Origin of the sequence: Streptomyces uncialis, from assembly GCF_001905345.1 — a bacterium.
In the GTDB taxonomy this organism is placed as follows: Bacteria; Actinomycetota; Actinomycetes; order Streptomycetales; family Streptomycetaceae; genus Streptomyces; species Streptomyces uncialis.
In genome coordinates, this window is sequence record NZ_LFBV01000014.1 from 1 (window position 1) to 56,509 (window position 56,509).

54 protein-coding genes, 1 tRNA gene and 3 pseudogenes are annotated in these 56,509 nt (G+C 70.7%); 18 read left to right on the plus strand and 40 right to left on the minus strand.

All coding sequences use genetic code 11. The features are described from left to right. From AB852_RS36970 to AB852_RS36985, 4 genes and pseudogenes are all read right to left on the minus strand, one after another. A pseudogene (locus tag AB852_RS36970) lies at positions 1-611 on the minus strand (cell division protein FtsK); the annotation flags it as partial. Positions 612-1,140: 529 nt separating this feature from the next. Further along, positions 1,141-2,109: a DUF2637 domain-containing protein gene (locus tag AB852_RS36975; protein ID WP_073795972.1), complete on the minus strand. Its 969-nt coding sequence runs from the start codon at positions 2,107-2,109 to the stop codon at positions 1,141-1,143. Then, positions 2,088-2,402, minus strand: coding sequence for a hypothetical protein (locus tag AB852_RS36980; protein ID WP_073795975.1), 315 nt, complete (start codon positions 2,400-2,402; stop codon positions 2,088-2,090). Before AB852_RS36980 ends, AB852_RS36975 begins: the two co-directional genes overlap by 22 nt. A gap of 99 nt (positions 2,403-2,501) precedes the next feature. Further along, positions 2,502-2,876, minus strand: coding sequence for a hypothetical protein (locus AB852_RS36985; protein WP_073795977.1), 375 nt, complete (start codon positions 2,874-2,876; stop codon positions 2,502-2,504). A 320-nt stretch (positions 2,877-3,196) separates the two neighbouring features. Between AB852_RS36985 and AB852_RS36990 the strand changes: the two genes are divergently transcribed. Together AB852_RS36990 and AB852_RS36995 are read left to right on the plus strand one after the other, a co-directional pair. Continuing rightward, entirely contained in the window at positions 3,197-3,985 is a 789-nt protein-coding gene (locus AB852_RS36990) for a GntR family transcriptional regulator (protein WP_073796131.1), read from the plus strand. Positions 3,986-3,990: 5 nt separating this feature from the next. After that, positions 3,991-4,746: a glycosyltransferase family 2 protein gene (locus tag AB852_RS36995; RefSeq protein ID WP_073796133.1), complete on the plus strand. Its 756-nt coding sequence runs from the start codon at positions 3,991-3,993 to the stop codon at positions 4,744-4,746. Here the strand turns inward: AB852_RS36995 and AB852_RS37000 are convergent. Further along, a complete protein-coding gene (locus AB852_RS37000) occupies positions 4,739-5,491 on the minus strand; it encodes a GntR family transcriptional regulator (RefSeq protein ID WP_073795979.1) in 753 nt (250 codons plus the stop codon). The two genes, AB852_RS36995 and AB852_RS37000, sit on opposite strands and share 8 nt — an antisense overlap. A 79-nt stretch (positions 5,492-5,570) precedes the next feature. On the opposite strand from AB852_RS37000, the gene AB852_RS37005 reads away from it, so the two are divergent. The 4 genes from AB852_RS37005 to AB852_RS37030 all read left to right on the plus strand — a co-directional run bounded on the left by AB852_RS37005 (position 5,571) and on the right by AB852_RS37030 (position 7,669). Next, on the plus strand, positions 5,571-5,849 hold the full coding sequence (locus AB852_RS37005; protein WP_073795981.1) for a hypothetical protein: 279 nt from the start codon (positions 5,571-5,573) through the stop codon (positions 5,847-5,849). A gap of 505 nt (positions 5,850-6,354) precedes the next feature. Then, complete coding sequence (locus AB852_RS37020; RefSeq protein ID WP_073795987.1) at positions 6,355-6,579, plus strand: hypothetical protein; 225 nt, start codon at positions 6,355-6,357, stop codon at positions 6,577-6,579. 8 nt (positions 6,580-6,587) lie between these two features. Next, positions 6,588-7,325, plus strand: a complete 738-nt coding sequence (locus tag AB852_RS37025; protein ID WP_073795989.1) for a GntR family transcriptional regulator — start codon at positions 6,588-6,590, stop codon at positions 7,323-7,325. Beyond that, positions 7,322-7,669: a hypothetical protein gene (locus AB852_RS37030; RefSeq protein ID WP_073795992.1), complete on the plus strand. Its 348-nt coding sequence runs from the start codon at positions 7,322-7,324 to the stop codon at positions 7,667-7,669. Before AB852_RS37025 ends, AB852_RS37030 begins: the two co-directional genes overlap by 4 nt. A 61-nt stretch (positions 7,670-7,730) precedes the next feature. Here AB852_RS37030 and AB852_RS37035 read toward each other — a convergent pair whose 3' ends face one another. Continuing rightward, positions 7,731-8,654 carry an FkbM family methyltransferase gene (locus AB852_RS37035; protein WP_107499466.1) on the minus strand — a complete coding sequence of 308 codons (924 nt, stop codon included), beginning with the start codon at positions 8,652-8,654 and terminating at the stop codon, positions 7,731-7,733. A 361-nt stretch (positions 8,655-9,015) separates the two neighbouring features. On the opposite strand from AB852_RS37035, the gene AB852_RS37040 reads away from it, so the two are divergent. Further along, a complete protein-coding gene (locus AB852_RS37040) occupies positions 9,016-9,609 on the plus strand; it encodes a hypothetical protein (protein ID WP_245877071.1) in 594 nt (197 codons plus the stop codon). Between the two features lie 106 nt (positions 9,610-9,715). Further along, a tRNA-Pro gene (locus AB852_RS40155) sits at positions 9,716-9,787 on the plus strand. Positions 9,788-10,376: 589 nt separating this feature from the next. Here AB852_RS40155 and AB852_RS37050 read toward each other — a convergent pair. Further along, the gene (locus AB852_RS37050; RefSeq protein WP_073795996.1) at positions 10,377-11,276 is read right to left on the minus strand and encodes an IS982 family transposase; all 900 of its coding nucleotides are present in this window, start codon (positions 11,274-11,276) and stop codon (positions 10,377-10,379) included. A gap of 210 nt (positions 11,277-11,486) precedes the next feature. Here AB852_RS37050 and AB852_RS37055 point away from each other — a divergent pair, with 210 nt between their 5' ends. Together AB852_RS37055 and AB852_RS37060 are read left to right on the plus strand one after the other, a co-directional pair. After that, positions 11,487-11,825: a hypothetical protein gene (locus AB852_RS37055; RefSeq protein WP_073795998.1), complete on the plus strand. Its 339-nt coding sequence runs from the start codon at positions 11,487-11,489 to the stop codon at positions 11,823-11,825. A 977-nt stretch (positions 11,826-12,802) separates the two neighbouring features. Next, positions 12,803-15,145: a hypothetical protein gene (locus tag AB852_RS37060; RefSeq protein WP_073796000.1), complete on the plus strand. Its 2,343-nt coding sequence runs from the start codon at positions 12,803-12,805 to the stop codon at positions 15,143-15,145. Between the two features lie 186 nt (positions 15,146-15,331). Here AB852_RS37060 and AB852_RS37065 read toward each other — a convergent pair. From AB852_RS37065 to AB852_RS37095, 7 genes and pseudogenes are all read right to left on the minus strand, one after another. Further along, a pseudogene (locus tag AB852_RS37065) lies at positions 15,332-16,420 on the minus strand (LacI family DNA-binding transcriptional regulator); the annotation flags it as partial. A gap of 678 nt (positions 16,421-17,098) precedes the next feature. After that, positions 17,099-18,184, minus strand: coding sequence for an HNH endonuclease (locus tag AB852_RS37070; RefSeq protein WP_079185211.1), 1,086 nt, complete (start codon positions 18,182-18,184; stop codon positions 17,099-17,101). A 120-nt stretch (positions 18,185-18,304) separates the two neighbouring features. Then, positions 18,305-18,808, minus strand: coding sequence for a Pycsar system effector family protein (locus AB852_RS37075; RefSeq protein ID WP_073796002.1), 504 nt, complete (start codon positions 18,806-18,808; stop codon positions 18,305-18,307). Beyond that, positions 18,805-19,746: a hypothetical protein gene (locus tag AB852_RS37080; protein WP_073796005.1), complete on the minus strand. Its 942-nt coding sequence runs from the start codon at positions 19,744-19,746 to the stop codon at positions 18,805-18,807. Before AB852_RS37080 ends, AB852_RS37075 begins: the two co-directional genes overlap by 4 nt. Continuing rightward, complete coding sequence (locus AB852_RS37085) at positions 19,743-21,890, minus strand: hypothetical protein (RefSeq protein WP_073796007.1); 2,148 nt, start codon at positions 21,888-21,890, stop codon at positions 19,743-19,745. Before AB852_RS37085 ends, AB852_RS37080 begins: the two co-directional genes overlap by 4 nt. After that, entirely contained in the window at positions 21,887-22,792 is a 906-nt protein-coding gene (locus AB852_RS37090; protein WP_073796009.1) for a hypothetical protein, read from the minus strand. The genes AB852_RS37085 and AB852_RS37090 overlap by 4 nt, the downstream gene beginning before the upstream one ends. A gap of 135 nt (positions 22,793-22,927) precedes the next feature. Then, complete coding sequence (locus AB852_RS37095) at positions 22,928-23,569, minus strand: Crp/Fnr family transcriptional regulator (protein ID WP_073796011.1); 642 nt, start codon at positions 23,567-23,569, stop codon at positions 22,928-22,930. A 348-nt stretch (positions 23,570-23,917) separates the two neighbouring features. On the opposite strand from AB852_RS37095, the gene AB852_RS37100 reads away from it, so the two are divergent. Next, the gene (locus AB852_RS37100; RefSeq protein ID WP_079185212.1) at positions 23,918-25,978 is read left to right on the plus strand and encodes an alkyl/aryl-sulfatase; all 2,061 of its coding nucleotides are present in this window, start codon (positions 23,918-23,920) and stop codon (positions 25,976-25,978) included. Positions 25,979-26,027: 49 nt separating this feature from the next. On the opposite strand, the gene AB852_RS37105 is transcribed toward AB852_RS37100, so the two are convergent. From AB852_RS37105 to AB852_RS37130, 6 genes are all read right to left on the minus strand, one after another. After that, the gene (locus AB852_RS37105; protein ID WP_073796013.1) at positions 26,028-27,437 is read right to left on the minus strand and encodes a DUF6177 family protein; all 1,410 of its coding nucleotides are present in this window, start codon (positions 27,435-27,437) and stop codon (positions 26,028-26,030) included. A gap of 120 nt (positions 27,438-27,557) precedes the next feature. Beyond that, on the minus strand, positions 27,558-28,583 hold the full coding sequence (locus tag AB852_RS37110) for a hypothetical protein (RefSeq protein ID WP_073796016.1): 1,026 nt from the start codon (positions 28,581-28,583) through the stop codon (positions 27,558-27,560). After that, positions 28,580-30,793 (minus strand): hypothetical protein, encoded by a 2,214-nt coding sequence (locus tag AB852_RS40160; protein ID WP_073796018.1) that lies wholly within the window; start codon positions 30,791-30,793, stop codon positions 28,580-28,582. Before AB852_RS40160 ends, AB852_RS37110 begins: the two co-directional genes overlap by 4 nt. 5 nt (positions 30,794-30,798) lie before the next feature. Then, the gene (locus tag AB852_RS37120; protein ID WP_073796020.1) at positions 30,799-31,197 is read right to left on the minus strand and encodes a DUF6507 family protein; all 399 of its coding nucleotides are present in this window, start codon (positions 31,195-31,197) and stop codon (positions 30,799-30,801) included. A gap of 278 nt (positions 31,198-31,475) precedes the next feature. Next, entirely contained in the window at positions 31,476-32,312 is an 837-nt protein-coding gene (locus tag AB852_RS37125) for a CbtA family protein (RefSeq protein WP_073796022.1), read from the minus strand. A gap of 19 nt (positions 32,313-32,331) precedes the next feature. Continuing rightward, the gene (locus AB852_RS37130; RefSeq protein ID WP_073796024.1) at positions 32,332-32,562 is read right to left on the minus strand and encodes a CbtB domain-containing protein; all 231 of its coding nucleotides are present in this window, start codon (positions 32,560-32,562) and stop codon (positions 32,332-32,334) included. A gap of 403 nt (positions 32,563-32,965) precedes the next feature. Between AB852_RS37130 and AB852_RS37135 the strand changes: the two genes are divergently transcribed. Continuing rightward, positions 32,966-33,619, plus strand: a complete 654-nt coding sequence (locus tag AB852_RS37135; protein WP_073796026.1) for a histidine phosphatase family protein — start codon at positions 32,966-32,968, stop codon at positions 33,617-33,619. Between the two features lie 159 nt (positions 33,620-33,778). On the opposite strand, the gene lysA is transcribed toward AB852_RS37135, so the two are convergent. The 9 genes from lysA to AB852_RS37180 all read right to left on the minus strand — a co-directional run bounded on the left by lysA (position 33,779) and on the right by AB852_RS37180 (position 41,700). Next, the gene (lysA, locus tag AB852_RS37140; protein WP_073796028.1) at positions 33,779-35,125 is read right to left on the minus strand and encodes a diaminopimelate decarboxylase; all 1,347 of its coding nucleotides are present in this window, start codon (positions 35,123-35,125) and stop codon (positions 33,779-33,781) included. Between the two features lie 4 nt (positions 35,126-35,129). Next, the gene (locus tag AB852_RS37145; RefSeq protein ID WP_073796030.1) at positions 35,130-35,480 is read right to left on the minus strand and encodes an SAV_915 family protein; all 351 of its coding nucleotides are present in this window, start codon (positions 35,478-35,480) and stop codon (positions 35,130-35,132) included. Positions 35,481-35,736: 256 nt separating this feature from the next. Continuing rightward, on the minus strand, positions 35,737-36,375 hold the full coding sequence (locus tag AB852_RS37150; RefSeq protein ID WP_073796033.1) for a class I SAM-dependent methyltransferase: 639 nt from the start codon (positions 36,373-36,375) through the stop codon (positions 35,737-35,739). Positions 36,376-36,531: 156 nt separating this feature from the next. Next, positions 36,532-36,933, minus strand: a complete 402-nt coding sequence (locus AB852_RS37155) for a hypothetical protein (RefSeq protein ID WP_073796036.1) — start codon at positions 36,931-36,933, stop codon at positions 36,532-36,534. Between the two features lie 222 nt (positions 36,934-37,155). After that, positions 37,156-37,746, minus strand: a complete 591-nt coding sequence (locus AB852_RS37160) for a hypothetical protein (RefSeq protein ID WP_073796038.1) — start codon at positions 37,744-37,746, stop codon at positions 37,156-37,158. Next, positions 37,743-39,134 (minus strand): hypothetical protein, encoded by a 1,392-nt coding sequence (locus tag AB852_RS37165; protein ID WP_073796040.1) that lies wholly within the window; start codon positions 39,132-39,134, stop codon positions 37,743-37,745. Before AB852_RS37165 ends, AB852_RS37160 begins: the two co-directional genes overlap by 4 nt. Next, positions 39,131-39,937: an ABC transporter ATP-binding protein gene (locus tag AB852_RS37170; RefSeq protein ID WP_073796042.1), complete on the minus strand. Its 807-nt coding sequence runs from the start codon at positions 39,935-39,937 to the stop codon at positions 39,131-39,133. Before AB852_RS37170 ends, AB852_RS37165 begins: the two co-directional genes overlap by 4 nt. 369 nt (positions 39,938-40,306) lie before the next feature. Continuing rightward, positions 40,307-41,149, minus strand: a complete 843-nt coding sequence (locus AB852_RS37175) for a zf-HC2 domain-containing protein (protein WP_073796044.1) — start codon at positions 41,147-41,149, stop codon at positions 40,307-40,309. Next, positions 41,146-41,700: an RNA polymerase sigma factor gene (locus AB852_RS37180; RefSeq protein WP_073796046.1), complete on the minus strand. Its 555-nt coding sequence runs from the start codon at positions 41,698-41,700 to the stop codon at positions 41,146-41,148. The genes AB852_RS37175 and AB852_RS37180 overlap by 4 nt, the downstream gene beginning before the upstream one ends. A gap of 230 nt (positions 41,701-41,930) precedes the next feature. Here AB852_RS37180 and AB852_RS37185 point away from each other — a divergent pair, with 230 nt between their 5' ends. Next, positions 41,931-42,479 carry a GNAT family N-acetyltransferase gene (locus AB852_RS37185; RefSeq protein WP_073796141.1) on the plus strand — a complete coding sequence of 183 codons (549 nt, stop codon included), beginning with the start codon at positions 41,931-41,933 and terminating at the stop codon, positions 42,477-42,479. A gap of 6 nt (positions 42,480-42,485) precedes the next feature. Here AB852_RS37185 and AB852_RS37190 read toward each other — a convergent pair whose 3' ends face one another. The 4 genes from AB852_RS37190 to AB852_RS39100 all read right to left on the minus strand — a co-directional run bounded on the left by AB852_RS37190 (position 42,486) and on the right by AB852_RS39100 (position 45,098). Then, positions 42,486-44,015, minus strand: coding sequence for an asparagine synthase-related protein (locus AB852_RS37190; protein ID WP_073796048.1), 1,530 nt, complete (start codon positions 44,013-44,015; stop codon positions 42,486-42,488). Between the two features lie 55 nt (positions 44,016-44,070). Next, positions 44,071-44,235, minus strand: a complete 165-nt coding sequence (locus AB852_RS40165) for a hypothetical protein (protein WP_178391213.1) — start codon at positions 44,233-44,235, stop codon at positions 44,071-44,073. 357 nt (positions 44,236-44,592) lie between these two features. Then, positions 44,593-44,913, minus strand: coding sequence for a DUF7848 domain-containing protein (locus AB852_RS39095; RefSeq protein WP_245877072.1), 321 nt, complete (start codon positions 44,911-44,913; stop codon positions 44,593-44,595). Next, positions 44,910-45,098 (minus strand): hypothetical protein, encoded by a 189-nt coding sequence (locus tag AB852_RS39100; protein WP_245877073.1) that lies wholly within the window; start codon positions 45,096-45,098, stop codon positions 44,910-44,912. Before AB852_RS39100 ends, AB852_RS39095 begins: the two co-directional genes overlap by 4 nt. 188 nt (positions 45,099-45,286) lie before the next feature. On the opposite strand from AB852_RS39100, the gene AB852_RS37205 reads away from it, so the two are divergent. The 3 genes from AB852_RS37205 to AB852_RS37215 are packed head-to-tail and all read left to right on the plus strand — an operon-like array spanning position 45,287 to position 46,533. Continuing rightward, a complete protein-coding gene (locus AB852_RS37205) occupies positions 45,287-46,234 on the plus strand; it encodes a helix-turn-helix domain-containing protein (protein ID WP_073796050.1) in 948 nt (315 codons plus the stop codon). After that, complete coding sequence (locus AB852_RS41240; RefSeq protein ID WP_245877078.1) at positions 46,191-46,328, plus strand: DUF397 domain-containing protein; 138 nt, start codon at positions 46,191-46,193, stop codon at positions 46,326-46,328. The genes AB852_RS37205 and AB852_RS41240 overlap by 44 nt, the downstream gene beginning before the upstream one ends. Further along, on the plus strand, positions 46,309-46,533 hold the full coding sequence (locus AB852_RS37215; protein ID WP_073796055.1) for a DUF397 domain-containing protein: 225 nt from the start codon (positions 46,309-46,311) through the stop codon (positions 46,531-46,533). Before AB852_RS41240 ends, AB852_RS37215 begins: the two co-directional genes overlap by 20 nt. 72 nt (positions 46,534-46,605) lie before the next feature. Here AB852_RS37215 and AB852_RS37220 read toward each other — a convergent pair. Together AB852_RS37220 and AB852_RS37225 are read right to left on the minus strand one after the other, a co-directional pair. Then, a pseudogene (locus tag AB852_RS37220) lies at positions 46,606-47,127 on the minus strand (methyltransferase domain-containing protein); the annotation flags it as partial. Between the two features lie 208 nt (positions 47,128-47,335). Then, entirely contained in the window at positions 47,336-47,752 is a 417-nt protein-coding gene (locus AB852_RS37225; protein WP_107499468.1) for a winged helix-turn-helix transcriptional regulator, read from the minus strand. Positions 47,753-47,811: 59 nt separating this feature from the next. Here AB852_RS37225 and AB852_RS37230 point away from each other — a divergent pair, with 59 nt between their 5' ends. Then, positions 47,812-48,435, plus strand: a complete 624-nt coding sequence (locus tag AB852_RS37230) for an NAD(P)-dependent oxidoreductase (protein ID WP_073796059.1) — start codon at positions 47,812-47,814, stop codon at positions 48,433-48,435. A 13-nt stretch (positions 48,436-48,448) separates the two neighbouring features. On the opposite strand, the gene AB852_RS37235 is transcribed toward AB852_RS37230, so the two are convergent. The 3 genes from AB852_RS37235 to AB852_RS37245 all read right to left on the minus strand — a co-directional run bounded on the left by AB852_RS37235 (position 48,449) and on the right by AB852_RS37245 (position 51,507). Next, positions 48,449-48,916, minus strand: coding sequence for a MarR family winged helix-turn-helix transcriptional regulator (locus AB852_RS37235; RefSeq protein WP_073796061.1), 468 nt, complete (start codon positions 48,914-48,916; stop codon positions 48,449-48,451). Positions 48,917-49,149: 233 nt separating this feature from the next. Continuing rightward, on the minus strand, positions 49,150-49,452 hold the full coding sequence (locus AB852_RS37240) for a DUF6087 family protein (protein ID WP_073796063.1): 303 nt from the start codon (positions 49,450-49,452) through the stop codon (positions 49,150-49,152). Positions 49,453-49,668: 216 nt separating this feature from the next. Beyond that, positions 49,669-51,507, minus strand: coding sequence for a bifunctional metallophosphatase/5'-nucleotidase (locus AB852_RS37245; protein ID WP_073796066.1), 1,839 nt, complete (start codon positions 51,505-51,507; stop codon positions 49,669-49,671). 201 nt (positions 51,508-51,708) lie between these two features. Between AB852_RS37245 and mshD the strand changes: the two genes are divergently transcribed. Continuing rightward, on the plus strand, positions 51,709-52,632 hold the full coding sequence (mshD, locus tag AB852_RS37250) for a mycothiol synthase (RefSeq protein WP_073796068.1): 924 nt from the start codon (positions 51,709-51,711) through the stop codon (positions 52,630-52,632). 907 nt (positions 52,633-53,539) lie between these two features. On the opposite strand, the gene AB852_RS37255 is transcribed toward mshD, so the two are convergent. Further along, on the minus strand, positions 53,540-54,562 hold the full coding sequence (locus AB852_RS37255; protein WP_073796072.1) for a LacI family DNA-binding transcriptional regulator: 1,023 nt from the start codon (positions 54,560-54,562) through the stop codon (positions 53,540-53,542). Between the two features lie 213 nt (positions 54,563-54,775). Then, positions 54,776-55,531, minus strand: a complete 756-nt coding sequence (locus AB852_RS37260; protein WP_073796075.1) for a response regulator transcription factor — start codon at positions 55,529-55,531, stop codon at positions 54,776-54,778. Positions 55,532-56,509 lie beyond the last annotated feature (978 nt).

A 56,509-nucleotide genomic window follows, 5' to 3' on the forward strand; every position in this document is an offset into this window, starting at 1 on the left:
AGAGGCCAGGGCGCGGGGCGGGACTTCGCCAGGTCCTCGTCACCGACCCAGAGGCGGAGATGCCCCGTGTGTTCATCTGCCACCGCCTCGGGCCAGACGCAGCCGAGGGGGCGACGGAGGCCCGAGGCCAGCCGTTCGCGCCGGTCGGCGACGTCGGTCACCGTGACCCCGTACGGGAGATTCCCCTCGGCGAGCCAGCCCGGTCCGTCGCGGGTGATGGGCGCGGTGAAGGTGAATCCCGGGCCGCCTTTGGACTGGTCCTGGTTGATGGCATGGATGCCGAGGGAACCGAGCGCCCGAAGGACGATGTCGCTCGTGAGCCTGGTCGCCTTCGGGATCTCCACGGCTCGGTTGATGACGGGAGCGTCGGCCGACTGTCCGAGCCGACCCAGCATCATGACCGCGGCTGCGGTCGCCAGGGCCAGGAGCCAGGTGGGGGCCAGGACGTAGAGCGCCAGGGCGACGGCAGGTCCGACCGTACCGATCACGATCGAGACCAGCGTGCGCCAACGGACCCTGCGGTCCCGCTGCCGGGAGAGCTTGAGGTAGTCGCCGACATCCTCACGACCTGCGGCGTCCTGGCGCAGCGGCTCGCCCTCCGCGTCGGACATCCAGCGCATCGACTCACCAAGGAATCGAGCGAACCCGCGGGGTGCGTGTGCAGTAAGACGAAGCGCGTACCAAGGGGTTCGTACTGCGTGGTACGAGGCAACATGCCAGGCGTAGGCCGCTACGCCCCTCCCGGCAGTCTTGAACTCGTCCCATGACCGCGCCCAGGCGGGGATGACGGTACGCCGCTTCGAGCTGCGGACCCGATCCACAAGGCGAGGGCCCGACGGGCCGCCGGGACGGTCCACCATGATCGCTTCAGTCGGGTCGGCCGACTCATCCGGTCCAACGGGTGCCGACCCGGCGGGGTGGAGGGCGCCCGACTCTTCGTCCTCCGGGGTGCGTGTCGAATGTGCGGAGTGCGGACCGATCTCCTTGTCCAGCCGCGCGAACGACTCGCGCTCGTGAGCGTCGCCGCTCTCGTGAGTCACTGATGGTCCTTCCGGTTGGTCGGGAGGGTGAAGCCGGGCTCGACCCTGCTCTGAAAGGGAGGGCCGAGCCCGGCAGGGAAAGGGGTACGGTCGGCCGACCTCAGGCGCCGTCGGGATCAGGCGACACTTGTGCCTCTCTGTCGGCTTTGAGGACGTCCCGCAGTCGGCGGGAGCGGTCCTGACCGCAGGCCACCGCCTTGCGGATTCGTTCCGCGTCCAGGTGCTCGTACGACCAGTCGGCCGTCACGTCGCGCGCTCTGGTGAGCGCTTCGTCCCAGCTCAGTCGGGGAACGTTCCTGTCCCGCCCGGTCCGGCGCCGAGCCCTCGGCCTCGGGCACTCGGTGCCGTCCTCTTCGTCGTCCTGCTCGCCGTCGCTCGGGGGCTCGGCCTCGGGGAGGAGTTCACCCATCCTGAGCACGACGAGCTCGCGTCGGGGGGCCTTCCAGCGCCACAGCCGTCCGAACCGCTCGCGCAGCTCCGCGCGAGCGAGCAGACGCCTCTTCTCCTCCTGCAACGCCTGGCGGTAGTCGGTCAACTCCCAGAGCACCATCCGGCGCCAGAGGGCAAGCGTCGCGCGGGGCGCGAAGAGCCATCGGGTACGGCGGATTCTTTGCATCCGCCGCCGCCCGGTGATCGCACCGATCCTCGCGGCGTATCCATGCGCCACGATCTCGCTGAGGACCACCCATAGCAGCGGCATGGTCCCGTGAGCGATTCGCGCCGAAGTGGAGTCTCCCGCAGCGATGTTCAACCAGCAGGTGACGAGGGTCAGCGCCCAAGGGACGATCCGCACCCAAGCCATCGGCATACCGAGTCTGATCAACAGGAGGTTGGCCGCGGTGAAGACGGGGATGGCGAAGTCGATACCGACAGGCAGCATCCAGGGCTCAGCGAATCCCCACCGTTCCGCGGCAGAAGAGATGGAGTTGAAGGACGATGCCAGCCCGAGTCCACCGACTCCGACACCGGCCGCAGCGACCGTGCCGAGTAGGACCCTCTCGCTCCCGGTGAGCGGGGGCGGTGTCGCGGTGCGCGTGTCCGACGTGGTCACGCTGCCTTCCCCGACCATGGCGCGTGGGCCCTCACGGCTCGGTTCCTCATCGGCACCACGTTCATCAGTCGCTCTGCGTAGAGCGCGTTGAGCATCGCGACCTCGTCGGCCCCGCTCAGTTCGCGCAGTTCCTCCAGCACGTCTCCGGCGGCCGCGCGTCGTACCGCACGTTGCTCCTCGGTCTCCCCCAGCACTCCGAGGAAGAGCTGACAGAAGTCCTCAAGCATCGGCATCTCGGGCTCGGCCCCATCGGCCGGCTCGGTGAATTCGGCGTCGTTCACAGCCTCCTGGCCGCCAACGTACGTGCGCATTGGTCTCTCCTGGGTCCTGGATGGGATGGGAGAGCCGAACGGCGGTGGGCATCGTCGGCCCGTCGACCACCGCCGTCGGCCGGGATGTATGTGAGGCGGTCAGACGCGGAAGCGCCGCGGACCGGTGAGGCGCAGCCACGACCGAACCGTGAGCTTGACCGCCGTGCAGGAGCCGAGGCCCGTCAGCACGGCCAGCGGCCATGCGAGGCCCGATGCCTGAGCGGACTGCCAGCCGATGACGGCGGCGGAAGCGGCCACGAGAAGGGTGATCACGAACCTGAGCGTCCGGCCTGCGGACGGCGGCTGGCTGTAGCGGGCAACGAGGTCCAGGTCGTAGGGCGCGGTGAGTCGCACCCCTCCGCCCGAGAGCTGGAGAGCGACGAGGTTGCCCTCCGCGTTGGTGGCCAATCCGGCCACGGTGGCCAGGGTCCTGTCGCCTCGGTCCCGGACGACATCTCCTATGGCGAGTTGCATGGTCCCCCCTTCGGGAACGGAGAAAGCCCGGAGGCGGATACCCCGCCCCCGGGGTGGAGTCGGCACCGTCGGAACGACGGGCGCCGAAGATCAAATGCACTGTTCTTCCAGGCACGCTGTGGAGTTCTCAAGGAGCGAATGCGTCCTTCGTACTCACCCCTGCGGGCTTTCCTCCGGGCATCTCAACTCCTAAAGAGGTCAGGTCCTCAAGACCTCTTTAGGAGTTGAGGAGGACTATGGCGCAGCCCACCTCCACTCGTCAAGACCTCTTGAGGAGTCGTATGCTGGCGCCGTCCTTCGATTGGAATGGTGAGCTCCACATGGCCAAGGCGTACGAGCAGATCGCCGACAAGCTGCGAGAAGCCATCCGCGCAGGTCAGCTAGCCCCAGGCGACCGGCTTCCCGCCGAGACCGACCTGGTCCAGCAGCACCGGCGCAGCTTGCCGACGGTTCGGGAAGCCCTCCGGCTCCTCCAGGACGAAGGCCTGATCGAGAAGCAGCACGGCCGGGGCAACTTCGTTCGCCGGCCCCGCACGCCCGTGCTGCGCACGAACCTGCGACACCAGTGGGAGAAGGACCGTGCGTGCGAGCCGGAGCAGCTGCGTCAGCAGACGGGCGCCACGGAGCACGACACCGGCCTCCAGGTGAACGAGCTCGTCTTCCAGGCCCACTACGGCGACGCCAAGGCGGACAAGTCCCTGGCCGACGACTTCGGCGTCCCCGAGGGCTCAGCCTTGGTCGAGCGGACCTACCGGACGCGGTACGCGGTGGAAACCGCACCCTTCGCCCTCGTGAGCTCCTACCTGGTCCGCGACATGGTCGCCGAGAACCCCGACCTCTTGGACGAGACCAAGGAGCCGTGGCCCGGCGGCACTCAGAACCAGCTCAGGACGATCGGCATCGAGCTGGACCGCATCGAGGAACGCGTCAACGCCCGCCCGCCCACCCCGGAAGAGGCCGAAGAGCTGGAGCTGCCGCCGGGGACCTCGGTCATCCTCCTCCGCAAGATCTCGTACGACACCCAAGACCGCGCCGTGGAGATCTCCGACGTCACGCTGCCGGGCGACCGCACGGAAATGCTCTTCACCACTCCCCTGGAAAGGTGGTGAGTGCCGTGCGTCGGCGCATCATCATCGTCACCGCTGTCCACGCCCCGTCGGCCCACTTCCTCCCGGACGCCTACAAGTCGATCTGCGAGCAGGAACTCCCCGACGGCTGGGAGTGGCACTGGCTGATCCAGGAGGATGGCAAGACCGACCAGGTCGCGCCGCACGTTCCCGAGGACGCGCGGGTGAGTTTCCGGCAAGGACGGCCGGGCGGACCTGGGGTTGCCCGCATGATGGCGATGGCCCACGCGGATGGCGAGTACGTGAAGGTTCTGGACGCCGATGACCAACTGGCGCCTGGCGCCTTGGCTCGGGACCTGGCTGCCCTCGAAGGAGACTCCGCTCTCGGGTGGGCGACATCCCGCGTGCTCGACTTCCTGCCGGACGGCTCGACCGCCGGGTTCCCGGGCGACCCCGAGGCCGGCCCGATCGAGCGCGGCGAGGTCCTGAAGTACTGGAAGGCGAACGGTTTCCGCGCGCAGGTGCATCCCGCGACGCTGTTCATACGGCGGGATCTGCTCCTCGCCCTGGGCGGTTGGATGGCCCTCCCGGCCTCCGAGGACACCGGACTGTTGATGGCGCTGAACGCCACGAGCCGCGGCTGGTTCTCGCCGGAGGTCGGCCTCCTCTACCGCAAGTGGCCGGGACAGGCGACGAACCAGCAGTCCCACACCGAAGCCGCCGAACGGGACGCCCGCATGGCAGTCGTCCAGGCGCGGGCGGAGACTCTCGCGAACCTCGGCTGGCGCTACCCGGCTAACTGACCGGGACCTCGTAGACGATCTCGCAAAGGGCGGTGGGCACGATGATGTCCGCCGTCTCCACGGGTCGGCCCTGGTCGCTGTAGTAGGTCCGTCGGATGTGCGTGACCAGGGCGGCCTTCTGAATGCCGAGGAGCGAAGCCTCCTCGGCATTCGCCTGCCGCGGCTCCGGCCGCTCCACCGCGTGGCTGACCGTGATGCCGATCTCGGCCATGCGGTCCACGACTCCCGCACCGGCGTGCGGGCCTCCCTCGGGGAGGACGACGAGTGTGCCGGCGGTGAGCGCGTAAGGCTCCCAGCTGGTCGACAGTTGCACCGGCCTGCCATCGGCCAGGAACTCGTACACGGTGCGGACGCATAGCTCACCCGCGCCGATGCCGAGCCGCTCGGCGATCTCCGCCGGCGCCGGGACCTTGGCGTCCGTCCGGCTCTCCCAGTCACCCTGTTTGCCGACGGCCCGCATGTCCGCGCGGAACGGGGAACCGCCCCGCTGCTCGCGCGCCGACGAACGGACGATTCGCACACGTTGACGAGGCTCGGCGACATACGTGCCGGAGCCCGCGCGCCCTTCGAGAACTCCTTGCGAGATCAGCAGCTCCTGCGCCCGGCGGACCACGTTCTCGCCGACGCCGCACTCCTGGGCGATCTGGGCCCGGGAGGGAAGCCGATCCCCCGGACTCCACTCACGCTCCGCGACCCGCTGCCGGAGTACATCGGCGATGCGGAGATAAGGCGGCTGCTCAGACATATGGAAAATCTAGTCCACTAGCTCTAATCTAGTGAACTAGCTTTACGCAACGTGATTGCTCGGCGACGGAGGCCCCGCTGTGCCCACTTCGGAAGGTCGCGCCGAGGACATGGCCGTCCGGTTGTCCGCCTTCGGGTTCACCCCACGCGTAGAGCAGCACGCCAGCCATACGTCGATCGAAGCGGAGGTACCGGAATCGCTCCCCGCCGAGTCATGGCGGGAGGTCCTGGCAGTGATGGCGGAGGCCGATCGATTCGGACTTCTCGCCAGCAGCCTGAACGGCCGCACCTTATGGGCCGCCCTGCACAAAGCGGTCCCCGCGACGGGCGATGTCCGGGGACCTGACCGTCAGCGATAGGAGCTGATCAGCGTGTTCAACCGTATCCGCCGTGCCGTATCGCGCACCAGAGGGCGCGGTCTCCCGGCCAAGGGCCGCCATCGCCGACGTGCAACGCCCGCCCACCCCACGGTCGTGCACTCGGGCCGTTCCGACTGGTCGACGTTCCTCTCGGGGCAGCGGCGAGATCGCATGGAGATTCTCCGGGGCGAAGAGATCGCCCTCGTCCGCCCGTACGTGCTGGCCAGCGAGGAGCGCGCGAGGCGACGCTCAGCGGCCGTGCCTCACTCCGCCCACCCCTGGTTCGCACCGGCGGGGGTTCTCTGATGTCTCACCGCCAGCAGCCTCGCGTGACACATGCGAGAGCGGTCCCCTACCGGTCGACCTCGTGCTGCATCGGTACGCACCGAGAGTGCGCACAGTCCGACCCCGCTGAGGCCCCGGTAGGCATCCCGGTGATCTACGAAGCCTGCGACTGCTCCTGCCATACGGCAGTCGATCACGGCGCGCCGAGGGGGATGCCCCGGTGAGTGGATGGGCACCCGGCGGTGTCCTGACCGCCAACGTCGAGATCACCTCGGCCAGCGTCCGGCGCGGGGACGTCATCCAGATCGGCGGTCAGCCGTGCCGCGTCGCCGATCTCTTCCAATTGCCCAGTGGGGCCAAACGCCTTCATTTCGAAACGGGCGAGCTGCTGACCATGCACGCACGAACCCGGCTCGTCGCCCTGCGCATGCTGAGAAAGTGGTGAGTCGAACTGTGGCCTCTCGCCATCAGGTCATCGCCGATGACCTTCGGAGTCAGATCTCGACCGGCCGGATCAAGGCCGGCGAACGCCTCCCGTCCGAAGCTCAGCTCGCCTCGCAGTACACGGTCAGCAAGCCGACGCTGCGAAGTGCGCTCGCGGTCCTCCAAGGCGAAGGACTGGTCGAGAAGGTCCACGGCAGGGGGAACTTCGTCCGCCATCCCCTCCACCGGATCGCCTATCTGGGGGGTGGCCGTGCCCACGACGTGGAGGCCGCTGCGCACGCGAATCTCCGCGTCAGCGTCCGGAGGACCGAACTTCGGGCGCGGGGGCATCTGACAGCCCTGCTGAACGTGTCAGCGGGCAGTCCGCTGACCGAGTACAGCTGCCTCAGTCACGAGGGGAGGTCGACGCACAGCCTGGCCCGCGTCTATGTCCCCCGCGAACTGGCACCGCCCGATCTGCCGGAAGTCAGCGAATCGTTCTGGGGCGAAGGGGTGGCGGCACGGCTGGCAGAGCTTCGTCCGCCAGGGACTGAGGTCCGGGAGAAGATCAGCGCTCGCCTTCCCACGCAGGAGGAGGCAGTGACCCTCCGGATCAGCTCGGCCCTGGCCGTTCTGGGGATCGAGCGCGTGACTTCCGACGACACCGGACGCGTGGTCGAGGCGGCGCTCCTTGTCTTTCCCGGCGACCGCGTCGATGCCGTGTTCACCACCCGCACCGTGGCGGAAGAGAAGGAGGCACAAGGATGACGGCCCACAACGAACTGCGGCTCCTGCCGTGGTCAGGCCCCGAAGGCAAGCCCTGCTTCTTGAGCACGGACGACGGCGCCGGCTTCCTGTCTCGTCTGGCCGACACCACCGAGGCGTCGCAGCTCAGTACGGGGGCCGAAGTCTTGAAGCGTGCCGTGAACGTGCTCGCCGACGGCGAGGTGGCACCGGAGGAGCTGAGGCCCGTCATGGCCGAGCTGATCGGGTCGCTGCGGGACGTGCTCCGGGTGGCAGAAAGCCGCGGTCACCGGCTACCGGCGCAGGACAGCGCCGAGGACAGCGACGACGAGGAGGGTCCTCACCTCCCGGCGGCGGCATTCGGTTGACCTCACCGTAGGACAGACAGCCCGGGGCACCGCAGGATCGCGGGCCCCGGGCCTTGTCACGTCACGGGAGGGTGTCGGCGTCGACCCTGGAGAAAATCAGGTCGCTCTCACCCGCAAGGGGCCCGATGAGTCGTTCCGGAACGCGGACGGCACCATTCAGCGCCGCTACGTAGCTTTCCGGCGTGTAGTCGTTGACGAGGCTGTACGGGTGGAACCCGTGAGCCTGCATGGTCTCCATCAGCTCATCGGCGGAGTCGCCGAGCCGTGCCATCCGTTCCGGGGTCACCTCCACCGTGATCTCCGTGTCGGGGCGGAGCAGCGGAAGCATGTGCGCCATCCCCCGAACGACGCTGCCCTCCGCGCCTTCCACGTCGATCTTGATGACGCGAGCTCGTGAGACCTCTTCGGCTGTGAGGAGATCCGGCAGCGGCCTTGCCTCGATCTCAAAGGTCGACTCGGTCGGCCCCTCGTACGGGACGATGCTGTTCGCGCCCATATTGGCGGAGCTGGCCAGCACGAACGTCAAAGTTTCCTCGGTATCTGAGACCGCGCCGTTGATCGCGCGAACATTGCGATGCCCGTTGAGTACGACGTTCCGCAGGAGACGTTGATGGAACACGGGCGACGCCTCGATGGAGACGACCTGGCCCTCGTCCCCGACCAACTGTGCGGCGAGAAGGCTGTAGTAGCCGATGTTGGCGCCAACATCGACGTAGGTGTCTCCGGGCCGCAGCCGCCGACGGAGCCACCCGGTCATGTGCGGCTCCCAGACCCCGAACAGGTAGAGGTAGCGCTGGATGAGATCCTGCGTGTCGACGGCGACCCGGACACCCGATCCGGTCTCGATGACGCGCAGGCGAGGGTGATCACGCAGCCGGGGGTTGAGGTACCGGCTCGCGAGCAGGGCCTTACCGATCGGGCCAGGAGCATCGCGCACGTAGCGACGGCCGAGGGTGACCAGGACTTCTGACACTTGAGTGCTCATCCGCTCGCCTCTCCGTCGGGTTCTTCCGAACGGTAACGCTCGTGGCGATCTCTATGACGGGCGCGTCGCGAACCACTGGTCCGCATCGTCCGGCTCGTCGGTCGCGAAGGGCACGCCACCTTGCCGCACCGGAGCGATGGCCACCGCGCCACTCACGACTCCGAGGTCTCCACCACGACCTGCGACACCAGCGGGGCACTGAGCTGAAACATGGGGGCTGTCACACCAGTCACGGCGTCACAGGACCCGGCTACCTGGGCGAACGTGACCACGGTCGATGTGACACCCCCGTGTTTCAGCCATGCCCGGACGTCGCACCGTGCGCGGTTGCCCACACTCTTAAGATCCTCTAGACATCTACATGACTGCTGGGTCTGGGGGACGCATGGGGAGCACCGGGCAATGGATCACGATCGCCGCGGTCTTGCTGGGCGCACTCACCACACACCTGACGACGTTCTTGATGGAGCGGCAGCGCAAGAAGCACGAGCTGGTGACCCGCTGGGACAGCAAGAAGCTTGACGCGTACGAGGGTTACGTCGACAACGTCCGGACTTGCATCTTCCTTGCCGTTCACCTCTACGAGTGCAAGGAAGGCCTCCGAGAGCGCGACAAGTCCGACCAGGAGATCCTCGCCGACATGTCGGAGGCAGGCCGGATGCGCGGACGGGCTTTCGAACGGATCATGCTTCTTGGCGGCGACGACGTGGTCGAGGCGGCACACGAACTCAACGCCGTCGCCCTCCAGGTCGACTGGCAGGCCAGCGGCAAGATCGAGGGGACGTTGGAGGACTGGCGTGAGCGGAATCGCGCAGCCTTCAGGGCCGTCAACAACTTCCACGAGTCGGCACGCGTGGACCTGGGAGTGGACGGCAGGGTCTCGGGCGAGAGGCACCCCGAGCGGGACCTCCTGCTCCCCCCTGCTCGCCGAGGCGGCGGCAGCGGCAACGCCTGACGAGTCCGGACCGCGGGGAGTGAGCGGGGAGTGGATCATGGAACCCTCCCCCCTCGAAGCCTGCGGAGACCAACGCAGACCGATGCTCTGACCTGCGCCTCAACCGAAGAGTGCAGGTTGGCGGCCTACCCGTACTTCGTTCGGGACGAAGAGGTCGTGGGTTCAAATCCCGCCACCCCGACAGCTGAAACACCAGGTCAGGGGCCTGATCCGCGAGAGCGGGTCGGGCCCCTGAGTGGTTGTGGGGGCCGGTTTGAGAGTCATTTGGGAGCCGAGTTCGGATCTGACTCCCGGGTACCGCGCCGCAGGATCAGGCTCTGATGGGCACGCGCTGCCCGGCAGAACGGCTTATCGCCTTCGTCGGGCTCAGCGAGCTGTGGACGGCGCAGAGGCGACCGCCACCAGCCCAGCGCCATGACCCGCCACAGTTCCGTAAGGACGAGAGGAGCCACTCCGCGGCCCACGGCAGGATCGTGTGCGAAAGGGCAGCGATGAGGATGGACGGGGGCCGACTGTCACACTCCTCCGCGAGCATGATCACGCAGTGCCACATGAAGACCTACACAACGCGCTGAAGCGGACTGCGGACCGGCCTGATGGGGATATCCGCAACGTTGGTGTGCCGCCTCTCCAGGATCTGGCGGGACAGTTCCGAGCCGCCGCCGGAACCAGTCCGCGTAGCCGATCGGGATACTGCGCTGCCATTTCCGGGGCGTACGACCGACGACGCACGGATGGCGGGTCGTGGGCGGCGTGAGCGGCGTCCCTTAGGCGAGTGATTCCGATGTGATCAGTGATCGTGTGACCGGCTGGCGGGTTTTGTGGTTGTGCCAGATCGCGGCGGCCATGGCGAGGATGCGTTGGGCGACGCGGACGGCGACGCCTTCGAAGGTCCGGCCGCCGTGCTGTTCCAGGTCGAGCTGGCCCTTGAGGGTGTCGTTGACGGACTCGATCAGTTGCCGCACCGACTTCAGGAGGCTCTCGCCCTTGCGCTCCTTCTCGCGTTTGAACGACGGACGCAGCAACCCGGCACCCCTCAGAGCCAGGGCGGCCTCGAACTCCTTCGAGGCGAAACCCTTGTCCGAGATCACCAGCAGGCCCGGCCGGTCCGTGGCCAGGCGTGGTTCCCGGTCCAGCATCGCCGTCATCACCTCCCGCTCGTCCAGCTTCGGACTCGCCAGGGCCCACAGGATCGGCATCCCGGCCGGAGTGCAGACCAGGAAGAGGCGGAGGCCCCAGAAGAACCGGCTGTGACTGGCGCAGTACCCGTATCCGGCCCAGCCGGCCATGTCCGACCGCTTCACGGTCGGACGCGAGCGACCGCATTCCACCGGGGTGGAGTCGACGATCCAGTGCGGATCGAACCAGAAGTCCGTGTCGACCGCCAGCAGCCGTATCACCCTCTTGACCAGCGGCAACGCGGCCCGCAGCCGCTTGTTCCAGCCCGGCTGCTTGGGCACGTACGGGAACATCGAGCCCAAGCGGGAGTCCACGAACCGCAACCACCGCGACTCCGAGGTGAAGCCCAGCAGCGCCTGCGCGACAGCGAGGGTGACCAGCTCGGAATCCGTCAGTCCCGGCGGTCGGCCCAGCCACCGAGTGCCCCCGGTCTCGTCGTCGATCTTCACGTACAGTGCGGTCAGCAGGGCGTCCAGGTTGTTCGTCACACAGCGATCATGGACGCCCTGTCCGCGTTCCCGAACACACCACCAGCATTCGGAACGACTCATCTAGTGGCGGCCGGAGTAGCCCTGTCCAAATTGGCCACGCCCGCACCGCTGCCAGCCACGAGCGGTTGGCCAGATCAGCCCCTCCAGTGAGCCAGATCCTGGCTTCCCCTTCTCAACTTCCTTATTAACTCAGTAAGCTGCTGAGTTATGGACTTCACAATTATCAAGCACGCGGTCGAGGTCGACCACGGCATCAAGCGCTTGTCCATGCACTTCATCAAGAAGCATGCTGCGCCGGAACGAGCCCGGCTCAGCTCTGAGTTGTGCATACAGATCAGCGAAGAGTTCGAGAGGCTCGGGCTCTCCACCCTGCCACGGACGCTGCCGACATCGGAGAACGAGTTCGTGTGGATCATTCAACGCGACAGCGTCCTCGGCGAAGTTGCCGACGCTGCCGCCGCCCTAGCGCACCTGGACAAGCTCGGGATGAGCCCTCTCCCCCAAGTGTTCGACAACTACCCACGAGCCAAGAGCAACTTGAGCTGAAGTTACGTAGAAGCGACACGACTGATTCCTGCATGTCGCGTACATCAATGAGCGCATCTACCGCATCCAGCATGGGCTCCGCACTGAAAACGCCTGCGCGCGCTCACGGCCCGTCCGTACGGTGGCTCCAACGGGACACGCCAGTCGCACTGATGACGCCTCGCCACCTGGCCACAGGGCACCGGTACCGGCATGTTCAAGAGTTTTAGATGAGCAACGCTGAAGAGATAAGCGGCCCGCGTGAGGAACCCGCCTTTATCGTCGGCACCTCTGGACGACTGCCGCTTCGAACCACATGCATGCTTGAGCTGACAGGAGCAGAGATTCCCAGGTACTGACATAGATGGAACGCTCTTCTCAGTGACCGTCTCCGCATTCATGCAGCCGAACATGTACCACACCCGAGCGGACTCGTCAAGGGGGAATGGGATCTCCGCATGAGGGCCGCCAGCCCCAAAGCTGCGCAGGCACTGGGTCGCCAGTACGCAAGGCAATTCACCGAGGCACTGGCCGAGTTCCCCAAGCCGCTCATCGCCCACAGGCCAAAGCGACACTCCGGGCAGGCCGATCAGGAGGTGCTCAACTGGTTGTGCACTCGACTCGCCGGACGACCCCCGGGGCTGGCCCTCATCCACACCAGCCGGGGGATTTCCTGGTTCCGCCTCACGGCGGACGGCCCGGATCTTGGACCCCTGCCTCCGGAATCACCCGCCTTGAGGCCTCTTCCCTGTCGTGCGGCCGAGGTCGAGCTGTTCCTGTCACCCGCAAAGTTCGGGGCCTACGCCGCTTGTCAACACCGGCGCTACCCGCACATGAGCTGCAGGCCGACCTGGCTCCCGCCAGAGTCGCCCTAGGCAGAAGAGGATATATCTGGAGAATCCTTGACATAACTACCTGGGCGGCGAGTTCAGTGCGGCTCGCCACCCTTCGTGATGACCGGCAGGCCACCTCGGACCACACATTGGAGATCTGCGCCCATGACCACCGACAAACCCGCTGCCCTTTCCGTCGATGTCCCCTGGGGGACGGACACGATCCGGGTAACCAACATCGCGCCCCACCTCCCTGCCGACTCAACGGACAGCCATGTCGCGGCGGTGACCGCAGCGGGCCGGGCCAATCCGAGCACCTGGCTACCGGACACTGCGTGGGGAGCCATAGCTCGTGCGACAACTTGGCCCGAAGCATTGGCGGTTCAGCTTCGCCCGACGCAGGATGAGCCCACGGACCTCCTGATGGTCGAGAACGTCGAAGGGGCGACGCTGCTGTCGGTTGTCACCCGTGTCCTGCTCAGCGAGCTGTTTCCCGGTCCCCAGCCTCGTACCGGCATGGAGGTCTCGGAGGTACCCGACCCGCAGGTGCACGGGATCACTCATGAGGGCCGTCCCGGTGCGATCGTGCAGTACCGCTACGAGAACCCCGCCCACCTGCGGAACCACGTGTGGCAGACCATCCACGCGACGTTGTCGCTCAACAGCTACGCCACTTCCATCCTCACGCGCTCCGTCACCCGCAACCTGATCACCCACCCCGTCGAGATCGCCTTCGAGGACGGCGCGGAGCCGATCCACGTTCTCGTCGTCCGTGACGGCATCACTCGACTCGCCAGCGCCTGGGCGGTACTAGCCGGGCACGGTGCAGACCCCGCCAAGGTGGCCACCCTGGCTACCGACGCACTGCTCGGCAGCGCTTCCGCGGCGGGGACGGCCGCAGGGCCCGATCTCGGGGAGCGGCTGGCCGCCAGCCGAACTCGGTGGCGGCAGGAACTTCGGCAAGAGTTCCACGATGAGATGAAGGGGACGACGCCCGGGCTTCGGGCCGCTCAGATCGCCCAGTCCTACGTCGTTCCGGCGCAGATCGCCGTCGGGGTTGAGGGACACGAGGGCCGAGTGCTTTCTCCCGAAGACATCTTTGACGACGCCATTCGTTCAGTACTGGCCTCGGTACACGTGGAGTTCAAGCAGTGGGATGCGGCGGCCCAGAACATCGAGGTCATCACCCGGGCCCTGAAGCGGATCATCCAGCAAGGCGACCCGCGTTGGAACACAGCCGATCTCCAGGCGGTGTACGGCCTTGCTGTCGGCCGCATTCCCGTGGCCGAGCTTCCGCAGGTCTTCGGGGGCGATCCGGCACCACCCGGGACCGCCTTGTGGCGTGCCGTCTACCTGGTCAGCGCCCTGACACAACCAGATCTCCTGGAGCTTCTCAAGGACCAAGCAAAGGCCATCAAAGGCGGCCAGCGTATGAGTATGAAGGGGTTCGGGGAGCTACTCGGTCCGATCGTCGACCTGCCCTGGCGTGCGAAGAAGAAACTCGTCACCAAGCAGGCTCGAAACGCGTGGAACAACGGTGGTGTGCTGTCGAACGACGTCACCCGGGGCTGGACTCCACAGCCCATCGACGACTTCACCGCGCTGATCGCACCGGCGATGAACGGCGACGACGACGCCCGCCGCACCCTGGCTGCGGCCGGCGGTGTCGCCTTGATCGCCGACAAGCTGCTAACCAGGAACGTCGGCTCATCGCTGGGGGCAAAGAAGGAGAAGGGCGGTGTCCCTTTCCGGTCGGACGTGAACAAGGTCATCGAGGGACTCTCACGGCCGACGAACGAACTCGGCCTGTGGACTCTCGCGCTGGCCGCTAAGACGTTCCGCAGTGCCGACCTCCCACAGAACTCCGTGCCCAGGCAGAGCCTGACCGGCAGGGAGTCGGCCACGTCATCAGAGCCGCCGTACGTGTACTTCAAAGTTGACCTCAATGCCCCAGACCGCATCGCCCGCGACGCCAATGGCGTGCCGATGCCGCTGTACGAATGGGATGTCGTTGCGGCCTCGGCCCCGGAGCGCGCGGCACAGGCCGTACCCTCGTCGACGGTCATCGGTCCGGCGCCGGTGCAGGTTCCAGTGGCGCCCTCGGCGAACGGTGAGACGGTGCTGGTAGACGGCGGCGTCTCCACCAGGGCCTCTTCCGGCGAGGTGCCCGCCACCACGGACCCGGTGACGGCGCTGTTCCAGGACGGCGCTGTTGAGGGGGCCGAAGACGCTCCACCACCCCCCAGCCAGCGCGCCGCCGCGCACCGCAAGGCCCTCCACCTCGGGGTGCAGGGCGCCCGGGACGCCCTCGACCATCTGCACGCCCTGGAGCCGGAAGTCGGGGACCACACCCCGATCGTCCCGGTGGACCAGCTGGACGACCTGCACAAACTGCTGGTCGGCATCCTGACTGACGTGGAGAACCTGCGGCGCAGGACCGTGGAGAACCATGTGCCAGAGGGCGACGACCCGGAATCCGATGAATCCCAGGAGACGGTCCTGGACTGACCGGTAAGAGGTCGTTATTCAAATCCTCCTCCCTGACAGTGAAACACCAAGTTGGGACCGGTGCTGAGAGATCACACCGGTCCCAACTTGCTGTATGTCCCGTTTGGGAGCCACCCGGGGTGCAGACTCCGAGATCCGGCTCCCGGCTGGCTACCAGCGAGCAGCTTTCCTCCTTGTTGAGACTCCTCAGGCAACTGGGACGTACTGCGTGCGTCGCAGAAGATCGCTAAGTACGCGCACCGTGACGTGGGGCTCATCGCCAGACGGGTGCCGACGGCCATCTCCCACTGCTCGGTCAGTCCGAGCGTGAGTCGCTTGCGCATACCTGGGGTGACGTGTGCGTAGCGCGCCAAGACGGAGCCGTCGATGTGTCCAACGTGTTCGTCCATGAGGACCTTCTTGGTGCCGAGATTCTCCATCACTGTCCAGTGGGTGTGGCGGAGACCGTGGGGTGTGAGGCCCTTGGCGATCGGAAGCCAGCAGGCGTCGGCCCGGTCGCTGGCTCCGCGTCCTCGGGCCGGGACGCCGGGCCACGGCTCGCCGAGCAGCGGGACTGGAAGGGCCTCCTGTGGTGCCTTCTTCGGGTACCAGCCGGAGACAGCCAGGGTGAACAGCCACGTCGCGAAGCGGTTTCGGCACCAGTGGGCTGCTTGCTACGACACCGCGCCGCCCCGCACGAACCTTAGGTCCGCGATGGCCCGCTCCCCCCTCATCCGCTTGGCTTCGGTGACGCGGTCGGGATCGCTGAGGACGTTGGACACCGTGCCCGTGGAGACTTCGGGCACGGCCTGCGACGTTGGCGAGCTTCGCACCGTGGTGGCCGTCGGTGCGGGCCGCGCCCCGGCCACGGAAGACGTAGCTCTTGTCGGCCCTGGTCGCCAACCACGTCGCCCGCACGAAGCCGAATCCCTGCACGTTCCAAGGAACCAGTCCATCGCGTCGATGTGCGGTAGCTGTCGTCCTTGGGTGGGCAGCGCACCAGCTCGCCGGTGTCGAGTTCGTACAGCTGCCACTTGACGCGGAGAGCCGGGCGGGCGAACTCCGTCTCCAAGCCGACGATTTCGCCCCAGCGTATGCCGGTGTACCCCTTGCGGACCACGGCGCCGAACTCGTCGTCGCGGCCGGAGAGCAGAGCGGCGCGCTCGGCGGTCAGCAGGCTGCCGAGCGGGTCGGTGACGACCTTCTCCGGACCACGCTCAAGGGAACGGCCGACGGCCTGCCGCGTCCGCGCCGTCTGACGGCCGGGTTCGAGGTGATCAGGCCCTCGTCGAAGCTGGGCCGAGATCATGCTGGCCCGGCCCGAGTGCCCTCCGGAGCTGCTCCGGCTGCTGCCTGCCTGGTCAGCGCTCAAGGCCTGTGGCCCGCGCTACGACACCACACATCCCGCAGTCGCTGTCTACGTTTCCGAGGCGCTCGGAGACAGTGACGTGGCATGGCAGCGGTTCGCAGCGAGCCCCATGTCGCACTTCGGCCCGGGTGCCTGGCATAGGCTCGGCGACCTCCTTGACGTGGCAGTCGAGGGAACCTCGTGGCCGAGGCCTCCGCCGGAACGATGACGGCAACCCTCTCGGTCAATCTCAACCTCGTGGACCTACAGCCGAGCACCGCGCCAAGTACGTAGGGGACGTCAATGGCAGGGTGCGGGCGGTTAGATCTACGGGAGCCATCGGGAAGCCAATCCGCTCCCCGAGCCTCTTCGAGATCGCCCGAGTCCGCGACACCCCGACCCTCTGAACAGGTAAAACGCCATCCGCACTGGCGAGATCAGGGGCCTAATCTGCGAGAGCGGGTCGGGCCCCTGAGTGGTTTTCTGACCCTGGGGAACACAGGCTCCACTCCCACAGTCCCGGCCTCTGCCCTTGCACGCAAGGAGGCCCCGCCTCCCTTGGGCTCCAGGGGTCATCCAACACCGCATGGTTTTTGGGTGGTGAGTAGATCATGCAGACGGATCGTCTACTCGATGCGCATTCCGCTTGGCGACCTCTCGGTCATCCTCACCATCCCTGGCCCGGGCAAGCCGGTTCGTGGTCCCGGCACTGCGGTATTCGCTGAGACGGCCTGCTCTGAGATCAATGTGTGCAGCTGTGCTGGGGTTGGCCAAGGGGCGCTACGGTGGATCATGCGGTGGCAGTTTGAACAGATGAGAGCAAGGTCGGAGAGTCTCGTTGTTCCCTCTCCGGCCTCGTGAAGCGGGACCACGTGATGGCACTCGATGTACCCCTCACCGCGTTCGCCGTAGAACAGGCCGAAGTCAAAGCTGCATGCCTCGCACGCGAGAGATCCTCCGTTCTTCAGGACGGCGGCGAGCTTCTTTGCTTTGAGCCCCTTGTTGCGTTCCCGCGTTCGGTGGCGCCGGTAGAGTACGCGGCCTTCAGGAGCGCTCGCCTCGTCTTCGTCATCTGTTTCCGGCAGCGCGGGCTGAAGAGAGCCGCCTCTCAGTCCTTCCCTAAGCAGGCGGGCAGCCCTGGCCATCTCAGCCGGACGTTCAAGAAAGTCCTGGAGGACCACCAAATCGATTCGGCCGCCATTCGTTTGCGCTTGTGTGTAGTCCGGGTGGTGCGTCGCGATGTCGGTCGTCTTGCGGGCAGCACCGTTGCGGTTCCGGTACGTGGCGGCACGTTGCTCGGCGGGATACGCGGCCAGGATCTGGAGTAGGTCCGACAGCTCTGCAATGCGGGGGTCCTCTGCGTCCAGGCCCGACCAGTTGTTCCGGGCCACCACGTCGCAGGCGAGGATCAGCTCATCTCGGCTCCACCTTGGGTTTCTTGATGCCCTGACGGTAAATCCTTCCCGTTTAAGCCAGTCGACAGGATGGCCCGCACTGCCACTGACCTGTCTACGGGTGAGCGGCGCCCCGTGCTGATACTTGTGGGCGGCCCCGACGATGGCCTTGGACTCGTACTCCTTGCCTTCGTAATCGATGAGGTATCCGGTGGCCTTCTCGTACCCGTACTGCTCAAGGAACGCTTCGCGCCCCAACCGGTCGTACTCCTCAAATGCCTTGAGAATGTCGTCCCGCGAGATCGCACCTCTGCTCATGATGGGAGTGTAGAAGGGCGCTTTAGTGCACCGGCGCTACAGCCCGTCAGCGGGAGCCGAAGCGCTGACAGCCCGGTGCGTCCCGACGGGCGCCGCGGCCGCGGCTCGTGCCCGCCGTACTCACCGGGACGCCAAAGGGGTGAGCAGGGTCGCGAGGACCGCCGGGAGCAGGAGGCGGACCGCGTGGCGTATGCAGCGGTTCTTGGTGCGGGCGATCCTGCTGGTCTCCGTGAGGGAGCGGTGCAGGCGGGGGCAGGGGTCGGCGGTGTCGCGGCGGAGGGCCGTCGTGAGTGACGCCCTGTGGTGGGCGTGGACGATGTCCTCCGTGTGAGCGAGCACATCACGGCCGGGCGCGACCCGTCCGCGGGGGAAGAGGGCCAGCAGGAGGCACACGATCGCCGTGGTCGTGGTGGCCGACGCCGTCCACCACAGGAGACCGGGTGCCGTGGGGCGGTGGACGAACAGAAGGCCGACCAGGGAGACACCCGTGACCAGCAGGATCGCGGCCTTGCCGTCGGCGCGCCCGATCTCGTGCTGGTTCTGCGCGATCAGCTCCCGGGACAGCGCACCCTCGGATACGTCGTCCTCGGGACGGGTACGGATCGGGTCCCCGCCGTCGCTCATCGGGTGCCCCCGTACGGCCCTCCCGGGTGGGTGGGACCGCCCATGGGCCCGCCGGTGTCGCCCGCGCCCCTTCCGGGCTCGCCCGTGATCCGGGTCAGGACCTCCTCGCCCTGGGGGACGCGCACATCGGCGAGGAGGCGGGCCGCGTTCACGCCCACGTACGCCCGGTCGTCCCGGTTCAGTCCCTTGAGTGTCGCCGCGAGGGTGCGCTCCCAGCCGTCCCGGTCGGTGAGGAGGTCCGCGTGGGCGACGGTCCAGTCGAGCACCTCCCTGGCCTCCGCGGGTTTTTGGAGCAGCCACAGGGCGGCCAGGCCGACGGGGCCTCCCGCCACCACCTCCCGGTAGAAGCGGTACGTCTCGCGGTTGGCCTCGCCGTAACCCGGCGGCGGGGACGGTGCCGTGTCCGGGCCGGTGAGCGGGTGGAACGCTTCGGGCGGGTCCATGAACCAGTAGGTCAGTCCACGGCCTTGGAGTTCCCGGGGGCTGCCGGGCCGCCCGATCGGTACGGTTCCGCGGTGGCCGGGCGGCGCGCGCAACGGGTCGGGGGGACCAGGCAGGGCGGCACCCTGGCCCAGGTCGTCGCGGATCAGCTGCCCCACCTGGTCCTCGGTGACCTCCGCACGTACGGCGAGCACCGGGTCGGAGACCGCCCAGGCGAGTTGGTAGCGGGCGGGGTGGGCGGCCTCGGGCAGGCGGATGTCCAGCATCAGGTCCCGGCGCACGAGCGAGATCCACGCGGCGACGGAGAACTCGCCCCGGCGCACCTGGCCCAGGCCCGGCCGGGGGTATCCCCACCGGTCATGGGCGCGCGGGAGCTGCACACAGTCCTCGTCCCGGGAGGACAGGAACACCAGTGCGTGGTCCCGGCGTGCGGCGAGGAGCTGCCGGAGCAGGGCCGGCAGGGGTGCGGGGACGGGGATGGTCAGCGGTCCGGTCATGTCAGGGCCTCTTCCGTCGGCACGGTCGTACGGGCGCGGTGGCGGTGCAGCAGATAGCGGACGACTCCGCGGTGGCCGGGTGCCAGCGTGGACAGGGCGCTCAGGAAGTGCGGGAACGCCGTGCTCATACGGGTGTCCGGGTCCGCCTCGATCCGGGCGAGTCCCTGGGCGGTCGCCTCATGGACGGCGGGGTCGCCCAGTGCGAGGGCGACGAGTCCGGGGGCGCGGTCGGGGTGGTCGCGCAGGAGCATGGCCAGGGTGGTGCGGCTCGCCCCGGAGTTCACCCCTGGTGGGAAGGCCGACCGGCTCATCGCATCGATCACATGTCCGGCCTGGGCGCGGCGCGCGGTTCCGGGCGGTGCGGTCAGCCACTCCCGCAGGGTGTCGAGGACGAGCGGGTGGTGGGGCTCCTCGGTCAGCAGCACGCTCAACGCGAAGGACACCGCCGTCCGCAGGGGTGGTCCTGACCTGCTCTCCGGCCCGTCCAGGACGTTGTCCAGAAACCGCAGCGCGAGAGCCGGACGGGCCAGGCCGAAACCGCTCCCGCAGGTTTCGGCGACGGTGCAGCGCAGCGGCAGCGAGGTGGCGCAGCTCCAGCGGCGCAGCAGTTCCCGTACGGTGCCGCCGCGGGCGGGGTGCTGGACGAGTTCGCCCAGGGCGACGGCGGCGAGCCTGCGCTCCCGCCGTTCCTCGGAGGCCGCGAAGCGCGGCAGCGGACCGAGCGCCCCGGGACCGGTCGCGTGGGCCAGGACCCGGCCGAGGGCGAGCCCTGCGGCGAGTTGGGCGCCGGGCAGGGGCGGCAGTGCGGTGAGGGCGCGCGACAGCAGTTCCGGCATGCCCTCGTGGTCCAGCCACAACTGTCCCAGTACGGCCTCGGAGCGGTGGCGCCCGGCGAAGACGACGCGGCGCACCGGATGGCCGTGCCGGACCGTGGAGGTCTCGCCAGGCGGCAGCAGCCGCGCTCCGACCGCCTCCAGCCGGTCCTCGAAGGACGGGCCGAGGAGGTCGGGAGGGTGGTCGTTCCCGGTCGCGGGCGCGTGCCGCGCCGGGCCGGCCCGCTCGTCGATGAGGGGCCGCAGCACCGCGGCGAACTGTTCGATCACCGTACGGTCCTGTTCGGCCAGCAGCGCGATGGCGGCCATCAGGGAGAGCGCGCCCGCACTGTGCCGGGCCCGGTCGAGCGCGACCCGGGCGGCCGTGGCGCTGCCGGGACGCAGCTCGTCCAGGACGGTGCCGGGTGAGGTCCCCGTCGCCGCCGCGGTGCACAGTGCGTCGGCGACGTCGACCGCGTCCCCGGGCAGCGGGTGCGCGGCGAGGTAGTCCGTGAACGGGGCGGATGCCAGGGACCCGAGCGCCGCGTCCAGGTGGGCGGGGTCGAGACGGCCTTCCCGCACGTTGAAGCGCAGCCGCCGGGCGGCCACCTTGTGGGACGCGGGCGGGAGGTGCCATGCCTGCCATCGTCCGGTGTCGGCGGGCAGGCGGACCTCGCCCGCCAGGGTGACGATCAGATGGGCTCCGGCGTGCCGCAAGGTCCGGGCCAGGGCCGTGAGCGCGACCTCGCCGAGCGGTTCCCCGGAGTCCCGGGGCAGTCCCTGGAGGAGGTAGCCGCCCGGGCCCTTCGGCCGCCAGGCCAGGAGGTCCTGGGCGGAGTCGAGCCCCGTGACGCCGTCCTCCCCGTACCGCTCGGCGAGCAGGGCGAACGCCGCCGTGGCCGCGCCCGCGCCGGGCCCGCCGCGCAGCAGGAGCACCCGGCCGTCGAGCACCTTGCGTGCCTCGGGGTGGGAGGGCGGCTCGACGAACCCGGCGAGCCGGTCGCGTACCTCGTCCGCCGGATAGGGGCCTTCGCGCAGCCGTGGTTTGCGGATGGCGTCGATGAGGGCCTCGTCCAGCGGGCCGCCGGACACCACGTTGTAGACATCGCCCTGGACGCCGCCCATGATCGCCGCGCCCTGTTCGACCGACTGGCGGTTGTCCCGGAAATCGGCGCCCCGGTCGGGGTACGGGGCGAACCCGTCGCCGGTTCCCCGACCGGCGCCGTCCTCGCTGCCGCCCGGGGCGTGGGCCGGGCCGGAGAGTGGGCCGCTGTCCAGCCGGCCGTCCTGACCGGGGGTACGGGGCGGTACAGGGCCGGGCTCCGCGTTCACCGGGAGTCCTCCGGCCCGCCGACGCGCTTGTCGCCCGCGACGTTGTCCCCGCCGCCCCAGTGCTGGTTGGTGCCCCGGTACGTGGTGCCGCCGGTGTAGGTGAGGTCACGGCCGACATCGCCCATCAGGGCGATCCCCTCGCCGACCCGCTGGGTGTTCCCCGTGTGCCCCGGCCCCGGCCCCGTCTCCGTCGACCCGGCGGACTCCTCCCGCGGTGCGGCGGGCGGGGCGGGCTCCTCGCGGGGCAGGACGCCGGCCCGGACCAGGTTCCCGGACGGGGAGGGGACGTAGAGCCAGGCGCGCCGCGAGAAGTTCTTGCCGTCGACGGTGGCCGCGACCTCGACACAGCGGTCGGGGTGCAGACGGGTGTAGGCGCCGAGTACGACGTCCTCGTAGACGCGTTCGGAGATGATCGCGGCGAGATGGGTGACCTGCTCGCTCCCCGCGGCGAGGATCGCCTTGACCGCGCGGGCGTCCAGCAGCCGGTGGGTGTCGTTGCGGGCGGTGCCGTTCCCGTCGCCCGGCCGGCCGTCGTCGGGCAGCGGGCCGACATGGACGCTGGCCCTGAGCCGGACCCGCGGTCCCACCGACTGCTGGTTGTACGCGCCGAGCACCTCGTCGAGCACCCCGAGGAACGGCCAGAGGACGAAGGGGAGATGGACCGGGTCGAACCCGAAGATCACCCCGTCCCCGGTGCTCGCGGGGAAGCGCTTGGCGTCCCGCAACTCATGCAGCCCGGCCCGTTCGAGGGCGGTGTCGACCAGCTGCGGGATCAGTTCGCTGACCGGGCCGTGCTGGGCCGCGGGCAGCCCGGTGAAGTCCTTGGCGTCGACGGCGAACAGGGCACGGTAGGGGGGCAGGGGACGGCTCTCGCCGTACGGGACGGGCGGGATCGCGGACATGGGTGATCTCCTCGCGGGGGCCGGGCGGTGAACCCGGCGGCGGGACCGGACACATCGAGCATCCGGCCGCCGCCCGGGACGAAGTGCACAGCGCTGGGCACTTCCCGCGTGCCCCGGATCACACCGGGACGGCGCTCAGTCCATGGCGGCGAAGCGCCGCAGCCGCCGGGTGTCCTTGATGACGACGACCCGGCGGGCCGTCTCCACCGCACCGTCCGCCCGGAGTTGCCGCAGACCGTCGGCGACCGCGTTCCGCGTCACCCCGATGGCCTGCGCGATCTCCTCCTGGCTGAGGCCCGTCAGCCGGACCGTCCCGGCGCCCGTGCCCGGGGCGGTCAACTCGGCGAGCCGCAGCAGCGTCCGGGCCAGCCGGACGAGCAGCGGCGCGGTGAGGAGTTCGGCGCGGTGGGCGTCGGACTCCCGGAGCCTGCCGAGTGCCTCACGCATCAGATGGATCACCAGGCCCCGTTCCTCGACGAACCGTACGAACCGCGTGGCCTCCAGGACCACGGCCGTGCAAGGGGTCAGGGCGACGACCTCCGCCGTCCGCGCGGTGCCGTTGAACACCGAGACCTCGCCCAGCAGATCCCCCGGCCCCCGGAACGCGAGCCAGGTCACCGCGCCGCCCGGCTCCCGGTGGACGACCTTCGCCAGCCCGGCCGTGAGCGCCAGCAGATGTGTACCCGGGGACCCTTGGCGCAGCATCACGCCGCGTTCCCGGAAGACCTTCGGTGTTCCCTGGCCCCGTAACTCGCACCACACGTCGTCGGACAGCACCCGTCGCCTTCCCTGTATCCGGCCCCCCACGTGTCCGGCCTCCTGCCACGTGTGACGTACCAGGCGAAGACGTACCCGGTCCGCACCCCGGTGACGACGACCCGGGGACGGAGAATCCAGGGGCGGGGACTCCGGGGAAAGCGGGCGGCGCGCGGGAGCGCGTCCCGGGCGGAGCCCTCGGTGGCACCGGCCGTCCGGCGAGCGCGGCCACCCGGGTCGGACGGCAGCGGGTACGGGGCACTCCACCCTCCGGCCCCCACCGACATGCGCCCCGCTCCCCCACCTGTTCCCATGGACCGAGGCGGCGGCGGACCGGGCCACGCCCCCGAGCGGACGGACGGAGCACCCATGACGGCCCCCGACACCCCCGAACCCCACGACCCCTCGGCCACCGGCGGCACCCCGGACGGCACCCCCGCCCCGCCCGCCGGGAACACCCCGGGCACCGCGAACGGGCCGCCCACCCCCGCCGCACCGGACGCCCCCGCCGACCCGGCCGCCCCCGCCAACGCGACCGACACCACCGCCTCAGCCGACCCGGCCGCCGCCCCCGACAACTCCACCGACTCCCCGGGCTCCCCCGACTCCACCGACTCCCCGGACACCACCGACTTCGTCAACGCCGACCGTGGTCTCGTCGCCTCCCCCGCCCACCCCACCATCACCGCCGCCGACGACCCCGGCCGGGTCGTCTGGGACTTCGGCTCCACCGCGTTCCTCGGGGGTGACTGCCCGGACACCGCCCACCCGAGTCTGTGGCGCCAGTCGCAGCTGTGCGCCCGGGCGGGGCTGTACGAGGTCACCGACGGGGTGCACCAGATCCGCGGCTACGACCTGTCGAACATGACGCTGATCGAAGGCGAGCGCGGGGTGATCGTCGTCGATCCGCTGGTCTCCGCGGAGTGCTCCGCCGCGGGCCTCGCCCTCTACCGCGCCCACCTCGGCGACCGCCCGGTGACCGGCGTCGTCTACACCCACTCCCACCTGGACCACTTCGGCGGGGTGCTCGGGGTGATCTCTGCGGCGGACGACGTACCGATCGTCGCCCCGGAGGGGTTCCTGGCGCACAGCGTCTCGGAGAACGTCTTCGCGGGGACGGCCATGCTGCGGCGCGGCACGTACTACTCCGGATCGAACCTGGTGCGCGGCCCGGCCGGCCTCATCGGGATGGGACTCGGCTTCACGGCGTCGACCGGTTCGACCGGGCTGCTGGCGCCGACCCTGGAGATCCGGCACACCGGCCAGGAGGAGACGATCGACGGGGTGCGGTTCCGGTTCCAGATGACACCGGGCACCGAGGCGCCCTCGGAGATGAACTTCCTGCTGCCGGAGCACCGCGCGCTGTGCATGGCGGAGAACGCGACGCACAACCTGCACAACATCCTGACCCTGCGGGGCGCCCAGGTCAGGGACGCGCGGATCTGGTCGCGGTACCTCACCGAGGCGATCGAGCTGTTCACGCACGACGCCGAGGTCCTCTTCGCCTCCCACCACTGGCCCACCTGGGGCAAGGACGATCTGCGGCGGTTCCTCTCCGAACAGCGGGACCTCTACGCGTACCTCCACGACCAGACGCTGCGGCTCACGAACCAGGGGCGCACGGGCCCGGAGATCGCGGAGCTGATCGAACTCCCGCCCGTCCTCGCGCGGGCCTGGCACACCCGTGGCTACTACGGCTCGGTCAGCCACAACGTGAAGGCCGTCTACCAGCGGTACATGGGCTGGTACGACGGCAACCCGTCGTCCCTGTGGGAGCATCCGCCGACCGAGAGCGCCAAGCGGTACGTCGACTGCGTCGGCGGCCCGGACGCCGTCCTGGAGAAGGCCCGGCGGTACGCGGACGAGGGCGACCTCCGGTTCGCGGCGCAGCTCCTGAAGCACGCGGTGTTCGCCGCGCCGGACAGCGCGGACGCCCGCGAACTGCTCGCCACCGTCTACGAGAAGCTGGCGTACGGGGCGGAGAACGCGACCTGGCGCAACTGCTACCTCACGGGCGCCGACGAACTGCGGCACGGCGTCAAGCCGACGATCATCGGGGCGGGCAGCCTCGCGGGCGCCCTGACCGTGGGCCAGCTGTTCGACTCGCTCGCGATCCGGGTGGACGGCCCCCGCGCGTGGGACCACTCGGTCACCCTGGGCTGGACGTTCACCGACCTCGGCGAGCTGTACCGGATGACCCTGCGCAACGGCGTCCTGACCCACACCCGCAGCACCCTCCCCGTGGACGACACCGACCTCGCCCTCACCCTGACCCGCCCCCAGCTCCTGGCCCTCCTGGCGGACGCGGCGGCCTCCCCGGACCCCCCGGACCTGAGCACCGTCCGCCACACCGGCGACCCGGCGGTCCTCACGACCCTGCTGTCCGTCCTGGACACCCCGGACCCGGACTTCGCGATCGTCACCCCGTGATCCGGTGGGCCCTCGGGGGCGCGTCGGCCGGTACCTCGGCCGGTACGGGTCAGCCGGTCCCCGGGGGACCGCCGAGCACGTCCCGCAGCCGTCCCAGACGCCGCCACGCTTCGGCCGGGGCGGTGTCCCCCAGCGGGTAGTGCAGGGCGGGAGCCCTGGGCGGTCCGAGCGGGTCGGGGGCGACATCGGGCAGCGCGCGCCGCAGGCGCGCGGCTCCCGCCGCGGCCACGGCAGCGGGGCCGAGGGTGACCGAGCACGGCACCGGCGGCGGTTCCCAGCGGGCCGGCGTGGTCAGGTCGGTCCGCCCGGCACGCAGTTCGGTGACCATCGTGGCGAGGTCGTGCCGCTGCGCCAGGGTCCCGGCCACTTCGGCGAGCGTCTCCACGGGCGGCGCGTGACCGGCCTGGTGCGGCACGGTCACGGTGATCCGCTCCTCGATCCCGGCCGCTGTGTGGGCGACGCGGACGGTGGCGGCCAGCGGGCGGCCGGGCCCGCCGACGGCGGCGAACCAGGTAGGCAGCGAACGCCGGGCCCGGCTCCGCGCGAGGTCCGTCAACTGCCGTGGTGACCAGGGAACGTTGACGGGCTCGGCGGTGGACCAGCCTGCGGGCGGCGCTCCGGTCAGCACCCGGCAGACGTGCTCCAGCGCACCGCCGAGGACGAGCTGTCCGTCGGCGGGACGCAGGGTGCGGATCGACAACGCCAGCCGCGCGCCGTCCCCCGCGCCGGGCCGGGTGTGGAAGGCGTCCGCGACGCAAGGCTCGCCGTCGGGTCCGGCGGCCGGGACGAACCGTCCGTCCACCCAGCCGAGGACCACTCCTGTGAGTCCGTCGTAGTAGCCGCACCCCGGGTCGGACACGACCCAGCGGAAGGGCCCGCGGTCGAGCAGACCGCGTGCCGCCATGGTGAGCCGGGTGTCCGGCGGAGTGACGACACCCAGCTCACGGCCGGTGGCGACGGAGGTGCGCATCAGGTCCGTGAGCCATGCCGTGGCCGCGACGACGGGACGGTCCTGGATGACGACGAGGGTCCGCTCCGTGCACACGTCGACACCGCCCGGCACCACGGCACCGGTGCGGGGCGGCACGCTGACGATGTCCGTACGGGCGGCCTCCGGCGGCCAGACCGTGCCGCCGAGCACGGCCGACAGCCGTCCGGCCATCGCCCCGGCCAGCCGTCCGGCCTCGCCGGACGCCGTGGTGGCCCGTGCCTCCGTCCACCACACGGGCGCGTCGGCGGCGGTCCCCGGCCCGAGCAGTCTCGCCACCTCCCCCGGGACCTGGAGGAACCGGGGCGCCTCCAGCGAGACGAGCACCTGCCCGTCGTCCGTGCACAGCTGGGCGACAGCGCCGCCCGCCGCCCGGTTCACCCGCAGATCGGGACCCCCGGCGTACAAGGCGGCCAGCAGGGTCCTGATGTCCGGCATCACGGGGGTCAGGGCTATGGCGTCCTGGGTCATCCGCTGCCTTCCGAAGGGCTCTGGGCGGGGCCGTACAGAGGCTCCATGGAGGTGCCGCCGACGTGCCTCCGGGAGGCGGCTCCGGGCAACCGGTGCCGGCGCAAGGGGGCACGGGGAGGGCTAGTAGCGGCCGGAGAGGTCCTGCAAGGCGTCCAGCGAAGGCGCTTCCTCCGGGGTCCGTCCGGCGAAGGTGCCCCTCTCCTCCTCGGGCGGGAGGCCGAGAAGCCGTTCGAACGCGGCGATCGCCGTGAGCCCCTCCCGGTGGGCCGCGCCCAGCAGAGCCACCCACCGCGCCCCGGCCTCGAACGCCTCGTCACCGGCTGCGGTCCGCGGCTCGTACCCGACGGCGTCACCGGCGACGGAGACCCAGAGGTACCCGAGGACCCGTTCACCACGCCGCACCGCGAGGTACCGCACGGGGTGCTCGGTGAAGACCTCGTATTCGTCCTCGGCCGATGACGCGGCGGGATACATCCGCCCGTTCCGCGCCAGGATCTCGAACGTTCCCCAGGAGTCCACAAAGGCGGTGCCCTCGTCCCGCTGGTCCTCGAACCCTGTCTCCGTGGGCGCCGCGTGCCGGTTCTGGTCCCCGGGGTCGGGCGGTCCGCCCATCAGCGCGGAGATGTCCGCCAAGGCCGCCGCGAGCCGGGGCGCGTTCGCCGCGTGGATGTCCGTCTGCTCACGCTCACGGGTGTCGAGGGTCAGCCATGCGTCGGAGTAGGTCGACAGCGTCACCACGACGGACCCGCCGCTCAGGACATAGACGTAGATGCTGAACAATTTCTCCGCACGGTGCTTGACCCCCGACTCCACCCAGATCCCGGGGCATTGCAGGCCCAGGAACACCATGAACCACTCCTGGAGCTCATCGGCCCGCGCCGCGATCCGCGAGAGTGCCGTTCCCGGGGCAAGCGGCGCCTCCTCCCAGGCGATCCCCTCGGCATCGACGGGGGTGTCCCGCCCGTCGGACGTGGCCCGGACCTGGAAGTCGACCTTTCCGGTGGGCACCGCCAGCTCGTACCGTGCCAGGATCTCCCGCACCTGGAAGGCGATCTCCGCCGCGCGGGAGGGCGGGACGGCGCCCGCGTCCGCCGGCGGATCGATTCCCCATGTCCAGTCACCGACTGGGTCCCTTGAAGTGATCACAGCATGTCCTTGGGATCGGTCTTGCTGCCCGGCGGGATCACGAGCGATCCTTCCTCCAGGCGTATGACGAAGACGACGCCTTTACCATTGCCGCCGCGGCCGCCCCGGTGGATGTCCATGAGGGCATCGTAGGAACCGTCGGCCATCCAGTCCGCACGCGTTCCCCGTGCCGCGTCCACGAGCAGCACCTTGTGGTCGGCTGTGGATGTCGTGAGCTGCACCAGGTACTTCTTCCGGGTGATCTCGGCGAGAGGGTCGAGCGGGTCCTTGAGGTGCTTCATCTGGTACCCGTAGACCTCTCCGGAATCGTCGACGATGCGGACGTCCAGGTCGGAAGTCGCCGGGACCTGGTGATCGAAGTCGATGGTGCGTGCCGGGATTCCGCTCCGCACCAGGTCCTCGGCGAAGAGGATCTGGTCGACGGCGGGCCCGAACATCCCCTCCCTCCGTGCGCCGAGCGCGGAGACGACAACGCTGAAGTTCGTCCTCTGGCTGAACTTGCCTGACGCGACGACCTCGGCCACCCGCTCACCGTCGGGCGCGGCCGCCAGCCGGTCCAGCACCCGTTCGAGGACGTCGGGCTTCGGCCGCTTGGCGCCCGGCATGCCCTTGACCGCCTCGCGGAAGCGCTGTTCCGTCTCACCGCCCCGGACCATCGGCGCGGGCTCCCCCCCGGGTGACGGCCCACCGGGCCGCGCAGGACCACCGCCCCCGCCGCCCCCCTCGCCACCCCCACCGGGACCCTCCGGCCCGCCGAAGCCACCCCCCGGGCCGTCCCCACCGGAGCCACCACCGGCGTCCCCATCAGAACCGTCCCCGGCACCGCCGGACCCACCAGCCCCGGAACCCCCGGACTGTTCCGGCCCCCGGCCCCCCGCACCGACCAACTCCGGTTCCCGCGCGCGGTTCCGCTCCCGCGCGGCATCCGCTCCACGCTCCGCGCCGCGCTCAGCGGCCGAGGGTTCACGGGCGACCGGGCCGGTGCTGGGGCTGCCGCCCGGATCAAGGGGGACGAGGGTGCCGTCCTTGTCGACCCGGTACCGGTCGTTCAGGTCGAGGGCACCGTCCGGGAACCGTGGGGGCGGGAACTTCAGGCTGTCGCTGATGTTCGCCAGTGCCTGGGAGACCTTCGGCAGGTCCGCGACCGCCCTCGCGGCGTTCAGACCGCCGGAGAGCGGATCGAGGGCGTCACCGATCCGCCCCATGACCCCCGCCGACCTGGCGGCCACACCACCCTTGCCGAGCTTCGAGGCTGCGGCGAGCGGACCGGCGCCGAGCGTGAGCAGGTTGAACGACACCGCCGCGTGGGCGCGGGCGGGATCTTCCTGCCACATGTCGTACGCGATGAACTGTTTGCCGAACTCCTTGGCGTACTGCTGGCTGCCGCGCTGCCAGCCGGACAGGTGCTCGTCCTGTCCGACGAGGTCCATCCCGTAGGCGTAGCCGCCGACGAAGGTACGCCGCAGCCCGTTCCACGCGTCGTCGCGCGCCTGGTCCCCGTCGAACCCGGCGAGGGTGCCCAGGCCCTGGACCCCGCCCCAGACGCTGTCCTTGACCAGCCCGTCCCACGCCCAGCTCTTGGCGCCCTGGCCCCACCAGCCCAGGCTCCAGCGCTCGTGCGTGAGCCCCTCCGGGCTTCCCCATGGCAGGTCTCCGGCGCCCTTCAGGGCCGCGGCGTCCTGGCCGTACATCCCCGGAGCGTGCGTACCGTCGTCCACGGCCCAGTCGGGGCGGCACATGACCGGGCTGATCGCAGCGATCTCGTTGGCAGCGTCGCGTTCCGCCGTCTGGAAGCCCTCGCGGGCCGCCGCCACACCGTCCATGAGCCCTTGGTGCTCGTCGACCTTGTCCTGGTCCTCGGTCCAGTCGTCGTCGTCCGCGACGCCCTCGACGAAGTCGAACGCGTCCTGCTTGAGCTGCCGCAGCTGGTCGGCGTACGGCCTGGCCTGCGCGACGAAGGTCTCCAGCGCGTCGGCCAGTGCCTCGATGTTCCCCGCGAACTCCTCTGCGGTGTCCATGACGGGTGCGGTCGACGCGAAGAGCTGTTCCGCCTCGGGGGCCTCGTAGTACCCGGCGGTCGCCTGGAACCGGGAGTGCACGTCCTGCCCGCCCTCGCGGATGCCGACGGCACGGGTGCGCAGCCGCTCGACGGACCGCGTCAGTTCGGCGAAGTCGCCGGTGTACTGGGGTATGCCACCCGGGGAGATCACGCCGGCTACCCCCCGCCCTGGCCGTCGTCCTTCTGCGCGACGGCTCTGAGCTCGGCCGGGTCCGGCGCCTTGGCCGCCTCGCGCTGGGCGTCGGCGGCCATGTCCAGATCGCCGGTGACGTAGGCGGTGGTCGCCTGGACCGTGCCGTCCAGCGACTTCTTCGTCCGGGCGGCCAGGAACCTGATCTTCGCCTCGGTGTCGGAGGCGAACGTCGCGACGGCCACTCCCACCGGACCGGCCGGTGCGCTGCCGCAGTACGGGCCGCTGATGGTGCCCGCCCATGCCGCCGCGTCCGTCACGGCCTCGCCGTACCCCTTCACGTCCTTGCTCATGTCATCGGCGGCGAGGCCCACCAGCGACAGGATCGACGCCACTCCGCCAGGATCGATGTCCCACTTGGTCACTTATTCCCCCAGGAAGAGCCGCTGCCGGACTGCGTGCCTTGCCCCCCGCCCACCTGACCTAGATGACATGACGCATCGTCACATCCCGTTCAGGCGAGCGGATTCCAGCATCTCAGACGCCACTGACAGAGCCGTCGATCCGCCCCGTTCCGGACAGACACCGTCCGACAAGCGCCTCCCGGCCACCACCTCGGCCCCCACCTCACGTCCCCAGAAACCCCGTACGGCGCCCCGCCAACCCCCGGGACGCCGTACAAGAGCCGCGAGGACCTGCCCCGCTACCCGGCCGTCCCCCCTCGGCCCGCGGCGGCGGTGTCCCGGTCGGCGGCGGTGTCCCGGCCCGTGGCGGACGCCGGAGCGGCCGGGCCCGGTGCCAGCAACCGCTGGGCCAGTTCGCCGAAGAGCAGGCCGAACGCCGTCCACAAGGTCGCCTGGACGGCCAGTGCGGCGACGCGGAACTTCCACACCACCGTCGGCGGGAAGTCCGACGGCATCTCGTTCACCGAGGGCAGGAACGCGTACGCGAGGCCGATCGCGGCGATCAGGGCCACGGCCGCCACGACCGTCGCGTTCCAGTTGCCGAGCCGGGGCGCGAGCCGCTGTCCGAGGATCACCGCGGCGACCATGAGCAGCACGCTCAGTACGAGCATCAGCAGATAGAGGGTGGTGCGCCGCCCGACACTGTCGTCGGCGCCGACGGCCGGCGGGTTCGCCGGGTACTTGAGGAACGGGACGACGTACACGGCGACGAGTCCCGCGACGGCGAGCAGCAGCGCGGTGGCGCGCGGCGAGAACCGGCCGGTGCGGCCCAGCGCGTAGCAGTAGGCGAGGGCCGCGATCCCGCCGAAGGCGACGCCGTAGAGGAGGATGCCGGTGGCGAGTCCGCCGGTGGCCTGCGCGTCCCGGCTGACCAGCGGCGCCTCCTCCTGCTCGGGTCCGGCGCCGGGCTCCGCGGCGCCGTGATCGTGGCCGGAGGCGTGCGCGTCCTCGTAGGCGATGGCCGCGTCGACCTGCGGCTCCCCGAGGAAGTAGGCGACGAGGAGGGCGAGGACGCCCGCGGCGAGTCCCGCGAGCATCCCGCGCACCAGGAGCTGTCTGACGGTGGTGGAATTCATGAGCGCTGTCCTGCCTCCGTCAGTGGCAGGGGTAGCCGAGCAGATGGCGTGCGTCGTGCACCCATTCGTGCACGCCCTCGCCGGAGACCAGGGCCACGGCGCCCTGTTCGGCGCCGACGAAGTACAGCAGTATCAGCATCAGCACCCCGCCGAAGACGGCCCAGGGCGCGATGACCTTCAGCGGGAGCTTGTCGGGGAGTACGACGGGTGAGACCGGTGAGACACCCGGCTGGACGGCGGAATGCGCCATATGAAGGACCTCCTGGGGAACTCGCGTCCCTGCTCGGTGGTGCGGGTGACGAGGGCCACGGGTCTGACTCCGCCCACCGGTCCCCTCCCGGGGAGCGGCCGTACGGGCTTACAGTGGCGCGACCGTGCCGGAGTCCCACCGGCTTCCGTCCCGCCCTCGTCGGTTGTCTGTTGAGGTCACGCCCTCTGCCGCCGACCGCCTGTCCCCGACCGTCCGTCAGCGGCTGGACGCCACCGACTGACCGTCGTCGACCGGCCGTCGTCGGCCGATGTCACTGACCGCGCCCGGCTGGTTGCCCGTTCAAGCGCCACGAGAACGTACCGCGCGGCCGGGGCCCGGGAAAGAGGGCCGTCCCGGGACGCACCGGCACCACGGGTCCGGCGGACGGGAACGAGGCACTGAGATGAGCGGTACGACGACCATCCGGCTGACGCTGATCGCCCCGGCCGGCGGCCGGGATCTGCGGGAGGCGCGGTTCTCCGGCGACGGCCCCGTGGACCCCGCGGCGCTGGCCCGTGCGGCGGGGGCGGGCGCGGCCCTGCGCGGCACGTTCCCGCGCGGGACGGCCCGCTGGGTGGTGTCCCCGTCCCACCGCTGCCGCGCGACCGCCGACGCCCTCCGGGGACCCGCCCCGGACGCCGCTCCGGCGCCCGGCCCCACGCCCGGGGAGGTGTCCGAGGAGGTGCCCGCGCTGGCCGGGCCGGACATGGGCCGCTGGCGGGGCCGCACCCTCGCGGAGGTCTCCGCCGAGGACCCGAAGGCCCTGGTCAGCTGGCTGTCGGACCCGGCCGCCGCCCCGCACGGCGGCGAGTCCCTGCTGAGCCTGCGCACCCGCGTGGGCGCCTGGCTGGACACCACCCGGGACACGGAACGCGGCTCCGGTACCGGCCGGTTGGTCGCCGTCGTCGAACCGGACGTCGTCCGCGCGGCCGTCGCCCACGCCCTGGACCTGCCCGCCCCCGCGTTCCGGCGCCTCGACGTGGAACCCCTCGGCGCCGTGGAACTCACCGGCCGGTCGGGCCGCTGGAACCTCCGCGTCGCCCGCGCCCTGGACTGAACGCCCCGGCCCGCGCGACACATGAGCACGGCGGAACCCCCAGGAACGACGGACGACGGAACCACCGAAGGACCGGCGGACGAACGGGCGGGGGTGGCCGGGGGAGGCACGACGGCCCACCGCGGCCCACCCCCGGCCACCCCCGCGGACGTACCCGGCCTACACCCCCACGTCCCGTCCGCACATGTCCTCCAGTGACTCACGGCGTACGAGCAGCCGGGCGCGCCCGTCCCGTACGGCGACCACGGGCGGCCGGCCGACGAGGTTGTAGCCGGACGCCATCGACAGCTGGTACGCCCCGGCGACCGGCACCGCGAGCAGATCGCCGGGGCGGACGTCACCGGGCAGCGCCGTCTCGGCGGCGAGGATGTCCCCGGCCTCGCAGTGCCGTCCCACGACCGTCACGTTCGCGGGTTCGGCGCGCGAGGCCCGCCCGATGAGCCGGGGCGCGTACCGGACGCCGTACAGCGCGGGTCTCGGGTTGTCGCTCATGCCCCCGTCCACGGCGACGAACAGCCGCTTGCCGGTGCGCTTCACGGCGAGCACCCGGTACAGGGCGACCCCGGCCGGACCGGCGACGGCCCGCCCCGGCTCCACGATCAGCCGGGGCACCCCGATCCCCGCGGCGGCGCATCCGGAGGCCAGTTCGGCGCGGACCTTGCGGGCGAGGGAGGTCACGTCGAGGGCGTCCTCACCGGCCCGGTAGGCGATCCCGTGGCCGCCCCCGAGGTCGAGTTCCGGCAGCACGAGCCCGTGCCGCCGCCGCAGCGCGGCCATCAGCCCGACGACCCTGCGCACGGCCGCGAGATACGGCTTCACCGTGGTGATCTGCGACCCGAGATGGACGTGCAGCCCGGTCAGCCGCAACTGGGGCTGGTCGAGTATCCGCGCGATGGTGTGCTGGGCGGACCCGTCGGTGAGCGACAGCCCGAACTTCTGGTCCTCGCCGCCGGTACGGATCTTCTCGTGCCCTCCGGCGACGATCCCGGGCACGACCCGGACCATGACCCGCTGCGTACCGCCGGGGCCGACCGCGGCGGCGAGCCTCGCGACCTCAGAGGCGCTGTCGATGACGATGCGTCCGACCCCGAGGCGCAGCGCGGTCGCGAGGTCGTGCGGGCTCTTGGCGTTGCCGTGCAGGACGATCCGGTCGGCGGGGAACCCGCTGGTCACGGCGAGTTCGAGCTCTCCGGCGGAGCACACGTCGAGCCCGAGTCCCTCCTCGCGGACCCAGTTGACCATGGCCCGGCACAGGAACGCCTTGGCGGCGTAGACGACTTCGGCCTCGGCCTCCGGGAACGCGGCCTTGTAGCGGCGGCAGCGCTCGCGCACCTCGCCCTCGTCCAGGACGTACGCGGGGGTGCCGTACCGCTGGGCGAGCCCGGCCAGCGACACCCCGCCGACGGCGAGGTCGCCGTGGGCGAGGAGCCCGGCCGACGCGGGCCAGACGGAGAGGTCCTCGGGCCGGCGGACGGGCGCGGCGGGGGCGGTGTCGAGTGCGGTCATGGCGTCAGACCTCCACGAGTGCGGCGGCGCGGACGGGCGCGACCGGGATCACCGGTGTGACGACCGGGGCCACGAAGGCGGGGTCCACGGTGATCCGGGCGACCCCGAGCGGTGCGGTCAGCGCGCGCAGCGCGGTCGCGGCGAGCCTGACCCAGGGCTGTCCGCCGCCGAGGGCGGCCACCAGCCGGTCGGCACTCGTGAACCCGACGGCCGTACGTTCGCCCAGCGGCGTACGGAACATCCGGGCCGAGCACCCGGCGGACCCCGGCCGGACCGGCACGTACAGCGTGCGCGGGGGTCCGGCCGGGGTCCGTTCGGCGGGTTCGGGGTCGTCGGTGAGGGGCGTGTCGGGCATACGGTCCTCCGTCGGTTCCGGGCGGGTGCCCGGGGCGGTCCCGGGTGGGTGTCCGGGACCTGTCCGACGACGCTAGCCCCGCCCCCACCGCCCACGCCCCGCCCCCTGACGGGACGCTGACGCCCCGGGCCCGGACGTTGACACAGGCCATACGCGAGGCGCCCCGAACGGCTGCCGCGCGAACACGTGCGCCGGGCCACTGCGAACACGTATACGCAGGTCGGCCCAGGCCCACCGAAAGCGGACCGCCAGCCGCTCACACCGTCCGGGTCAGCCGCCACACATTGTCCGCACGGGTGCCCGGCTTGCCCTCGGGGGACGGTGAGGGGCGTTCCACGGCCTCCAGGGTGTCCACGCGCCAGGTGTCCGGCAGGTCGAGGGCCGTGAGGACGCCCTGGAGGGTGGGGAAGTCGGCGTCGAACGGGTGCTCGTGCTTCTCCATCCAGGTCGGCCAGCCGCCGTGCATACCGATCAGCAGGGTGCCCCCGGGCGCGACCGCCCCGGCGGCCCGCTTGAGCACACCGTCCTGGTCCAGGGCCACGGGCGACTGGAGGAACTGGGCGCTGACCAGGTCGAAGCCTCCCTGCGGGAACGTCACCCCGAGTTCGTGCCGCTCGAACGCGACCCGGTCCGCGAAACCGGCCTCCGCGGCATGGGCCGCCGCCCGCTCCAGCGCGGTGGCGGAGATGTCGACGCCGGTCACCCGCCAGCCGCGCGCGGCCAGCCACAGGACGTCACCGCCCTCACCGCAGCCCAGGTCCAGGGCGGTGCCCGGCGCCAGGCCGACGGCCTCCCGTACGAGCAGCGGGTTGGGGTTGCCGCTCCAGACGCGTGCGTCGGAACGGTAGCGGTCTTCCCAGAACTCCGCCGGGTCGGTGATCTGCGGGATCGACATCGAGGCTCCTCCGTGACGGCTGCGCGATGCCTGCGGCACCTGCCCCCAAGCTCGCCGGACACCCCGGGAAACGTCAAACATTGTTGCCGGTCCGGCAATAACCGCGCCCCGGAGTCCCCACCGCACGGTTTCCCCTTCACACCGGTGACCGGCCCCTTAAGCCCCCGCCGCCCCGCCACCGAAGCGCAGGAAACCGGCGGTACGCGGGGCGATCGCGAGCTCGCCGTCCCCGATCCCCGCCCGCACCCCCGCCAGCACGTCGTCGTCCGGCTCGCCGTACACCTCGAAGCGCTCCACCCGGCAGTGCTCCATCACCCCCTGGATGTACGGGTCCGCGAGCTTCCAGTGCGTGCGGACCGCGTCCGAGTCCCGGAAGAGCTGGAAGCTGTGGGCGGTCATCCGCCGCTCGTCGACGAAGACCTCGACCATGAGCTGGGGCCCGTGCCGCTCGGCGAACCCCACCGCCTGGGCGATGGCCTCCCGGAAGCCCTCCACATGTCCGTCGGTGATCCGCATGGTGTTGTGGAAGAGCAGGATGGCGTCGTCACTGGTGGTCATGGACCGATCCTCGAACGTCAACCGCGGTTGAGGTCAACCCCGGGGCGCCATCCCGCCACCCCGCCGTCCCGCCACCCCGCCGTCCCGCCCGCCAACTTGTCAGCCCGCCCCGCGTACCGCACCCACCCCGCGTACCGGCACCCCGCCCCACCCACCCGCCACCGGTCCCCAGCCGCACACCGCACTCCCCGTCAGCACCGCGTACCCCCACCACCGACCCCGTCAGCGCCGCGCGACCCCGCCCCCGACGCCGACGGCCGCGTGGGCGGCGGTCCCCGCGGCGGCCAGGACGAGGGCCGTCCACGTACCGACCGCCGTGCCGGACGGCAGCAGCATCCAGGTCAGCACCTGTGTCACCACGTCCGCCGAGGGCGGGACGACCATGGAGAACGCCAGCCACACGCACGGCAGCGTCCACGCGTACTGCCTCCCCCAGCAGGCCGCCCCCACGGCGACGAGCCCCATCAGCCCCGCGCTGTTGCGCAGGACGAGGGCGGGGGAGGTCTGCTGCCCGTCCATCGTCTGCACCGCCAGCAGCACCGCGCCGATCAGCACACCGCCGAGCAGTACGTGCGCCACCCTGCGGGGCATCCAGCGGATCGCGGCCGTCCGCTCCAGCGCGGGGTCCTGCCCGCCGAGTCCGACCGAGACCGCCGCCGCCCCCGCGACGAGGACCAGCACGGGCAGCCATCCGCTCCACGGCTTCCCGTCGCCGGTCCGGGCGAGCGCCCACACCGCCAGCGCGCTGATCAGCACCACGGCGAGCGAGGCGGGCGCGTGCCGCGAACGCGCGTACAGCGTCAGCCATCTCACCGGAGCGCACCGCCGTTCAGCTCGGTGAGCGCGTCGCCCTTGCAGGAGAGCGCGGCGGTGTGCGCGGCGTCGATCCGCTCCCGCTGCTCCGCCCGCGGCAGCGCGCTGAAACGCTTCCACACCGGACCGGACGTCTCGGCCTGGCCCTTCGCGGAGATCATGGTCCCGCCGAGCGGCCGGGGCTGCTCCCCGAGGACCCACGCGGCGGCGATGCTCTGCGCGGCGGCGTCCTCCCACGTACCGCTCTCGGTGCGGCTGCGGGGGCTGCACAGCGGGACGATGCCCTGCCCGATCAGGAACCGGGTCAGCCGCTCGCCCCGGGCACCGGCCAGCGCCCCGTCGTCGAAGTCCACGAGCACGGAGTCACGCGGGCGTTCCGGCGTGGCGCTGAGCGCCCGCAGGACGGTGGTCTCGCGGACACCGACGGGCGCCCGCTCCCCCAGCGCGCCGCTCAGCAGCCGCAGCGCCTCCTTGGCCGGGCCCGCCATACCGTCGAGCCGCGCCTGCCGCACCGTCGTCACGCACACCGGCCCGTCGCACACCTGCGCCGCCGCTTCCCGGTCGACGACGTACGTGTCGCGCGGGCCGGCCGGGAACAGGAGCAGGGCGAAGACCCCGCCCACCACCAGAGGCGTGAGGGCCAGCAGCCGGGCCCTCGGGCCCGCGGCCGCCAGCAGCGCGACACCCGTCGCGGCCATGCCGAGCAGCCAGACCGTCTGCCCGAGATGCACGGGGGCGGAGAGCGTCAGCAGCGTCTCGTGCACCTCCGCCACCGTCGGTGCCAACAGCGCGACCGGGTTCGGCACGAGGGCGAGCGGCACCTCGGCGTCCGAGGACCGGTGGTGCCGCAGGAAGTTGGTGACCATCAGGGCGGCCACGGCCAGCGCGGGCGGGGTCAGGATCGACGGCATCGCACGCGCGGCCCCCATCCCGAACACGGCTCCCGCGCCCAGCCCGAGCGCCCCCACCAGCGAGATGGGCAGCCAGCCGAGGTGGAAGTACGAGGCGTCACCCGCGAGCACCAGTACCGCGCCCACCAGGAGGAGCAGCGCGAAGGCCGAGACCAGCGTGAACGCCGTCGTGCCCGCCTGGGCGGCCGCCCGGTGCCATGCGGGACGCGGAGTGCCGGCCAGCAGTTCGGTCATCTTCGAGCGCCGGTCACGCAGCCCCTGGAGCGCCCCGAGCCCCACGGCGAGCGGCCACAGGAAGACCAGCATGTGCCGGGTCCACATGGCCATGGAGGTCCACTGGGCCGTCCACAGCGCGCTGCCCGTCGACCACGGTCCGGGTATGAGACACAGGAACGCGAGCGCGGCCGCCAGGACGACCGCCCCGGTCCACGGGGCGGCGGAGCGCCGCAGTTCGATACGTGCGATACGCGGATTCACCAGGCACCCCTCGTCCCCACCGGTCCGGCCAGCAGCGCCGAGTAGCCGCGCTCCAGCGGACTGTCGCCCACATGGTCGGGGCCGCCCGCCTCGGCCAGTTCGCGCGGGGTGCCCTGGAAGACCAGCCGCCCCTCGGCGAACAGCACCACATCGGTGCAGGCGGCGGCCACGTCCTCCACGAGATGCGTCGAGACGACCACACAGGTGTCCGTCCCCAGCTCCTGGAGCAGTTCACGGAAGCGCAGCCGCTGCGCCGGGTCCAGCCCGGCCGTCGGCTCGTCCAGCAGCAGGATCGACGGGTCGTTGACGATGGCCTGGGCGATCCCGGCCCGGCGCACCATCCCGCCCGACAGGGCCTTCATCCGCTCGTCGGCGCGGTCGGCCAGGCCGACCCGCTCCACGGCGCGCTGCACCGCCGCGGGGATGTCCGCCTTCGGCACCTCCTTCAGCCACGCCATGTACTCGACGAACTCCCTGACGGTGAACCGCTTGTAGTAGCCGAACTCCTGCGGCAGGTACCCGATCCGGCGGCGCAGCGCGCGGTGCTCGCCCAGTCCGGCCACGGACTCCCCGAGCAGCTCCAGTTCGCCTCCGGCGGGCCGCAGCACGGTGGCCAGGGCCCGGATCAGGGTGGTCTTGCCCGCCCCGTTGGGACCGAGCAGCCCGTGCACGCCGGTGCCCAGGGTCAGATCGAGCCCGTCGACGGCCATCCGTTTCCGTCCGGCCCTCACTTTCAGCCCGTTCGCCCGGATCTCCCAGGCGTAGGCGGTGGGGGCGATGTCGGCCCCGCTCACTGCACGCATGACGCGCTTCCCCTTCTCTCTGTCTGTCTATGTCTGTCACTGTGTGTCGCTGTGTGTCGCTTTTTGCCTCTTGGCCCGAAGGTTCTCGTCGGACGGGTACGCCGCACGCCGCAAGCACGCATGGGGGCATGGGGGCATGGGGGCATGGGGGCATGAAACGGGCACGCCGGAACCGGGCCGGGCGTCCGGCAGGCACGCCGGAACCGGACCTGGGGCGACGCGGTAACGGGTACGCCGGAACCGGGAACAGGGCTCCGGCAGACCGCCGCACTCAGGAACGGGGCTCCGACGGCCGGGCGTTCAGCGGCAGGCCCCCAGCAATCAGGTCAACGGCCGGGGTTCAGCGGCCGGGGTCCGAACGGTCCGGCTTCAACGGTGGGCCCCCAGCACGGTGTACGCGCCCCTGCGGACGATCACCGCACCCGCGCCGAGCGCGAAGACCAGCCCCCACACCGGCAGGACCTCCGGCTCCAGCGCGACGGCCGTACGGCTGGTGGCCAGGGTCGGCGCCGCCACCACGACGGCCCACACCGCGACCACGGCGACGGCGGCCCGGGTCACCCCGATCACCCCGCCGAGCGCCAGGGTCGCCGCGGTGAAGGCCAGACAGGGCAGCAGCCATTGCGCGGCCATCACCCCCGTCGCCCATCCCCCCGCCAGCAGCGCGGGGATCACCACGGCGAGCACGGCGGCCGTCCGCCGCAGCACCAGTTGCAGCCCCGCTCTCGGCGAGGACGCGGTCAGCTCGTACGCCGGGTCCAGGCCGCGTGACCATGAGGCCGCCACCCCGCACACGGGCAGGACGGGAGCGAGCAGCAGCATCAGGGACACCTGGCCGGGCCCGGGGCCCACCAGGTCCAGCAGCAGGGCGAGCAGCGTCACGGCCAGGACCATGGCGAGCCACGGCGTCATGACGGGCGTCGTCCACACCGACAGCCGCGCGCGGCGGCGGCGCGGTGGCGCCGGGACGGCGGCGGCCAGCTGGGGCCCGAGGTCGGACCAGACGGACGCGGTCAGCGCCGCGACGGCCGGTGCCCCGGCGTCGACGGCGTCCGACAGCCGGTCGCGGCAGCTCCGGCACCCTTCCAGATGGGCCTCCAGGGCCCACACCTCGTCCGGGACGAGGTCCGTGTCGCCGCGCGCGTACCCGGCGATGAGCCGCGCCGACGCGTGGGACGGGGGTGAGGTGGGTGAGGTGTGTTCGGCGTTCATGACAGCGCCTCCCGCATCGCGGTCCGGGCCCGGCGGGCGCGGGTCTTGACCGTTCCCTCGGGCAGTCCGAGCAGAACGGCGGTCTCGCGGACGGAGAGTCCGTCGAGCACCATGGCCTGAAGTACGTCCCTGAGCTCCGGCGCGAGACGCCGCAGCGCGTCCCCGACGTCACCGCCGACGGCTCCCCGCAGCGCCTCTTCCTCGGCGGCGGGCGCCACGGGGTGCGCGGCGGCGGCGGGCGGCGGCTGCGCGTGGTGGGCCCGGCGCCGGAACGCGTCCACGAGCCGGCGGGCCGCGATCGTCCACAGCCAGCCGACGGCGCTCCCCCCGGTCCGGCCCCCGGCGAAGGAACCCGCCGCCCGCCACACCGCGAGATACGTCTCCTGCATCACCTCGGCGACGATCTGCTGATCGGCACAGCGCCGCCCCAGCCGTACCGCCAGCCAGGGCGACGTACGCCGGTACAGCTCCTCGAAGGCGGCCCGGTCACCCCGCGCCACCCGCCGGAGCAGCCGCTCCTCGTCCAGTTCCTCCGGCGCTGCCGCCCTCACCCATTGCACACCTGCTAGACGCGGTGACGGGCCGCGAGGTTTTCCGGGGGACGTGATCCGGGTCACGTCCCCCGGACCGGGGCCCGGGAAGGGTGACGGTCGCGGCGGTGGAGAAGCACCCCGCGCCACGGCCGATCCTCGGTACGGTGACCGACATGGATGAACAGGCTGTCCCCGGGCCGGTCGGAACTGGGTCCGAGGGAAGCCCGGACGCTGAACGGCGGAACCCGATGCCCTCGCTCCGGTTCGGCGTCCGGCCCGCCACGTCCGGCGACGCGTCCGCCGTCGAGACGCTCGTCCTCGCGCGGTCGGACTGGCTGGAGGAGAGAGGACTGCCGAGCTGGCGCGACGATGCCGGACTGGTCAGCGCACTGACGGCCAACCCGGACGGATCGATGTGGATTCTTGAGGCCGACGGCAGACCCGTGGGCTGTACGACCGTGACGGACTCGACTCCGCCCATGGCGTGGACGGAACAGGAACTCAGCGAACCCTCGCTGTACCTGTACACGACGGTCACCGACCCCGCCGTCCGGACCTGGAAGCCCGGCACACTGCTGGCGCTTTGGGCCCTGGACCGCGCCTTCCAGGAGGGCAAGACCTGGCTGAGGCGCGGCTGCCGCTTCCCCGGCCTGGTGACGTACTACCAGCACCAGGGCTTCGCGGTGGTCCACGAGATGCGGAAGTCCCGTGGCCCGATGTACCTGATGGCGCGGCGGGCCGAGCCGGTCAAGGACCTTCAGGACAGGTTCGACGGGACAACGCTCCCCTACGCATAGCCGGGTTCACAGATATGCCGTTGCCGCGAGATGAAGGTGGACGACCTCGATCAGCTGGGAATGGCGCATCTCGTCGTAAGCCCCATGCCGAAGTTCTCGTACCCCGTCGCGAAGCCCTCCGGGGTCGATGAGCCCCGAGTCCAGGAGGGGCGAGCCCGATGCCAACATGCCGACAAGCAGGTCCGCGCCATGTGAGATCAGCGCCTCTTCGACGACCTCCGCGAAACTCTCCCGTTCGGGGGGATGGGTCACGGCGCTGCTCATGCCGAGAGAAGCCAGGCGGCGGCGCTGGAGCTGTTTGAGCTCACGCCAGTCCATCGGCAGGGCCTCGCCCAGGGTCACCATCCCGGTGTCGGCGAACGGATGCACTGGCCACAGCCCCGCGCGGAGAATCACTGGAGCCGCGCTCTCCAGCGACAACAGGGTCATGCTGTTCACCGCTGCCGCCGGCGCGATCCCCTCGTCACCGTAGGGCGCCAGCCGGCCGACACGTGGGCCCAGCCAGGGCAGGGACTCCGCGTCCTTCAGCGAGCCGGACGCACGATGCGGATACTCCTCCTGGGTCAGGGCCACCATCTCGTCGCCACCGATTCCGGTGAAGACAGCGTGTGCCCCGCTGCCGGTGATCCGCTGGGCCAGAGTCACGAAGGGGAAATGCAGGGGGTCCTCGTACGGGCTGATCGGTTCCCCTTGAACTCGTAGGCATTCGGGGTGCAACGGCAAGTAACGCAAGGCGTCCACCAGTTCGTCGCACCGGCCGAAGACGACCGCTGAGCGCATCTCACTCCTGCGGCGGATCTGTTGCGGACGCCCAGGTCCGCCGATCAACAGCGCCGAGGTACCCAGCCGGCCGGGGAAGCGCTGCGCGGCACGGGTGGCCACCGTCGCCGAATCGAACCCACCTGTCAGATGAAAATGGCACCGGTCCGGGTCCAGGGGCCGGAGGTCCAAGGCGTCATCCAAGGCTTGGACGAAGGCGGCCTCGACATCGGCGCCTGGAGCCAGCTCCCGTGGCCGGGAGTGAAGGGCCGGGGCAGGGTACCGCAGGAACAGGTGACCACCGAAGTAGGCGGTGGACCTCTCTGTGAGCCGATGGATACCGGTGAAAAGCGTGTCGTGGCTGTAGCGAGGGCGGTAGAGCAGCAGACGCGTGGCCTCCCTGGCGTTGAGGGCTCCGGCATACCGACGCAGGTCCCCCATATCCCATGATCCGTGGAGGGTATCGGCATCGGAGGCCAGGTAGAGCGGGGTGCTGCGGCAGGCCCCGGCGACAACCTGGACCGGTTCGTCCGGGACGGATTCCACCAGGACGTAATCGGTCGGCCATTCCTCCGCGAGTCCGCGAGCCCTCTCGTACTCCGCAGCGGACACGTCCCGGACGACCAGGAGGGTTCGGCGCCCGTCCGTCACAGCCAGCTGCTCGGTCATCGAGTGGGCCACCGGAACGATCTCACTGCGGCGGTCACCGGTCAGGTATCTGTCCCGGTGCCACCGCCAGGTGCCATCCGCGTAGGGGGTGAGGCGCAAGGTCAGCACGGGCACTCCAGTCGGACCGCCGGTCCCGAGCGGGTCGGGCTGCGGACAGGATCAGTCAGATGGACGTGGTGTCGTAGGTATGAGCACCGTCCGACGAGCCCTGGGCCTTCTTGTACTCATGGGACTCGGCGGGGGTCTGGACACGCTTGACCGTCTTCGTGGCGAAGAGCTCATCGAACGTCCTGCGTCGGCGCGGAGGAGGGACGAAATCGCGGGTCACGGGGAACCACCTTCCAATGGGGCGGAACGCGCTCGGCGCCCCCGGACGCTACTGACCGCCGACGAACCTGTACAGAACGCACGAACGCCTCAGCCATGGGACTGGCCGATACCTGGCCGATGAGAGCCGACAGCCAACGGTCCTCACCTGCCTGACACGGCCCCCACCCCCGTCAGGGCGGCGTGCGGTGGAAGGCGGCCATCACGATCACCCCGAGCAGCCCCGTGACCGTGCTGACCATCAGCACCCCGCCCCAGAACACCCCGTCGGCGGTCACCCGCACCCGGCGCCGGTACGGGTCCCTGCGCCGACGGCCCCGCCGCGACCTGCGCCGACCCGTCCCCGTACCCACGTGCCTCATGTCCACCCCGCCGAATCGGGCACGCCGTCCGACCGCTCCAGCACCGCGTAGTCCGAGAACGTCCGCCGGTACCGCAGATGCCGGGTCTCCTGCGTGTGCAGCCGCTGCCAGTCCTCCACGTCCGCCGGGTGGCCCCACGCCCCCGACTCCGCCCCGCAGTCCGCCTCCGCCCCCGACACGCACCGCGCCGCGTACTCCGGCTCCGCCGTCGGGTCCTGCACGATCGTGAACGGCACGTACCGGAACACCCGCCGCAACCGCCGACGCGGCCCCGGCCCCGTACCGCCGAAGCCGCCCGTCCCGCCCGCCCCGCTCACGGCCGCCGCTCCGATCGCTCGTTCGCCGCGCGCAGCTCCGCGCTCAGCCGCTCCTCCGCCGTGGCCACCCTGAGCTGCCCGAACTCCGCCTCCCACTCCCGTCCCCCACCGAGGGGCCGCAGCACCGCGTACGGCCCGGACTCGTCCTGGTACTCCCCGACCTTCCGCCGCTCGGAATCGAACACGACAGCACCTCTTTCCAATCCCGTGCCGTCCGTGTCCAGTTGCTTCACCATGTGCACTCCGTACGCCGAACCCGCCCACACCCGACGGATGCTCAATTACTGTTCGTACGTGCAGCGTTGCGCAGCGGAACCGCGCCGCTCAATGCCGCGCGCGTTCCACTGATCCATGTCACGGAAGGGGCACCCTTGTGAGCCAACGCGACGCCACGGGGGAATCGACAGAAGCCGCCACGACGGCCGGGGTCTTCGGCGACGTACTCCGCCACTTCAGACGCTCCGCCGACCTCACCCAGGACGGCCTCGCCGGCCAGATCCCGTGCGACCGCTCCCTGGTGGCACGTGTCGAGGCAGGCACCCGCGTCCCGCAGGACAATTTCGTGCGCAGGTGCGACGAGGTGCTCTGCACAGGCGGGGTGCTGATACAGCTGTGGGGCCGAATCGACTGGTACCCGGCAGTGGAGTATCCGGATTGGTTCCAACGGCGGGTCGAGATGGACGCGAAAGCCGTTGCCGTGCGGGCCTACCAAACCCACTTCATTCCAGGACTGCTGCAAACAGAGGAATACGCCCACGCCCTGTTCGCACAGGTCTATGACGACGACGAGGTCAAGAACCGTACCCGAGCACGATTGAGCCGACAGCAACGCTTCCTCGCGCCCGACGGGCCGCTTCTCGTCGTGGTCATCGACGAGAGCTGTCTTCGGAATGTCGTGGGGAACACACAGGTGATGCAGAACCAGTGCAGATACCTGTTGAACGTGGGCAAGCTGCCCAATATCCGGATTCAGGTGGCCCCGTCCCACCAACCAGATGTCCTGCGTCCCAACGCTTCCATGTCGCTGATCACGCTGCCCGACGGCGAACAGTGGGTCTATTCGGAGTCCCTGGATCGCGGGCACTTCGGCAACGATCCAGCACTCCTTGCACAACACAGCCAGCTCTATGATGTGCTTAGGGCAGACGCTCTGTCGGCCCGGGAGTCCGCCGCTCTGATCAGCGAAGTACTGGAAGGACACGGGCACCATGGCCAAGCACGGTCTCAACGCGACATGGCTCAAGAGCAGCTACAGCGGGCACAACAGCGGGGACTGCATCGAAGTAGCCCCAGGTATCCCCGGCTTCGTCCCCGTAGGTGATTCCAAGATCCCGCACGCCCCCGCATTGATGGTCACGCACACGGCGTGGTCAACGTTCATATCGGGAGTCAAGGATGGCGACTTCACAGCCTGAAAGAACCACTACTTGGCACCGCTCCAGCCACAGCGGGAACGACGGCGGCAACTGCGTCGAGTGGTCACCCGAGGACGCCGAGGTCCACGGCAAGGTAGCCGTACGGGACAGCAAGCGCACCCGGCCCGGGAACCCCGTACTGCACCTCACCCACCAGGCGTGGACGCGCCTGGTGGACTGGACGGCGACGGACACCCGCGCCTGAACGGACCGTACGAACCGGGCGGGACCAGGGCGGCACGAGCACCACACGCCCGGGTCCCGCACCGGTCACGGGTCACACAGCCCAGGAGCGTTCCGGCTCATCGAGCCATGCCCGCGTGCCGTCCGGGGTGACGGTGAGGCCGAACCGTTCGTAGCCGGGACTTCCCCGGTCCCGCCACCAGGCGTACGCGGCCTCCGCCTCGTCCCAGAGGCGGCGCGGCCCGCCCTGCCAGACGGGCGCGTCTGCGTGTCCGTCACGGAACAGCGCGCACGCCCAGGAACGGTCGGTGAGCCCGTACAGCCAGACGGGCCGGGCCCCGTCACGGCGTTCGGCGACGACGTGACGGCAGCCGCGCAGTCGCAGCCCCAGGACGAACCGCTGTACGGCGAAGGGGGTTTCACCGAGGTACCGCGACTCGGTCAGTTCGGTGACGGAGGTCGAGTCGGCGCTGTCACGGACGGAGCCGCCGACATACGAGGAGTGGTCGGGGTCCGGCCCGCGCTGGGACCGCAGCTTCATGAACTCGACGGGTCCGGTGAGGTGTCCGGAGGCGGACCGGCCGTCCGGGGCGACGACGAGCCGGGCGACGGCGTCCTGCTGACGGAAGCCCGACGCGTCCGAGTGGAAGCTGTCTAGCAGTCACCCGACGGACGACGCACCGGCGCACAAGCCCTCAGCCGGAGCCACCGCCCCGCCCGCGCTCCCCTCTCCGCAACCGGCACAACCGACCCACGACAGGCCCACGTCCGGCAACCGGTTCAGATGACCGGGGGCCACGCCGGCACCCGCGCCCAGGGACAGGTCAGCGCACGTCCGCCCGCGAAAGGCCCGCCTCACGCGCGTCGAGCAACTCGTCCCAGTGCTCCCGGGTCCACGCGCAGACGGTGTCCAGCGAGCCCAGCAGACCCCGGCCCAGCGGGGTCATGGCGTACTCGACGTGGCGCGGCGCCCCCTCGTGCTCCGCGCGGACGACGAAACCGTCCTGTTCCAGGGCGCGCAGCGAGTGGGTCAGCGACTTGGCCGTGATGCCGCGCAGCGGAACCCGCAGCTCCGAGAAGCGGCGCGGACCGTCCTCAAGACAGCGCAGGACGAGCGGGGCCCACTTGTCGACGACGCGGAACGGCACCAGCGTGGACGGGCAGACGGGGTCGAACATCCCGGGGTCCAGGGGCGCCAGGGAAGCTGCGCCCGGGGCCTGTTCGGCCTGCGGCTTCGGCATGCCCTACACCGTAGAGCGGTATCCGGACGGAAACCAGCGCGCGGCCTACGCTCCCGGCCATGGAGAACAGGAACGGCAGGATCATCGTGTTCGGGGCGGGCGGCAGGGTCGGCCGGGCGGCCGTGGCGGAGGCCCGGCGGCGGGGTCATGAGGTGACGGAAGCCCGGCGGGCCGACGGTGAGGTGACGGACCCGGCGGCCGTGGCGCGGCTCGCGGCCGGGCACGACGCGGCGATCGTCGCCGTGTACGACCCCGGGGCGGCCCCCGGCACCTTCTTCCCGGCGGTCGCCCGGGCCGTCGCGGAAGGGCTAGCGGCGGCCGGGGTGAAGCGACTGGTCTCGGTCGGCATCGCCTCCGTACAGCCCTCCCCCACAGGAAACTTGCTGATGGACAGCCCAGGCTTCCCCGCGCAGTGGCGGGAGTTCAGCGCCGGACACGCGGCCGGTACCGAGGCGCTGCGCGTGGCCGCGCCCGACGCCCTGGACTGGGTGGTCCTGAGCCCGGCGGGGGACTTCGACCACGAGGGCGTCCCGTCGGGCGGGTACACGTTCGCCCCGGCCGCGCCGGACGACCGGATCGCCCCCGCGGACTTCGCCCGCGCCCTGCTGGACGAGATCGGGTCCCCGACCCTGCACCGGACGCACGCGGGGGTCACCGCCGTACGACCGGAGCGGACGAGGTGAACCGGCCGGACGGCTAGACCAGCTCACTGCCGGTGTTCCGGAGCATCTGCCGGAGGACCTTCAGCGTGGTGACGTAGTCGGCGTCGTCGATGCCCTCGTGGATACGGTCGCGGATGACCGGGGCGTGCCGCTTGAGACCCGCGCGGGCCTCGTCGCCCACCTCGGTGATCCACAGCCGCCCCTCGCCGTCCCGGGTGAGCCAACCGCGCTCCAGCAGCCCCTCCGACTCGGCGGCCAGATCGTCCTCCTCCCGGAGGTAGGTCGCCATGGCCCGCTGGAGTTCGCGGATCGTCATGCCCTGGCCGTCGGCGGAGATGTCGTTCTTCGACAGATTCCGCAGCAGCCAGTACTGCGGCTGCGTGAAACCGAGTTCGGCCTGCTGGGCCCGGATGTACGCGATCAGCGCCTCGTAGGCGACCCCGGTCCAGTAGGCGGCGGGCTGGGTGGCGAGTTCGGCGTCGGAGAGGTGCTGGGCGGTCATGTCGGCGCTCCCTGTTACGTGTTCCCCGGTGTTTTCCTGCTGCTAGGAGAAACGTAGAACCGCAATCAAGGTTGAGGTCAAGGGGTCACCGCGTGAGCGAGTCGCCGGGTATCGAATACCTGGGTCGGGGCGCTGGGACCCGTCGCTGCCTCGCAACTGCCTTGTGCGGGTAGCGCGTTCGCAAAAAGCTCAGTCGGGCGACACCCCGACCGTCGGACAACTCTCCACCGGGCTCAGGTCGCCGTGGGCGGAACCCTCGGCTTGCGGTGGCGGCCGGGGCCCTTCCCCAGGGGCGGGCCCTCGGCGGGGGGCGGGGTACGGGGTCCGGGGTACAGGAGCGCCTTCGCCGCGGCGAGGTCCGGGACCACCGCGTGCATCTCCCACACATGGCCGTTCCACCGCTCGACCACCCGGGGCTCGGCCGGGCTGACGTGCGCGGCCCGGGGAGCCCGGCCGTCCACGACCGGGACCGCGCGCAGCCGTCCGATCCGCGCGTCACGGCGCTCCGCGAAGTCGGCCAGCGGTTCCTCGTCCATGGTGTCCCGTCCCTAGGTCCGGCAGGCGGTCGCACCAGGAGGGTAACGGGACGGCGGACGGGACCCGCCCCGCCCCAAGTCGGCCTCGGTGCACGGACACAGGAAGAGGGACCGCCCCGGACGAATCCGGAACGGCCCCTCCCACCCCTCAAAGGGCTCCGCCCTCACAGAGCTCTACCCGCGCAGGGCTCTACGACTTGCCGAACGGCTCCAGGGTCAGCGGATGACCGTGATGCGGTCCGCCTTCGGCGGGACCAGCGGGGCCGCGGCCGAGGAGTTGGCGCCCAGGTAGTCCGTCAGCGCCTTCAGGTCGTCGCCGCCGACCAGCGGGTTCTTGCCCTTGGCGAGCTCGGTGAAGCCGTCGCCGCCACCGGTCAGGAAGTTGTTCAGCACGACGCGGTACGTGGCCGCCGGGTCGAGGGGCTGACCGTTCAGCCGGATCGAACCGGTCACCACCCGGTCCGCGCCCGCCTTCGTCATGTCCAGCGTGTAGGTGAGACCGTCGGAGACCTGGAGGATCTTCGGGGCGGCCGTGTTCGGGCCGCTGACCTGCTGCTGGAGCGCGGTGACGAGCTGCGCGCCGGTCAGGTCCACCAGGTTCACCGTGTTGCCGAACGGCTGGACGGTGAAGCCCTCGCCGTAGGTGACGACCCCGTCCCCTTCGGTGCCGACCGCCTTGTGGACGAGGTCCGCGCGGATACCGCCCGGGTTCATCAGCGCGACCACGGCCTTCGGGTCCAGCGTCCTGGCCTGCGCGAGCTGCGCGTCCGAGATCAGATCGCCCAGCGGGGACTCCAGCGTGGTGGCGCCCCGGCCCGGGATGTCACCGGCGATGAAGCCGACGGGACGGCTGGCGATCGGCGCGGCCAGCTTGTTCCAGCGGCCGATCAGTTCCGTCATGTCCGCGGCCCTGGGCTGGTCACGGCGCACCACGTGGTTGGCGGACTTCACACTCGTACGGACGATGTCGTTCGTCCGGCGGTCGTACGTCAGCGTCGTCTCGGTGTACAGCCGGCCGAACGACGACGCCGAGGTCACCGTGCGCGGCTTGCCCGACGGGTCGGGGATCGAGCACGCGTACGGCTGGTGGGTGTGCCCCGTCACAAGCGCGTCGACCTGCGGGGAGATGCCCTTGGCGATGTCGACGATCGGGCCGGAGATCCCGTCACCGGCACCCGGCGAGTCACAGTCGTAGTTGTACGAGGTGGAGGCCGGGTAGCCGCCCTCGTGGATCACCGCGACGATCGACTTGACGCCCTGGCGCTCCAGCACCTTGGCGTACTTGTTGACCGTCTCGACCTCGTCGTGGAACTTCAGGCCCTTGATGCCGTCCGCCGAGACGATGTCGGGGGTGCCCTCCAGCGTGATCCCGATGAAGCCGACCTTGACCCCCTTCTCCTTCCACACCCAGTACGGGGCGAGCACGGGACGCTTGGTCTTCTCGACCGTCACGTTCGCCGCGAGGTAGGGGAAGTCGGCACCCTTGAACTTGCGGCCCGGCTCGAAGCATCCGGCGGTGGGATGGCAGCCGCCGTTCTGGATGCGCTGGAGTTCCTTGGTGCCCTCGTCGAACTCGTGGTTGCCGACCCCCGCGACATCCAGGTCCAGCTTGTTCAGCGCCTCGATCGTCGGCTCGTCGTGGAACAGCCCCGACAGCAGCGGGCTGCCGCCGATCAGGTCACCGGCGGCGGTCGTCACCGAGTACGGCTTGCCCTTGCGCGCGGTGCGCAGCGAGCTGGCCAGGTACTCGACGCCGCCAGCCGTCACCTGCTTCGTCGTCCCGTCCGGCTGGCGTTCGGTCAGCGTGCCGGAGGAACCCGACGGGGGCTCCAGATGCCCGTGCAGATCGTTGAACGAGAGGAGCTGCACGTCCACCGTGCGGGGCTTGTGACCGTGGCCCCGGTGGTCGTCGTCACGGTCACCGCGGCCGGTCTCCGCCGAGGCGGGGAGCGCGGCGGTCAGGGCGCCGACCGTGGCGGCGGCCGCCAGCGCGGCGAGTACCCGGATCGTTCTTCCGGACGGGGTCGATTTCGTTGGCACGGGGCCCCCTGGCATGGGTGGGTGGACACGGGAGGTGCGGTCGGCAGCCTAAGGTCAACGCGCGTAGCGCAACAGGGGGTAAGGGTCACGGACTGATTGCCGTTGGCCGGCGCGGTGCCCCCGGAGGCCGCCGGGCGGGGCGCCGCGGGCGCGCCGGTACGGGTGGGCGGGCCCGGGGACCCGACCGCTTCGGACGGGGCGTCGTAGGGTCGGGGTATGACGAGTGAGAGCGTTCCCGCCACGGGCCCCCGGCGGATCGAGACCCTGACCGAGGTGACCGCCGAACAGGCGGACGCCGTGCTGGAGCTGCTCACGGCGGCGGCGCGGGAGGACGGCCAGCAGGCCGTGTCGGAACAGGGCAGGCTCCAGCTGCGCGGCGGCCCGCGCGCGGGCGTGCGCCATCTGCTGCTGTTCCTCGGCGCCGAACTCCTCGGATACGCGCAGCTGGAGGACACGGACCCGGTCGAGGCACCCGCCGCCGAGCTGGTCGTCCACCCCGCGCACCGGGGCCGGGGCCACGGCCGCGCCCTCGGCAACGCGCTGCTCGCCGCGTCCGGCAAGCGGCTGCGGATCTGGGCGCACGGCGGGCACTCGGCGGCCCGGCATCTCGCCCAGGTCCTCGGGCTGACCCTGTTCCGGGAACTGCGTCAGATGCGGCGCCCGTTGACGGACCTGGACCTGCCGGACCCCGTCTGGCCGGAGGGCGTCACCGTACGGACCTTCGTCCCGGGCCAGGACGACACGGCGTGGCTCGCGGTGAACGCGGCGGCCTTCGCCCACCACCCCGAGCAGGGCTCGCTCACCCAGCGCGACCTCGACGACCGCAAGGCGGAACCGTGGTTCGACCCGGCGGGATTCTTCCTCGCGGAGCGTGACGGCGAACTGGTCGGCTTCCACTGGACGAAGGTGCACGCCGCGGAGGGACTCGGCGAGGTGTACGTCGTCGGGGTACGCCCCGGCGCCCAGGGCGGCGGCCTCGGCAAGGCGCTCACCACGGTGGGGCTGCGGCATCTCGCGGGGACGGGGGCGTCGACGGCCATGCTCTACGTCGACGCCGACAACGTCCCCGCTGTGCGGGTCTACGAACGCCTCGGCTTCCTCACCCACGAGACGGACTTGATGTACCGCACAGAGTCTTGACATCCGCCGCCCCGAGTTACCCCAGCTGAACGCACTTGTCCCTGTCCCGTTGCCCGTGGGTACTCGGGCTGAACGCACTTGTTCCTGTGCGGGTCGCCTTCGCTTGCGCTTCCGAGGTCCGCCCGGCTGGACGCACTCCGTTCCCGTGCCGTCACCCGTGGGGTGCGCAGTTCCCCGCGCCCCTGGATGCTGCCCCTTCGGGCTTGTTCGTCGGGTGCGGGTCTGCCCTCGCCTTTGCGCAGTTCCCCGCGGGTCGCCTTCGCTTGCGCTTCCGAGGTCCGCCCGGCTGGACGCACTCCGTTCCTGCGCCGTCGCCCGTGGGATGCGCAGTTCCCCGCGCCCCTGGATGCTGCCCCTTCGGGCTTGTTCGTCGGGTGCGGGTCTGCCCTCACCTTTGCGCAGTTCCCCGCGGGTCGCCTTCGCTTGCGCTTCCGAGGTCCGCCCGGCTGGACGCACTCCGTTCCTGCGCCGTCGCCCGTGGGACGCGCAGTTCCCCGCGCCCCTGGATGCTGCCCCTTCGGGCTTGTTCGTCGGGTGCGGGTCTGCCCTCGCCTTTGCGCAGTTCCCCGCGCCCCTTTGGGGGCGCCCTCCTGGGGCTGCCGTCCGGCTGCGGGCTGTCAGCGACCGGGGGCGGGGTTCAAAGCACCCTCCTCGCGCAGTCGCAGGACTCACGTAAGGGGGTGGGCGGGAATCTCTGCCCGCAGACTCCGATGCTCTTCAGTCGGGCAAGGGGGATGTCCGACCGAGCGCGTTGGAGCGAGGACGGAGAATCCCGACCGGCACCGACCCGAAGAACCGACAGAACGCGCCCCAAAGGGGCGCGGGGAACTGCGCAAAACCCACGAGCGACGGCACAGGAACGAAGTACGTCCAGCCGGACGGACCTAGGAAGCGCAAGCGAAGGCGATCAGTGGCAACCGCAGGACCGCCGCACCACCAACCGCGACGGGAACAACTTCAACCGCTCCCGGCGCGACCCGGCCACCCGCAGCCCCTCGTCCAGCACCAGGTCCACCGCCTCCCGCGCCATCGCGGGCCGATCCGACGCGACAGTGGTCAGCGGCGGATCGGTCAACCCCGCTTCCTTCACATCGTCGAACCCCGCGACCGCCAGCTCCCCGGGCACATCGATCCGCAGCTCCCGCGCGGCCCGCAGCACCCCGATCGCCTGGTCGTCGGTCGCGCACACGATCGCGGGCGGCCGGTCCGGACCGGCGAGCAGCCCCAGCGCCACCTGATACGCGTCGTACCGGTTGTACGGAGCCTCGAACAGCCGCCCCTCGGTGGACCGCCCCGCCTCCGCCATGGCCCGCCGCCAGCCCTCGACATGGTCGGTGACCGGGTCGCCCACCGTCGGCGTCGCCTCGTTCCCGCCGAGACACGCGACATACGGGTACCCGTGCTCCAGCAGATGCCGGGTGACGAGCTGCGCGCCGCCCACGTCGTCGATGACGACGGCGACGTCCTCGATCGCCTCCGGCCTGCGGTGCAGCAGCACCACCCGCGCGTCCCAGGCGTCGATCTCCGCCGCGGCGGTCTCGCTCGGGCCCTGGCTCACCAGGATCAGCCCGGAGACCCGCATCCCGAGGAACGCCCGCAGATAGTGGACCTCACGCTCGTCCAGATAGTCGGAGTTGCCGACCAGGACCATCTTGCCCCGCTCGGCCGCCGCCTGTTCCACGGCATGGGTCATCTCGGCGAAGAACGGCTGGCGCGCGTCCGGGACGATCATTCCTATGAGATCCGTGCGACGGGACGCCATCGCCTGCGCCACCCGGTCAGGGCGGTAGTGCAGTTCCTTGATCGCGGCGAGCACCCGCTCACGCGTCGCCGGGGCGACCGGTCTGGGTCCGTTGTTGATCACATAACTGACAACCGCGGTCGACGTACCCGCCAGTCGCGCCACATCGTCCCGAGTCACCTTGGCCACGCGCGAAGTCTACGCGGAGAGACACCCGTTTGAGCAGGTCGTCCGGCGACCAAATCCCCGCCCCGGACAGGCCCCCGACGATCACGCACAGCCCACGCACAGGTCCGCGCGCGCTCCAGGCACGGGGGACCCACGGCGCCGCCGACCACAGGCCGACGGCGCCGGGCCCGCACCCGGGCCGAACACGAACCGGAACCGTCGGGTCCCGGCCCCCTATCCCTGGAAGCCCTGAACGCCCTGGATGCCCTGGACGGTGTCCGGCACCGTGTCCGGGACGGAGACCGACTCGGGGACCGGCTTCTCCGGGGTGACGAAGCGGTATCCCACATTCCGGACGGTCCCGATCAGCGACTCGTGCTCGGGCCCCAGCTTCGCCCGCAGCCGTCGCACATGGACGTCCACGGTCCGGGTGCCGCCGAAGTAGTCGTACCCCCACACCTCCTGGAGGAGCTGCGCCCGGGTGAACACCCGCCCGGGGTGCTGCGCGAGATACTTCAGCAGCTCGAACTCCTTGAACGTGAGGTCCAGCACCCGCCCCTTGAGCTTGGCGCTGTACGTCGCCTCGTCCACCGACAGATCACCGTTGCGGATCTCCATCGGGGAGTCGTCGTCCACGATCTGTCTGCGGCCCAGCGCCAGCCGGAGCCGCGCCTCGACCTCGGCGGGGCCCGCCGTGTCGAGCAGGACGTCGTCCACGCCCCAGTCCGCGGTGACGGCGGCGAGCCCGCCCTCCGTCACCACCAGGATCAGCGGACACCCGGGCCCGGTGGACCGCAGCAGCTGGCACAGGCTTCGCACCTGCGGCAGATCCCGCCGCCCGTCCACGAGGATCACGTCCGCGCCGGGGGTGTCGATCAGGGCGGGGCCCTCGGCGGGGGCCACCCGCACGTTGTGCAGCAGCAGGCCGAGCGCGGGAAGCACCTCCGCCGACGGCTGGAGGGCATTGGTCAGGAGCAGCAGAGAGCTCATCACTCCCCACCCGCCCGGGTCGTCCGGCCTACGTGCACGGTTCGCTCGCCCATAACGTCGGTTCCTCCTCGGTCCCTGCGAGGACGTTTACGGCACTGCCTCGTACTGCGCTGTCGCTTTCGCGGCTTTCCGGCTACGACACCAGGGTCGTATACAACGCGCCGGAAAGCACAAAAGGACCCGGAGGCGGCGTCGCCCGAGTCCTTCTTGCGCAGCAGAATAACCCACATGGCCACCCCACGGGCAGGCCGAACGCGCTGATCGGCCCTCCGGCCGCCCCCGGGAGGCCCCGCGCGCCCCCACGAAACGGGCCCGATCCGGCCCCGGAAGCACGAGGTACTCGCGGAGCGCGGGCGCCTTCGCTCGCGCCCCCCGGGTCTGTCCGGCGGGGCGCACTCCGTTCCTGTGCCGTCGCTCGTGGGGTGCGCAGTTCCCCGCGGGTCGCCTTCGCTTGCGCTCCCCAGGTCTGTCCGGCGGGGCGCACTTCGTTCCTGTGCCGTCGCTCGGTGGTTTTGCGCAGTTCCCCGCGCCCCTTTGGGGCGCATCCGGCCGGTCCTTCGGGTCGGTGCCGGTCGGGATTCTCCGTCCTCGATCCGACACGCTCGGTAACACGTCCAGTGGTCCGACTGAAGAGCATCGGAGTCTGCGAGCAGAGATTCCCGCCCACCCCCTCCCGCAGCAGCGCGACTGCGGGAGGAGAGAGGGGTGCCCCTTCAGGGGCGCGGGGAACTGCGCAAAAGACGAGAACCGGCCCGCACCCGAAGAGCGACCGCAAGGGGGCAGCACCTCAGGGGCGCGGGGAACTGCGCGAGCAACCAAGGACCACCCGCAGCCGAACAGGAACCGCAAGGGGCGCAACCCAGGGGCGCGGGGAACTGCGCACCCCCGTTCGACCCGCACAGGAAACAAGTGCGTCCCGCCGGACAGACCTCGGAAGCGCAAGCGAAGGCGACCCGCACGGCATGATGGAGGACCGTA

What these genes read in the sequence shown, in the direction of transcription:
- AB852_RS37125 (WP_073796022.1), bottom strand. Translation starts at nt 32,312, where the DNA reads ATGAATTCCACCACCGTCAGACAGCTCCTGGTGCGCGGGATGCTCGCG.
- AB852_RS37225 (WP_107499468.1), bottom strand. Translation starts at nt 47,752, where the DNA reads ATGCCGAAGCCGCAGGCCGAACAGGCCCCGGGCGCAGCTTCCCTGGCG.
- AB852_RS37170 (WP_073796042.1), bottom strand. Translation starts at nt 39,937, where the DNA reads ATGCGTGCAGTGAGCGGGGCCGACATCGCCCCCACCGCCTACGCCTGG.
- AB852_RS37235 (WP_073796061.1), bottom strand. Translation starts at nt 48,916, where the DNA reads ATGACCGCCCAGCACCTCTCCGACGCCGAACTCGCCACCCAGCCCGCC.
- AB852_RS36980 (WP_073795975.1), bottom strand. Translation starts at nt 2,402, where the DNA reads ATGCGCACGTACGTTGGCGGCCAGGAGGCTGTGAACGACGCCGAATTC.
- AB852_RS37090 (WP_073796009.1), bottom strand. Translation starts at nt 22,792, where the DNA reads ATGTCCGCGATCCCGCCCGTCCCGTACGGCGAGAGCCGTCCCCTGCCC.
- AB852_RS37130 (WP_073796024.1), bottom strand. Translation starts at nt 32,562, where the DNA reads ATGGCGCATTCCGCCGTCCAGCCGGGTGTCTCACCGGTCTCACCCGTC.
- AB852_RS37150 (WP_073796033.1), bottom strand. Translation starts at nt 36,375, where the DNA reads ATGTCGATCCCGCAGATCACCGACCCGGCGGAGTTCTGGGAAGACCGC.
- AB852_RS37245 (WP_073796066.1), bottom strand. Translation starts at nt 51,507, where the DNA reads ATGCCAGGGGGCCCCGTGCCAACGAAATCGACCCCGTCCGGAAGAACG.
- AB852_RS37260 (WP_073796075.1), bottom strand. Translation starts at nt 55,531, where the DNA reads ATGAGCTCTCTGCTGCTCCTGACCAATGCCCTCCAGCCGTCGGCGGAG.
- AB852_RS37135 (WP_073796026.1), top strand. Translation starts at nt 32,966, where the DNA reads ATGAGCGGTACGACGACCATCCGGCTGACGCTGATCGCCCCGGCCGGC.
- AB852_RS37175 (WP_073796044.1), bottom strand. Translation starts at nt 41,149, where the DNA reads ATGAACGCCGAACACACCTCACCCACCTCACCCCCGTCCCACGCGTCG.
- AB852_RS37155 (WP_073796036.1), bottom strand. Translation starts at nt 36,933, where the DNA reads ATGACCACCAGTGACGACGCCATCCTGCTCTTCCACAACACCATGCGG.
- AB852_RS37215 (WP_073796055.1), top strand. Translation starts at nt 46,309, where the DNA reads ATGGCGACTTCACAGCCTGAAAGAACCACTACTTGGCACCGCTCCAGC.
- AB852_RS37145 (WP_073796030.1), bottom strand. Translation starts at nt 35,480, where the DNA reads ATGCCCGACACGCCCCTCACCGACGACCCCGAACCCGCCGAACGGACC.
- AB852_RS37105 (WP_073796013.1), bottom strand. Translation starts at nt 27,437, where the DNA reads ATGACCCAGGACGCCATAGCCCTGACCCCCGTGATGCCGGACATCAGG.
- AB852_RS37030 (WP_073795992.1), top strand. Translation starts at nt 7,322, where the DNA reads ATGACGGCCCACAACGAACTGCGGCTCCTGCCGTGGTCAGGCCCCGAA.
- AB852_RS36975 (WP_073795972.1), bottom strand. Translation starts at nt 2,109, where the DNA reads ATGGTCGGGGAAGGCAGCGTGACCACGTCGGACACGCGCACCGCGACA.
- AB852_RS37060 (WP_073796000.1), top strand. Translation starts at nt 12,803, where the DNA reads ATGACCACCGACAAACCCGCTGCCCTTTCCGTCGATGTCCCCTGGGGG.
- mshD (WP_073796068.1), top strand. Translation starts at nt 51,709, where the DNA reads ATGACGAGTGAGAGCGTTCCCGCCACGGGCCCCCGGCGGATCGAGACC.
- AB852_RS37080 (WP_073796005.1), bottom strand. Translation starts at nt 19,746, where the DNA reads ATGACCGGACCGCTGACCATCCCCGTCCCCGCACCCCTGCCGGCCCTG.
- AB852_RS36985 (WP_073795977.1), bottom strand. Translation starts at nt 2,876, where the DNA reads ATGCAACTCGCCATAGGAGATGTCGTCCGGGACCGAGGCGACAGGACC.
- AB852_RS37055 (WP_073795998.1), top strand. Translation starts at nt 11,487, where the DNA reads ATGGACTTCACAATTATCAAGCACGCGGTCGAGGTCGACCACGGCATC.
- AB852_RS37185 (WP_073796141.1), top strand. Translation starts at nt 41,931, where the DNA reads ATGCCCTCGCTCCGGTTCGGCGTCCGGCCCGCCACGTCCGGCGACGCG.
- AB852_RS37035 (WP_107499466.1), bottom strand. Translation starts at nt 8,654, where the DNA reads ATGAGCACTCAAGTGTCAGAAGTCCTGGTCACCCTCGGCCGTCGCTAC.
- AB852_RS37075 (WP_073796002.1), bottom strand. Translation starts at nt 18,808, where the DNA reads ATGAGCGACGGCGGGGACCCGATCCGTACCCGTCCCGAGGACGACGTA.
- AB852_RS37070 (WP_079185211.1), bottom strand. Translation starts at nt 18,184, where the DNA reads ATGAGCAGAGGTGCGATCTCGCGGGACGACATTCTCAAGGCATTTGAG.
- AB852_RS37240 (WP_073796063.1), bottom strand. Translation starts at nt 49,452, where the DNA reads ATGGACGAGGAACCGCTGGCCGACTTCGCGGAGCGCCGTGACGCGCGG.
- AB852_RS37230 (WP_073796059.1), top strand. Translation starts at nt 47,812, where the DNA reads ATGGAGAACAGGAACGGCAGGATCATCGTGTTCGGGGCGGGCGGCAGG.
- AB852_RS37040 (WP_245877071.1), top strand. Translation starts at nt 9,016, where the DNA reads ATGACTGCTGGGTCTGGGGGACGCATGGGGAGCACCGGGCAATGGATC.
- AB852_RS36990 (WP_073796131.1), top strand. Translation starts at nt 3,197, where the DNA reads ATGGCCAAGGCGTACGAGCAGATCGCCGACAAGCTGCGAGAAGCCATC.
- AB852_RS37100 (WP_079185212.1), top strand. Translation starts at nt 23,918, where the DNA reads ATGACGGCCCCCGACACCCCCGAACCCCACGACCCCTCGGCCACCGGC.
- lysA (WP_073796028.1), bottom strand. Translation starts at nt 35,125, where the DNA reads ATGACCGCACTCGACACCGCCCCCGCCGCGCCCGTCCGCCGGCCCGAG.
- AB852_RS37000 (WP_073795979.1), bottom strand. Translation starts at nt 5,491, where the DNA reads ATGTCTGAGCAGCCGCCTTATCTCCGCATCGCCGATGTACTCCGGCAG.